The organism is Moorena sp. (assembly GCF_982860115.1).
In genome coordinates, this window is record NZ_CEYLVT010000021.1 from 1 (window position 1) to 54,517 (window position 54,517).

Consider the following 54,517-nt stretch of genomic DNA (forward strand, 5'->3'; position numbering starts at 1 on the left):
CCCCCACTTCCCACCCTCCCCACACTTCCCACCCTCCCCACACTTCCCACCCTCTCCCTATCTCCCCTGCTGATAAAGCAAATCGATAATTGCCATGAGTTTTTCTTAAGTTAATGTATTTATTAATAAATTATTAATATTAAGTTAAAGGCTTATGTTTCTGGGGCTTGTGCCTTTACCATAGACTTAAGTAAATGATTTTAGTAAGATCATTAAATAAATCTAATGGATGTAGTTGCAGTACAGTAAAAAGTAGTTACCTACATGTAATGTAACAATTACCTAAATGTCATTTAACAATGCAACTCACTAACCAAATTCACTTTCGCAACATAAGGGGCGATATTTTTGGTGGACTAACCGCCGCCGTTATCGCCCTCCCCATGGCTCTTACCTTCGGTGTCGCCTCCGGTGCTGGGGCAGAAGCTGGTTTGTGGGGTGCTGTATTAATTGGCTTTTTTGCTGCGGTATTTGGAGGTACTCCCACCCTAATTTCTGAACCCACTGGCCCCATGACCGTGGTGATGACAGCGGTAATTGCTAACCTTACCGCTGCTAATCCAGAAAACGGCATGGCTATGGCGTTTACCGTGGTCATGTTAGCCGGAATTTTTCAAATTCTGTTTGGTTTTCTGCGTCTAGGCAAATACATTACCTTGATGCCCTACACCGTCATTTCCGGTTTTATGTCGGGTATTGGCATCATACTAATTATTTTGCAAACTGCTCCTTTCTTGGGTCAAGGTAGCCCTAAGGGTGGCGTCATTGGCACAGTTACTAGTTTGCCCACACTGATAGCAAACATCAACCCGATTGAAACTATTTTAGCTGTTTTGACGGTAGCAATTCTTGTTTTGATGCCCCGCAAATGGAAACGCATCGTACCCCCCCAGTTGGTAGCATTAATTCTGGGAACAGTTTTGTCTTTGGTGTTTTTCTCTGGGATAGATATTCGCCGTATTGGGGAAATTGCTGTTGGTTTGCCTAGTTTGCGTCTACCGGTGTTTACCACTGAACAGTTACAATTAATGGTGGTTGATGCTTTGGTGCTAGCTACACTGGGCTGCATTGATGCATTACTAACGTCCCTGGTTGCTGATAGTTTAACCCGTACCGAACATGATTCTAACAAAGAGTTAATGGGCCAGGGTTTAGGTAATTTAGTATCGGGTTTATTTGGCGGTATTCCTGGGGCTGGCGCAACCATGGGAACTGTGGTTAATATCCAAAGCGGGGGTAGGACTGCCCTTTCTGGAATCGCCCGTGCTTTAGCATTACTAGTAGTTGTGCTTTGGGCTGCCCCCCTCACCCAAAGTATTCCCCTTGCTGTTTTGGCTGGTATCGCCCTCAAGGTAGGTATTGATATTATTGACTGGGGTTTCCTCAAGCGTGCCCATAAAATTTCTTGGAAAGCATCCCTGATTATGTACGGGGTGATTTTACTCACTGTTTTTGTTGACTTGATTGTGGCCGTGGGAGTAGGAGTATTTATTGCCAATATCCTCACCATTGAGCGTCTTAGTGCTCATAGAGCAGACAGTGTTAAGGCGATTACCTATGACGATGAAGAAATTCAGCTTTCCCAGGAAGAAAAAGTACTATTGGATCAAGGTGATGGTCGTATTGTACTCTTTCATCTCAGTGGACCGATGATTTTTGGGGTTGCCAAGGCAATTTCCCGTCAACACAATGCCATTGAAGGTTTTGATGTGCTGATTCTGGATTTCAGTGATGTACCTATTTTAGGTGTTACCGCTACCCTAGCTTTGGAAAATGCTATTCAAGAAGCCTTAGATAAAGGTCGTGAAGTATTTATTGTAGGGGCAACAGGCAAAACCAGAAAGCGCTTACAAAGCTTGGATATCTGGCAGCAGATTCCACCCCAAAACCTAGAAGTTAGTCGTTTAGAAGCACTTCGTTTGTCTCGTACCATGGTCAGTAACTCTCAAAATTATGCACCAAGTCAGGGAAAAGCTAATTTTGATTTGTCAGCTGATATATAAGTTTTATTTAAGCCTTTACAGCTTTGGCTTAAAAAAACTTGAATTCGATAACTGATTAATCACCTTTCCTTAATGGTTTCCAGCATTGTCTTAAAAAAACTTGAATTCCATAACTGATTAATCAGTTTTGCTTAAGGATTTTCAGCTTTTCCTTAAACAAACCTGATTAATCAGTTAGCAAACGTTACAAATGAGAAAGAATTTGCGTTAGTTACTTAATCCCTAGTAAGTATAGCATAGAAGCGTTGAATGTTTTAAACGTTCAACGCTTCTGACTTTTTGATATCTTTTGATAGTTGTTTAGTTAAAAAAAATAAAAATTATTTAAAATAAATTAAAATCTCGACGTCTTGCATAAATAGCCAACAACAGGGTGATAAGTACTATAACTACATGGCAAAAACTGACTTTTGCAAAAGGTCTAATATTCCCAAAACATTTTTAGCCGTAACCGTAGGGTGGGCAGTGGATCAGACCAATTGAAAAGCTGAGAATCCTTGTGCTAGCCACTGCCCACCCTACCTCAACGTTTGCCTCTTGCCTTGCCCGTAGCGCTATATCAGTTTCTCCAAAAATCTGGAATGCTGGGGCTGTAGTTGGTAGCTAAGTATACATCTAAAAAATTGTTAGTTACATGATTGCTCAAGCATTTGATGAGTTTTACCCCTCCCGTCCAGTTCTGAGTGTAGTCTCTGGAGTAGACTCAGAATCAGAGTTAGCTTGGATACAAGCAAAAGAGTCTGCTGATCAAGTTGTCTTCAAAAATACAGGCAAACATCTCAGTGACATTGAAACCACAGTACTTCAGGGTTCCTGGGAAGGGAAAACCTATGATCAGATCGCCAATAGGTATGGCTACAGTGCTGAATATCTTAACAAAGATATCGGCAACAAATTATGGAATAAGCTCTCAAAAGCATTAGGAGAAAGGGTTACCAAAAAGAGTTTCAAACAAGCACTCAGAAGAGCATGGAAAAAGTGTCAAGGTACATCAATGGGCACCAATGGAGAGCAGCCACCATCTGAGCCCCTAACAACGCTACCATTTCCGTCGGGTTGGGTGGCGCTGGATTCACCTCTTTATGTGGAGCGAGGCAGCATCGAATCTCTGGGTTACGATACGGTAATTCTGCCTGGTTCCCTGATTCGGATTAAAGCACCAAAGCTAATGGGAAAAACCTCCTTAATGATGAGGATTCTAGCTCATGCTCAATCCCAGGATTGTCAAACAGTGTATTTAGATTTGAGCAGTGTAGACCGAGCAATTTTAACGGATTTAGATAAATTCCTACGCTGGCTCTGTTTGAAAGTTGGTCGGCAATTAAAGTTAGACAATCAATTAAATGATTATTGGGATACAGAAATTTTGGGGAGTAATGATAACTGCACAGTCTATTTTGAAGAGTATTTACTGGCAGAAATAGATTGTCCCCTGGTCTTAGCATTGGATGAAGTAGATCGAGTTTTTCCCTACCCCGAAGTAATAGAAGACTTTTTAGGGATGCTGCGCAGCTGGCATGAGAAAGCTAAGATTTCAGATATCTGGAAGCAACTGCGGCTAGTGATAGCACATTCTACAGAAGTTTATATACCCTTAGACTTAAATCAATCTCCCTTTAACGCCGGAATTCCAGTGGAGTTGCGAGAGTTTGACCAACAGCAGGTAAAAAATTTGGCTCAGCTCCATGGACTAAATTGGGAGAATGCCCAGATAGAGAAATTAATGACAATGGTATCTGGTCATCCCTATCTGGTACGGTTGGCCATGTATGAAATGGGCTCTGGCAAGGTAACATTCCAGCAGTTGTGGCAAGATGCACCGACAGAAGCAGGTATTTATAGCAACCATTTGCGGCGACATTTAGAAACACTGCAACAATCACCAGAGTTGCTTCAGGCCCTCAAGGAAGTTGTCACGTCATCTGAGCCAGTAGAACTGAATCCGATCGAGATTTACAAACTGCACAGTATGGGGTTGGTAGAGCGACAGGGTAATTATGTTGTGCCTTGCTGCAATTTGTACCGGGAATATTTCTACCAAGTTCTAGCTTTTAGGTAAGCATCTGCGCTACGCGCACGCTGTCTTGATGCAGTCGCTCATGGGGGAAACCCCCTTTGGCGGCGCTGCATCGCTGCGCGAACAGCTGTCAGCTATCAGCTAATGAAACAGCAATCATGACAGAACCACAATCAAACTATAACTATCAAGTTGGTGGCAGTCTCCCAGTTAATGCCACCAGCTACGTGACGCGACAAGCCGACGAAGACTTTTACCAAAGCTTGAAAGCCGGTCAGTTTTGTTATGTACTCAACTCCCGACAGATGGGTAAATCCAGCTTGCGGGTGCGGACAATAAAAAAGCTGCAAGCAGAAGGAATCCTCTGTGGTTTTATTGACCTGACCGGGATTGGCAAAGAGGATGTCACCCCAGAAAAGTGGTATGCTGGGATTGTCAATTCTATCGTGAGTAGTTGCCAGCTCAGCAAACAATTTAAATGGCGCAGCTGGTGGCGAGAGCAGCGGGATTTGCTTTCCCCTGTGCAACGGTTGAGTCTATTTATTGAGGAAGTGCTGTTAGTTCTGGTTGAGCACAGAATTGTCATTTTCGTCGATGAAATTGACCGAGTTTTGAGCCAGAATTTTTCCGTAGATGATTTTTTTGCTCTGATTCGATTCTTCTACAATCAACGAGTAGATAATCGCGCCTACCAACGGCTCACCTTTGCCCTGTTAGGGGTGGCAACTCCTAGTGATTTAATTACTGATAAAACTCAAACTCCCTTTAATATTGGTAAAGCGATTGAACTGCGTGGATTTCAACTCCCTGAAACACAGCCATTAGCTCAAGGATTAGAGGGTAAGGTAGATAATCCCCAAGCAGTGGTTCAGGAACTATTGAACTGGACAGGAGGGCAACCGTTTCTGACCCAAAAGTTATGTCAGCTGGTGGCTCAGAGTGCCCACAGTAGGAGTATTCTCAGTGCCCAATCCATTGAGCAGATCGTTCAAAGGCGCATCATTGAAAATTGGGAAGCCCAGGATGAACCAGAGCATTTGCGAACCATACGCGATCGCATTCTTCGTAATCAGCAGCGTGTTGGTCAGCTTTTGGGAGTATATCAGCAAATTTTACAGCAGGGAGAAATTGTTGCTGATGGCAGTTCCGAGCAAACCGAGTTGCGACTGTCGGGGTTAGTAGTTCAGCAGCAGGGAAAATTAAAAGTTTACAACCGTATTTATGAGCAGATTTTTAATAGAGAGTGGGTTGAGAAACAATTAGAGAAACTGCGCCCCTACTCTGAGGACTTCAAGGCTTGGGTTAGTTCCAATTATCAAGATGAATCCCGCTTACTGCAAGGTCAAGCCCTGCAAGATGCATTGGCTTGGTCGGAAAATCAAAATTTAAGTCCCCTTGATTATCGCTTCCTCGCTGCTTCTCAGGAATTTGAGAAACGAGAAGTAGAAGCTAGTTTAGCGGTTCAAGCAGAAGAAAGTCGCATCTTAGCTAAAGCCAACGATACTTTAACGTTAGCCCAACAGAAAGCCAAGAAAACAATAGGTATTGGGGGAGCAATTTTAGCAATTTCTTTAGTAGCAGCAGGAATTGCCGGATTACAATTGGGGAAAGCAAGACGCGATCGCTTAGAAGCACAAGTGTTACTAACCAGTGCTAAAGCCCAAATTTCCCTAGTATCAAACCCTCTAGATGGCCTAATTGAAGCGATCAAAGCAGGACAACAATTAAAAGAGTTACAACAATTCCATAAATTAGCCCCAGTTACTAAACCAGCACAAGCACAGGTTATAGATACCTTGCGACAAGCAATCACAAAGGTAAAAGCATATAATCACTGGCAAGCCCATAATGGTCCAATTTCCATTGTCAGTTGGAGTCCTGATGGTCAACTACTGGTTTCTGGAGGGGGAGATAAACTCGTCAAGCTTTGGAATCCTCAAGGTCAATTAATGCATACTCTTAGGGGTCATAGCGACTATATCTCGAATGTCCAGTTTAGCCCCGATGGAAAATTAGTTGCTTCTGGCAGTAAAGACGGTACGGTCAAATTATGGAACCTAGCAACGGGAACCTTAGCTAAAACCATCCTTGCCCACAATAACACCTGGGTTAGGGGTCTTAGTTTTAGTCCCGATAGTAAACTGCTTGCTTCCTCTGATTCTAGGGGTTGGGTTAAGTTTTGGGATGTAGAAACAAAAGCCCTAGTAACCAGTATTCGGGCTCATAATTTATGGGTTACCTCTGTCAAATTTAGTCCTGATGGAACCATACTAGCTTCCACTAGTTCAGATAAAACCATTAAGCTTTGGAATGTAGAAGATAGTAGCTTAATTAGAACCCTCAAAGGTCATAAATCCGCTGTCAGAAACGTTGATTTTACTGCGGATGGTAAAACCCTTGCCTCTAGCAGTGCAGACACTACAATCAAACTCTGGAATCTAGAATATGGCACAGAAATCACTACTCTTAAGGGACACAAAGGAACAACTTGGGGAGTCAATTTTAGTCAAGATGGTAAGCTGTTAGTCTCTGGTGCTGACGATGGTAAAGTCAAATTTTGGAATCTGGAAAACTTGGAGGCGGAACCCCAAACCTTTGTTGGTCCACAAGGTCGTGTTACCACCGTAAGTTTCCACCCGAATAATCAAAAAATACTTGTTTCTGGTAGCTACCCTAGTACAATCACTCTCTGGAATATAGATGGCCTTGAACCCAAACGTTTTGGTTTTGGTAGCACCAGAGTATGGGGAGTAACTATTAGTCCTGATAATCAATTACTAGCTTCGGGTCACGATGACCATACAATAAAACTGTGGAACACCTCAGATGGCAGTTTAAACAAAACCCTGACAGGTCATACCGACGATGTCTGGCGAGTTAAATTCAGTCCCGATGGTAAGCTGCTTGCTTCTGCCAGTTTAGACAATACGGTAAAGCTTTGGGATGTTGACAATGGTAAAGAAATATACACCTTAGTTGGTCATACTAGTAATGTGAGAAGTATTACCTTTCGCTCCGATGGTAGGATTTTAGCTTCCGGTAGTGACGACAGAACCATCAAACTCTGGCGCGTGCAAGATGGGGAATTATTGCGAACGTTTAAAGGTCATCTTCATTCCATTCGGGATTTGAGTTTCACCCCCGATGGTCAAAATATTGCCACTGCTAGTTTTGATGGTCGCATCCTATTTTGGCAAGTGGAAGACGGTAGGATGGTCAACGTTTTTGATAATATTGACAGTTGGTTAGCCACTATCAGTATTAGTCCCAATGGCAAATTGTTAGCTTCTGGGGGTGGCTATAGGGGAATTAAGCTGTGGAATAACTCAGATGGTACTATTGTTAAGGAACTTCCCGGTCATGGCATTTGGATCAGAAGTTTGCGTTTCAGCCCCAATGGCAAATTGCTGGCTTCTGGTAGTTTTGACCGCACAGTAAAACTTTGGCGTGTGGAAGATGGTTCTTTATTGAGAATTCTAGAAGGTCATCTTGGTCGGGTAGAGGATGTTAGTTTTAGCGCAGATGGAAAACTCCTGGCTTCTGCTAGTAGGGATGGCACAGTCAAGCTTTGGAACCTAGATTTAGAATTAGATGATTTGATGCAACTAGGTTGTGAGTGGCTGGGGGATTATCTGGCGATTCATCCCGAAGAAGAGGAACTGACAAACGGATTTTGTGGCTTGGGGGAAAGTGCGCAAGAACGGGATGACCACAAAATCCGCTAGCATAAGAAATGCTTAACCCGCTGGATTAGAGGGTATTTTTAGCACCTGCTCTGGATAAATGATGTAAGGTTCTTTTATTCCATTCTCTTTTGCTATAGCAAACCAAAATTATTGAGTGCCATAGCACGTTGCACTTATCTGACTCAATGAATCTCCTAAAAGATAGCAAACATGAGAGCACCACACTCAAACTATCAATTGCAATAGCAGGAGTCGCTGAGAAGCCCACACTTCTCTTGCGAGTAAGTGTGGGAGTATGTCACAACCGACACTATCAGGTTTTCTAGTTATTCTTCACAATGCTACCGAGGGTATTGGTTAGCTCTTTAGGATTTCCCCTGTTTTGATTGGAGAGGACAGCAATCACGGTCTTGTCATTGAAATAGAGTCGCCAGTAAGACTTCGCGCCATTCTGGGCACCATTATGGGAGAACGTACTTCCCGGCCAGAGAGTATTAAGTGACTGGGCTGAGATGACCGATCCATCAAAGACCTTCATCCCAAGACGAGCCAGATCCATGGCAGAGGACTCAAGTCCACCACCGGGATATTTCCAACTCAGGTTGTCACGAGAGGACAGCACACTCTTACCATTGGAGAGTTTGTATATATTGGCGCGCTCAGGGTTAGATTGATTGCGGTATTCCGGTCGTAGCGTCGGCAAATTCAACCGTTGGGTCAGTTCGCGGTTGACCAATGCTGGAAATGACATCTTTGCAGCACCTTCAAGAGCAGCCCCTAGCACGGTGTACGCATGGGTGCTGTAGCAATACTTAGAACCCGGTGAAAGCATCAGCGGATCATTCTGGAATAAAGTAGCCGCTTGTGTAGCACTTGAATATTGGGTGTTGCTAGAGTCTTTCCAAGCCGGATTATTTGGAACTTCACAATTAGTCCCTTTGTACTTACCCTTGTAGTGCCGAATGCCTGAACGGTGCCGCATAAGTTGACCGACTTCATGGGTATGATGATTGGGCAGGCTGGGGACATAGCTGCGAGTAGCTTCATCAAGGGAAATTTTGTTGAGATCCACCAAACGCATCGTCAACAATGAAGTAATTGGCTTGCTGACCGATGCCAGTCGGTAGACCGTACCAGCATGAGCTACCTTCTGCTTGTCAAGATCGGCAAAGCCAAACCCACGAGAATAAAGGATCTTGCCTTTGCGGGCAATCACTACACTAATTCCAGGCAACTTATTGGCATTTTTGTATGCCTTGATCGCATTATCCACCGCTTTTTTGCCAGACCAACTCAAGCGATCGCCGTTCTGCCGCCAGACACCTGCGTAGCGAGTGCCCTGAGCTGTTGGGTAAGCTTCAAAGTCAACCAGTCGATATCCTTGGTCTTTATAGGTTTTCCACCAGTTGCCAAACCAATTAGCTGTCATATCGCGACGGGCTACCCAACCTCTACCATTAGTATTTTTCACCCAAATAGCAGCATACCGTTGCTGACCATTTTGTCGATAAGACTCAAAATCCAGTACTCGGTAGCCCTGATTTTTAAACGAGTCAAATTTCGACTTGTATTGTGCCTGGGTCATATCCCGATGTTCTGCCCATGGTAGGGTCTGTCGATCTTTAACCCAGATGGCAGAATACAAAGTCTTACCCCCACTGGGATAGGCCTCGATATCCACCATGCGGTAACCCTGCTTTGTGTAAGTCTTGAACCGATTGGAAAATTCAGCGCTATCGACATTGCGATAGGAAACCCAAGCAAGGTTCTCTTTATTTTGAATCCAAACACCAGCATAACGTCGTTGACCGTTGAGCATGTAAGCTTCTTGGTCGATTAGACGATAGCCTTTAGCTTTGTAGTTTTGCCATTCTTGGGAAAATTGCTGGTGAGTCAGATTCCGCAAGCTTGCCCAGCCACGTTTGTCGGAGTTGAATTCAAAAATGGCCGAATAACGAGGTTGACTATTAATCTCGTCTACTTCAATGTCAATCACACGGTAGCCTTGGGCTTTTTTCTGATTGAAATAGGTGTTAAACTGCTGACTGGTATAGCCTCGAATTGATGCCCAGGCAACGTTATTGAGATCATCAACTGGGGCAGCAAACGCAGGCTGGCCTGATGTAAATAATATCAGTCCCAGTGCCACTAGTGTCGTGATACTGGCGATCGCCAGCAGTCTAGTTGCTGATTGCAAAGTTGTTTTTGCAGTGTGTTTCATTGTGATTAGTCTCTAGTAATGAACAATTCAAATGCTTGAAAAAAGCTGGGGGAGCGACATAGAACCTGAAATCCTTTTGCCGTACCCGTTCAATTCCACTGTTCAATTGCTGGCTTAGATGCAGCATCAAACTGATGTGTTGTTCACTATTGTCATTAGAAAAAACCCAACTGTAAATGGGGATAAAATCAGGTATTCAAACCAGTATTTAAATAGGTTTAGTAAAGTTTTATAGGGAAAAGTCAGGTTGAACGTCAAAAGTTGCTTCTATTCACCCCACACCCCACACCCCACACCCACACCCTGTCTGCTTTTTAGCCTTGTTGTCACCCCCTCAGTTCACCTCTGGGATATCTAGCGGTTACCAGCATCAGTTTCAGTCCTAATGGCAAAACCATAGCTTCTGCTAGTTCCGAGGCCAATGTCAGGCTTTGGAATGTCGAAAATGGCACTCTAGTGCAAACCCTTGAAGCTCATAGTAGTTGGAGTAAAAGTGTAAGTTTTAGTCCCAATGGTAAAATTTTGGCTTCCGGTGGTGATGATACTATAGTGAAGCTGTGGAATTTGGAGACCACTGAAGCACAAACCCTCAACAGTCATCTGGATAATGTCACCAGTGTAAGTTTCAGCCCCAATGGCAAGATTCTTGCTTCTGCCAGTAATGACCGCACCGTGAAACTTTGGAAGGTAGCGGATGGAACCTTGCTGCAAACCCTTGAAGGTCATAGCGGTTGGGTCACCAGCGTTAGTTTCAGTCCAGATGGCAAGACCTTAGCTTCTGCCAGTGAGGATAACACTCTCAAACTATGGAATTTGGATCTAGACCTAGATGATTTAATTAGGCTGGGTTGCGACTGGCTCACAAATTACCTTGCTACTCATCCGGAAGAAGAAGAAATACGTAAGATTTGCCAGCATGGTTGATTAAGTCAGTAATTTGTTTTTTGAAAGATGCTATAAGTGTTGCATAATTTATATGATAAACTTGATTTAAGCTAAATTTTTACTAGAACTTATTATCCACAATATTTTTATCAGGTGTTGAAATACCTGATTTTTTTTATGCTCAATCGGTTTAGGGAAACGCCATACTAAATGAGTAAGTAATTGTAGTGAAAGCAAACAGGAGTATTTCAATCATGAAACCCAACAAAACAAACACTAATCCATCTAGCCAACAATTTTTTTCAAAAGATTGTGTCTATCTCCATTAGCTTTAATCGCATTTTCTGAACCACCATTAACATTTGCTAGTAAATTATCAGGCATTTTATGTAAAAGCCAGAGTAAACGCATCTTCCCTCTTCTATACAACCCGATTTATTGTACTCAAGTACAAACCGTTATAATAGATTCAGCCGGTTCCGGTAAATCCCTGTCCGACATTCATCTCGCCATTGATCAGGCAGCATTCCATCGGAGCATCCTGTCGGCGGAATGCTAAAACAAGCACTACTCCCATCACTCCTCTAAACAAAATCTAATGTCTGGTAACTCACCCCCACTCATTCAAACCCTCACCCCAGAGCGTTGGGCAGGGTGGAGCATGGACTTTATCGGGGCAGGCTATATTGCTTTATTTGTCAAAAATGGTCGGTGTGTGCGGGTATGGAAGCCAGGGCGTCATGTCAGCTTCGCCCTACCCTGGCTAGAAAAATGTGAACTGCTCCTAGTAGACAGCAAACTCCGGCACTTGCCCATTACCTCTCAAGGAGACTTTCTATCCCGCGATCAGTATCTTGTCAATGTCTCTTTGAATGTAATGTATCAAGTGGTAGATGCCAAACGAGTTGCCCTAGAAATATCTGACCCCATTGCTGCCTTAACTAGTGCCGTTAAAGATAGTTTAGGAGTAGCAATTAGTCACCTAAGGATGGAACAGTTAACCAATCAGGGACGAGTAGACGTCCGACAATACATTCTCGACCATGTTGACGTTTACTATACCGTAGGCTTTTCCATCGAAGATGTGCGAGTCAGTGACATCAGCTTTCCTAACACACGAGGGATAATTCGTCAAGTCGAAGGGATGAGTGCTCGACAGGAAGCAGAACATGAAGCCGTCCTAAAAATGCAGATTGCCAATGCTGGTCGCCCAGAACTCTCCCCACCACCAATCCAGCAAGTCAATATCCTCCCTGGTGGAGACGCTAACTCTAAACACTCCATTGTCAATCAGGAAGTACCTAGGGCTACAATTCCAGACGAATCAGCAGCTACACCCAGTCTGCCCATTCGCGATCAACCAGTACTTGCCCCAACCGTACTTTTTTCCAATCCTACGCCAGCAAGCAAGGGGCGTTTAGTCAACCGTTCATCCGGTGCCATCATTGTTTTGTCTGCTAATCCTTTCACTATTGGTAGAGAACCCACGAACACCCTAGTGTTAGAAGATGCGATGTGTTCTCGCAACCATGCCCAAATTCTGCAAATTCCAGAGCCTCAGGACAAAGTGCGCTATCAAATCATTGATGTAGGTAGTTCCAATGGTACTTTTGTGGACCAACAGCGGCTTACCTCCCATCAACCCTTTTGGCTCAGTGCAGGAAATGTGATCCAGATTGGTAATCAGGAATGGACTTTCCAGTTACCTTGAGCAGTTGATCCGCATCTAATACTCTACGAGGCAGCATTACCGTAAAGGTAGTGCCAACACTGACATCACTGTTTAGACTAATTGTCCCGCCATGAATATCGACACATTTTTTGACAATGGCTAACCCCAGTCCAGTACCAGAAATATTTTCTACATTCGAGCCTCGATGAAAAGCATTAAACAGATTATGTTGGTCTTTCCTCGGAATGCCAATCCCGTCATCACTCACCTCAAAAATGACTTGGTTATTTTCACAGGCAAACTTGATCAAAACCTTGCCTCCATTAGGGGAATACTTGATGGCATTGTCAATCAGATGGGTAAGGATTTGCAGTAGCAGCTTAGAATCAAACAACGGTCGCCCACAGTCTTGATCAATGTTTAAAATCAGGCGATGTTGCTCACCATAGTTATCTTGCATGTCATCCACTAGATCACGCACAAATACCCCTAAATCCAAAGGAGTAGGCTGAAACTCCAGTTGTTCAAATTCTGCCTTATTAAGGAACATCACATTACCCATTAAGTCCGTTATCCGTTGAACAGCTTCTCGGATCCGTTGAAAATGTTGGCTTTGCTTAGATTTATCCCATCTATGGCAGTAAGCTTCCAGCAGTTCAGAACTGGAGAGAATGCTGGTCAAGGGCGTGCGGTACTCATGGGAAATGGCTATGATCATCCGAGATTTCAGATGATTGAATTCTTGTTCTTCGGCTAGAGCTTTGCGTAGCTGAGCTTCTAATTCTCGCAGTTGCTGGTTTGCCTGTTGTAGATCAGCAGTGCGTTCCGCTACCCGTTCCTCTAAGTATAGATTTTGGTCTTCTAGTTGTTTGGTCAGGAAATGCAGTTGTAAATGCACCTTGAGACGGGCTAACACTTCTTCAGTCTGAAACGGCTTGGTGATGTAATCTACAGCCCCCAGGGACAAACCTTTGATCTTATCAACCGTGTCATTCAGAGCAGTCATAAAAATCACTGGGATTTCATTAGTTGCGGGATTAGATTTCAGTCGGCGGCAGGTTTCAAAACCATCCATTCCTGGCATCATGACATCTAACAAAATTAGATCTGGTGTTGCATATTCGCTCTGATCGATAGCCGTTTCACCATCAGTTGCTACCAAGATTTCCCATCCCGAATTGGCGATCGCTTCTGACAACACTTTCAGATTCGTGGGATTGTCATCAACGATCAAGATAGTGGCTTGCTCAACTTTATTGATAGTCATGGATTTACCCCCTGAACGATTTGATAAATTCCCGAATTTGCTTAACCTGAAAGCTAGTTGCTAATTGCCTTAATTCATTGGCAAAAGGACTAAATTTTTTATCGATCTGTTCCAGTTCAACCACTGTTTTCTCTATGCCATGGATATTACCTCTTTTTGCAAATTCAAATAGCTTTTCAATCACCTCAGCTGGTGGAGCTAAAATTTCATCTGTCTCCAGTGGTAAATTTTCTTTTTTTATAGTTTCTAGGTGATTATTTGCTTCATAAAGCCAATCAATATTTAAATATTTTTGTAACTGATTAAAAAGAGAATCCATATTAATTGGCTTAGATAAAAATGCATCAGCTCCAGCATTTATACTGTTTTTTATGTCAGTTTCAAAGGCACTAGCAGATACAACCATAATCACTACATTTGGCAGTTGCTGTGATTTTCTAATAGCACCGATCATTTCCAATCCATCCATAATTGGCATCACAATATCTGTCAAAATTAAATCGGGCTTAATTTTTGTTGCTTGCTGATAACCTTCTTTACCATTACTTGCTTCAAAGCAACGAAATCCAATCGACTCTAGTAGGTTAATGAGTAACGAGCGATTGTTGAGATGATCATCCACTATTAAGGTGGTTGGAGGTTTACCTTTAATGCCAACAATATTGCTGCTGTCTACGACTGTTTCTTGCTCCAGGGATTCCGTAGCAGTTGCTAGTTCCAAATCTAGCCAAAACTTACTTCCCTCACCTAAGGTACTCTCCACTTTTATTTCACTCCCCATTAGGGAGATAAGTTTCATACTAATTGCCAATCCCAAGCCAGTGCCTTCTGACTGTTTTTTAGTATCTCCTACCTGCTCAAACGGCAAAAAAATCTTTTTCAACTGTTCTGGAGTCATCCCTACACCAGTATCTTCAATTTTAAATCTGATTGTTTGGGAACGGTCACCATTCAAGGATGAAGCGATTAAACTTACTTGAAAGGTCACACTTCCAGTATCGGTAAATTTAATCGCATTACCCAGTAAATTAATTAAAACTTGCCGCAGGCGTTTTTCATCCCCATAAATTGCCACTGGAAGCTGAGGATCGCCATGGTAAATAAACGATATACTTTTTTCCTGGGCACGAATCCGACAAATTTCTACCACGCCCATCAAGAAGGAATTAAAATGAATGTCACTTTTGTGCAGCTCTAGTTTCCGAGCTTCAATTTTCGATAGGTCTAAAATATCATTGATTAAAGTAAGCAAATGAGAGCCACACTGGTGAATAATACCGATGCCATCCAGGTCTGATTTATTTATATTCGAGGAGCGTTTGAGGATTTGAGCGTATCCCAAAATGCCATTAAGGGGAGTGCGCAGTTCATGGCTCATGTTAGCCAAAAATTCGCTTTTTGCCTGGTTAGCAACATCAGCAGCTACTTTGGCTTTTTCTAATTCTTGGGTGCGCTCTTTAACTTTGACCTCCAAAGTGCGAGAATAATCTTGCAATTGCTGGTTAGCTTGTTTCAATTGCCATTGATTGTGGGTATTAGTGCCTAAAATTGCCGATAAACCTAGAGCCATTAATGGAGAAATTATAGGAATCCACCAACCTGTTATAAAGACTAAATAGCTACCACCGACAATCATGCCCCCTGTGATCAAAATACTCAGAATTAATTTGCTCAGGAGATGTTTTCTTAACCACTTAGTCTCTGGTAATAGCCAACTTCCTACGGCTCCGATCAACGAACAGCAAAAAATCCATAGCCCCTGTGCGTTAACAGACCATACTCGCAGCAGAACTCGTCCATCAAGTGCTGAACTCAACATCTGGCTGGTGATATTGGCATGAATAACGACACCAGGCATTTCCTGAACGATAGAGTTAAGACTGCTATCATAGGGCGTCGGAAAAATGTCGTTAAGGCTCGGTGCGGTCATACCAATCAAAACAATGCGATTGTAAAACTGCTCCGGCGAAATTCTATTGTTCAGAACATCAGTGATTGAAACTGTATGGAAGCGCTCTTCGGTTCCACGGTAATTCAACAATATTTGGTAGCCTCCAAGATCTGCACCTTGATAACCAGCATTTTTATCGGTTAGATTCACAAATCTTGCTTGACCTAATTGGTAATACTCACCTCTCCCATCGATTTTTTTGAGATTGATCCCTTTGGCTTGAAGATACATCAAGCTCAATCTAACCCCTAAGGTAGGTATATCCTTACCGGATTCATCTGCTGCTGATATCAAGCTTCGCCTTACTTTACCATCCCCATCTAGCACTAAATCTGCTAGAGCAACTTGATCTCGTTGTGCTAAGGTCGGAGGTGGGGCAACTGTTTTATCCCTCACGAGGGACTTCACTCCAATCAAGTTCGGTGTGGACTCCATCACCTCAACCAACTCCTGATAACCAGGTTCCACTGGCAAATCTCGATAAATATCCAGACCAATACCTTGAGGCCGGTGTGCTTTAATTTTTCTGATTAACTCAGCTAAAACAGCATCAGAAATCGGCCATCCTCTAAGTTGAGTCAGATCCGATTCATCAATGGTGATAATCACAATGCGATTATCAATGTCTTCAACCGGACGCAGGCGAAAAAATTGATCCAGGGTAGCCCACTCCAGTAGCTGGAACCATCCTGCCGTATCCAAAACAGTGACCAGTGCAGCCACAACGGGAGCTATTATCAGTACAAAGCGCCATTGCTTCAAACGCTCTTTAAAGTGAAGCCACATTCCCCTTAGTCAATCTCTAATCTAGGTCAGGTGTGTTCTCTACCAACCTTGCAGCAGAAGCCTATAAGCGCTTCTATTGGTTGGCAGGATTCCAGGAATAGCATCGACCGGTAGAACTGCTTTTGTGGTGAGTCACTAACCCGTCGATAACTTACCTACAGAATTCCCAGTAAATCCTGACTAAGTAACAGTCTTGAGAAAAAAAGCAAAAAAGGGAGAAAAATTGAGGTTGGCCAATTGTGGAATGATTGAGGCTAATTGGTCATGGATAATTGCTAACTGACTCAACTATGCTTGATTGAGTTTCTTAGTTCAGCTATTGACAGGATAGGACGGAATCAATTCCGTAAGTTGTTTTAAGCCCCATCTTAAACCCCTGGTTTTCAACCAGGGGTTTAAGATGGGATATTTTTTGGAGTTATCACAAATCAGCTGCTAACTAACCCCTTGATCCAGATAGGATTAAATCCTTGCTTTCCAAGGATTGCAGGATAATAGTTGATGGTCTGATGTTCAGTTATTTATAGTTTATTTATTAAGCAACGGCTGGTTAGCGATCGCAGTTAGTCCTTGTGATTGTAACAGTTCTTCCCAATGGGAGCGATAGACTGAATTTTTTGGTTCAGCTCGCCTTAAATCAGCGAGGGTAGCGATAGTATCGACCCAAATCCCTGATTCAGCCAACAATGAGGCTTTTTTCAGTGAGGCTTTTAATGTTTTCTGATTCATCAAGGTAGAATTGGCTTCAACTCGACGAACCCATCCAGTTACCTCAGGACTATCTGGTTCTAAATACTCCCCACAAATCATCACCAAAGACCATTGGTAATTCTTACCGACCTCGAGTGCTCGAGCCTCAGGTGGTAATTGAACCGCCATTACACCTGGTTGATTAGGCAGACTTATAAAGGTCTGGTAATGATGGTTTCGCTGTTCATCCTCGAAACTTAAAAAAGCTTCTTTAGCTGAAGTCTGAGGAACATATACCAGCAAAGTTGGACGTTCTGCCACCGTTAAGCCCACATTAGTAGCTGGCATCAGCGGTGTGACTGATGAAGTGGTGGTTTTAGAATCAGAGAAACAAATATCTTCACCCCGGGAAGCTCCACCCCTTCCCGTCTTTGGTGCTGGATCCTTCCCATTTTGGAACATCACCGCCTGAGTTGGCAAACTGTGGATTAGAGTCATTCCTAGGAATAGTAAAGTAAAACAAAGTGGTAATCTCACGGTTAATTTGTTTGATTTCATAAAATATTTCCTATTGCTGCAGGACTTTCTTTATGATCATGGTGGGCACAGAAAGCAAAGCAGATGATTTGCCGCTTTCTAATTTTTTTTTTTGAGGGTTGCTAGAAATTTCAATATAAACGCCTAAGGTTTGCGTTCATGTTTGTTTTATGTTTTATTTCTAGTATGTTTTATGCCCAATTGTCCTCTAAGAATGTGTTTTAAAAGTTCTTCGATTAGAGATAGAGCAATTACAACCAATTTCCCACTAACACAAAGGGAGCCCAGTAGACAGGATGGTTGTATTCCCCTTTTAATAGCTCTAACTGAGCACGGCGCAACGCTTCAGCTTTACTTAAACCTGCTTCAGCCAAATACTTGTAAAATTTAGCCATTAACTGAGCCGTCGATTCATCCCTTACTGCCCATAGGGTGGCTAAGGTACTGCGTGCTCCCGAACGTACTGCTACTCCAGCTAAACCCAAGACGGCACGATTATCTCCTCTAGCAGTTTGGCAAGCACTGAGTACCAATAATTCAATGGGATTAGTGTCTTGTCTTTCTCTTGAGCGCAGTAGTGAATTGAATTGCCGGACATTAATTCGATCGTTCCAGGCTAAAACAAACGTCTCATCGGCAGTACTACTAAACTGACCGTGGGTTGCCAGATGCAATACTGGGAAAGGTTGTGCATCAACAGCGTTTTGGAGGTTGCTATCAGTAAACTCCTGATTCAAAAGCACTGTTGTGGAAATTTTTGACGAAATCTGGTCTAATTCTCGCTTTACTGCTGGCAAAGGCTTAAAACCTTGGCGACCTTCACTGAGCCCAGCAGTTATAGCTTGGATCTGTTTCGATTCAAGGGAACGTGGATCTAAAAGCTGCAATCCTGGACTTAGAGCTATGCTATATTTCTCGATAAGATACTGTTGACCATCATACAGAGCGGACATGGGTAAATTCCGCAAATAACCATCTAGTACAAATACTAGAGTGGTGATGCCGTGGTCTTCTAACTCAGATTCTACAGGTCTAATCAGCCAATCATAAGCTTGCTGATAGAGTTTGAGACGTGCTGGCTCAGAAAAAGCTCTATTCAGGGATTGTCGCATCCGTCGGAAAAACTGCTCTAGCTCAGCTTGAGGTATATAAGTTTGGTAGTGACGGAGCGGTTGTCCTGGCACAGAAACGATCACCTCTAACCGTTCTGGCAAAATAATAGGATAAATAACTGCCGCTTTCTGGTCAATCTGGTCGATCTGCCTCGGTTGACCTTTTAAACAGGCTTCCTGGAAAAAGTTCTCTAATTCGGCTAATTGCAGCGATTCAATAACTTCCATCGCCTTTTTCAGGTGGTCTTGACTAATTTCCCCTGAGCCTTTTGTCTGGGATACCCCTCCTGGCTCAGGGGGGTTGACAGAGGGTTGTAGTAGTAATTCAACTAGCTCTCGATAGATCGGTTCAACAGTTTCAGTGAAAGAAAATTGGACATCTGGATTGATAGCGACTAAGTCTGAGCGCAGTGACTGGAGAGTTTTGACTGCTGAATCGTAAGCTGCGATCGCTTCGTTGATATGCCCCTGCTGTTTGTGCAGCCTCCCCAGTTGCCAAGCTGCACGAGCGGCAATATCTGAGGCATGATTACCTTGGGCAATCTGTAGAGCATTCTCTGTTAACCTCAAAGCCTCAGACCACTGCTGAGTTTTTTCATACAATGAACCTAACTGAGTCATGGCATAAGCTTGAGCTGTTGGATCCCCCAATTCCATAGCTTCTTGCACTGCTCGTGCCAGAATTTTTGCGGCTTTTTGGATGGGTATAGGCACCCAAGTGAGCTGTCTAGGGGAAGCAGCTGCCAACTTTGACAAACTCTCAGCAAAGTTGACCGCAGCGTAGACTTTGGTTCGACTAGGGGGCTGCTGAGCTAGATTAGATTCAATGGCAGGCAATAGTGCGATCGCTTTCTGGAGCTGGTCTAGTTCTAGATAAAGGCTGAGTTGGTTGAGTTGGGCTTCAGTTTTAATTTGTGGGCTAGTTGCTTTTCTCACCACTTGTTGGTAGTACTTCAAGGCAGTTTCCGGCTCTTGTAAGTTCCTGGAAGTATTTCCCAAGCTGAAAAGAATGTGACTGGTATCAGTGGGAGAATCTAACTTCTGGGCAATTGCCAAACTTTGCTCTAAAACTTTGCTGGATTCGTGTACATCTCCCACTACTTGCAAAGCCACTCCCAAACTCCGCAATCCCTTGACTTTAAGCAGGGAATCATCTTGAGCTTGGAGCTTTTCATTGACAGCTTCTAATAGTTTTCGCGATCGCCTGTAGAAGCCCATAGTTTGCAGGGCTTGAGCCTGGTTAATCTGGCTACCCAAGATGCCCACCTCATCCCCTACAGATTGATAGGTAGCTTCTGAGTTTTGCCAACTTTCCAGAGCAGATTCCGTTTGTCCCATAGCATTTCTGAGACTTCCCTGAATAGTCAGCGCTTGAGCCAAAATCGACCCTTCTTCCCTAAGTTGTGGAGCCTGCAAAATCTTCAAACTTCTGTCAATAGCACTCTGGGCTTGCTCCCATTTTCCCAATCGTTGGTCAGCTAAGGACAGATAGCTCAAACTCAAAGCTTGTCCCACTTCATCACCTTGTTGCTCAAAACCAACAGCTGCCTGTTGCCAGACCGCAGCCGCCTCAGCAAATCGTCCGGCTTCATAGAGAGTTTTGCCTTGCTCTAGCAACTCTGAATCATGGTCAGCGGGTTCTAGCACAAGGGTTTGGGGATTAGAAATAGCACTAACGATTTCCTGATTTCCACCGACGTTTGCTCTACTCCCCAGTACCGAATGATCAGGATGGGCTACAGCAGGCACTACCATAGTTACTATCAAAAAGGTTAGTAATCCTAACCAGATAGTAGAGTGAATAGATTTGGGAAGCTTACCTAGCTTGCTCATCATCTATGTCCAATCACTACCAGCAAATGTTCTTGGGCTCGCATAAATTTCTGTCATCTTAGTTATTAATTGGTTATTTATAATTAATTAATTATAAATAGCTGACTATTAGCCATGACCGGAACATAGTCTTCGGCAACATGGGATCTAATCGCGATTAGTTCTATAGTTCCCACTTTTCTAGGCAAGAGCGTCAACCAACAAACTGCTTAAAAATTAGGTTCGATTACCCATTACCTATTACCAGTTGGGTTAACGGGGGTATTCAACCCTGATCAGGTATGGCTATCGATGCTTGATTAACAGCTTTTGTGATAATATACGGGTATATTGCGATTGGGGCTGTGGCTCAGCTGGATAGAGCAAGCGCCTCCTGAAAAATCGGGCACCATGGAAGAAATTCCGTGAGTGAATGTGGTCAAATTCGGTGAAACCTAAGGGGTATTTAGCTTATTCAGTACTCTAAGGCAATACCGAGCCAAGCCTGAATCTGTGTGCGAGTCATCGCCCTTGGTTAAATCCAGGAAGGTGGAGAGACTAGACGGCCACCACCTAAGGGGTATTATCCTTAAGGGGTATTATCCTAGGGTGAAGGTATAGTCCAGAGAGTGGGGAAACTCACACCAATCTGAAGCGCTAGGTCGCCGGTTCGAATCCGGCCAGTCCCGTTTTTAAGCTGTTAGCTATTAGGTAGGTTAACTACTTAAATAACTACTGCAACACTTCTTCTAATTGGTGCTGCTCCCAAAGAAAGCGATAAATACCAGGTTGTTGTAGAAGTTCACCATGAGAACCAGTTTGGACAATTTCCCCTGCGTCCATTACTAAAATCCGGTCAGCCTTGGCAGCAGCTGAAAGTTGATGGGAGATAAAAATTACAGTTTTGCGCTGAACTCCTTCCGACAGATTGTCCAGAATTTGGGTTGCTGTCTGATTATCAACACTAGAAAGTGCATCATCAAGAATCAGCACTGGTGCATCCATCAGCAGAGCTCTAGCTAAAGCAGTACGTTGTCGCTGCCCCCCAGACAGGGTTATTCCCCTTTCCCCAACAATTGTTTCGTACTGCTGGGGGAAATTCATAATTTCAGGGTGAATTTGGGATTGCGAAGCTGCGTATTCTACCTCTGATTGTTTGCTGATTGGTATACCGTAGCAGATATTGTTTTTAATGCTAGTGCTGAACAAGAAGCTATCTTGAGGAACATATGCGATCGCATTCCGCAAGTCCTGCAAGGGCAGCTTAGTAGTATCATATCCATCCAAAAACAGTTGACTAGCTTGAATATCCAGCAAACGAGGCAAGGCATTAGCCAGGGTAGATTTTCCACAACCAATGGCTCCCACAATCGCTACTGTCTCACCTGCATTAATCGTGAAGCTAACATTTTTCAGGGCAGGAGTTTTGCTGCCGGGGTAAGTGTAACTCAAGTTTACAGCCTTGAGCTTACCCCTTACTGGCGTTGGCAGGCTAACCGAATCTGGGGCATTTGTAATCCGAGGCTGAGCCAAGAGAATCGACTCAATACGATCAATACTCACTTCACCGCGTTGATAAGCAGTGATGGTAAACCCTAGCAGTGCTGTGGGGAAGACTAAACGTTCAGTGTAAATAATCAGCGCCACAAAGTCACCAATACTGATAGCACCGGACTCAATGGAACCAGGACCAATGCTTAACAGCACCAGTAAGCTGAGGTAGGTAAGAGCCTCAACTATCGGAAACAGAAAGTTTCGTGTTCTTGCCAAATTGAGATTTGCTCCCAAAAGCTGCTGATTGAGTTGATGGAACGCACGACGCTCGTTTTCTTCCTGAGCGTATATTTTAATCATGGCGATACCACTCATATCTTCCTGAATCAGCTCACTGAGGTTAGAAAGTTTCTCCTGGACTACTTGTTGTTGGCTGCGCAGTTTCTCACTAAATAGCTTGACAATAATCAACATCAACGGATAAACCGCCAATGCTAAGAACGTCAACCACGGATCAATGGCAATCATAACCGGCAGGGTCAAACAGTATGCAAACACCGTATTCGCCAGACTCAAAACTGCAAACCCCAATAGACGCCGAATATTATCCACATCACTGGTGGCTCGGTTAATCAAATCACCTATTGTGTTCTGAGAAAAATAGGCTGGTTCCAATGTCAGCAAATGCTGAAAAATCCGCTGCTTCAGGTCAAATTCCACTTTGCGCCCCACCCCAAACAATAGGATGCGCGAAGCCATCCGAATCCCCCACATCAATGAGGTGAGTATCAAAATAAGCAGCACAAAGCTCCCGACTTGGTCGAAGCTCAAGGTTTGACTCAACTTGTCAATAGTATCCCTGATCAGTAAGGGGATATAAACACCAAGTCCATTGACAATAAGTAGGGCAAAAATACCTAGGGCTGACTGTCGCCAGTATGGGCGCAGGTAAAGCAGCAGTTTTTTTAGACGGGAATTCAGCATGTTACAATACTATACAATTCCCATCCTGGTTACAATATTCAACAATTCTCCTCCTCTAGGCTTAACCTTTCACCAAAAACCGGTCAGTACTTACCCTCAAGGAAATCCCAGATCAGGATAAATCATCGACCCTTACTGAAGGTGAGAGCCGAGGGTGGTATCGGTTTACTTCCGGTTAAACCAGAAACCCACACTATACCTGATCGGGTTCATGTGGGTCGTTAACATAAGGTCTATATTTCAAGAAACATCTCTTGCGGTCGGCGATTCAAGTTCTGTGCTGGTAACTGGTCTTCCTCGTAGTTGGAAGTAAATATTGCTAAAGAAGCTGTTAATGACCTGGGTAGTCTGCTGAAGGGCTCCGATAGAAGGGATAAAAGCTCGGATGCCAATGGCTTGATTGGGTGGAACAAGTTGAGCCAACACAGGGTTCCTAGGGAAAGGACTAGCATTAGTAGTAAGCTGAATTGATTCCCCATTGGGGACAAAAGCAGTGAGGGTTTCCTCCTGCCACCCAATTGTTTTCGCCATTTGAACCGTAGGTTGGTTTTGAACGACTCCAGGCCCGAGAAGTTGAGCCAGCCGATTAGATAGAAAAGGGGTACTGGCCACAAGCAAGACAAAAAATCCCGTCCAAATCAAGGTAGGTCCTGGTTTAGAGATCTTGTCACCTTTAATTCGCATTGCTCCTAGGAACCAAAGCAGAATTGCTAAGCCCAATGGTTGAAAGGGAAGTGAGAGAATTGTCCATATCGGTGAAACCAGGGCATTGGTTGGGGTGAAAAACAGCAGGACAATGATGGCAAAAACCAAAAAACCCCCAAGCCAGGTGAAATACTGTTTAGGGATAATTTCGAGCAGCAGCTTGGCGAGCAAAAATCCAAGCACTACCCATAGCAGGACTAGAAATAGTAGTTGCATAAGTGAATACCATTGTAAGTTTTTGACCGTTAGCGGTTTGTTGTGGAAGTTTGATCCGACAACGATTACGTCCTATCCGGCTAGTCGTATTGGGCTAATTGATAAACTGTGGTAATTTGATAGGCATAAATCCCTCAAATTGGGGCGACATGCTCAGTTTGAGGAACCTCTCAACAGGTAAATCACCCCAGTCTGAATTGCCTTAACACCGGCATTATACTTGCCATTGGCTGAAAAGCGTCACTTTGAAATTGCTGTGAGTGCGATCAAACTAGGAAACGTTTTCTGTCAAAGGGGTGGAAATTTTGCTAGTTCAACCAATAATCATAGAATACTCTTGGCGAATTAAGAGGGGATATTCGGATCTGACCCGATTTAATAGCAGACTAGGCAAGACTTCATACTCCATGCCTGTTTGCCTCGCGCCGATGATATTGATGGCCGATATTGATGGCCGATATTGATGTTTGTTTGATTGAAAACGTTGCCGGTGGATAAACCAGCTCAAATGGGAAACACTTCATACAACACGACTCCTACCATACAAGAGTCACTGACGGTGGAAAACCGCATCAGTCGTTTGGAATTAATTGTTGGACAAATCGGAGAGGCAGTGCTTGCCACTACCGAAACCATAGACCGTCTGGCTGACCGGGTGGATAACTTTGTCATTCAAGTACAAAACCAAGGGCAGCAAGTTCAACAACAAGGCTACCAGCTTTTTGCTCTAAGTGATGCGGTGCAAACCTTGGCAGAAACTCAAAATGAGTCTCTAAAACAGCTAGAGCAAGTCACACAAACCTTGCAACAGCTTGCTACAGCTATTGAAGCAGGGGAAGACTGACCTTCCTGGCTCTTGACTTACGCACCAAGCTTGTCTATAGAGACTGGGTATGGGGTGTGGAAAAGATCGGGTATGGGGTGTGGGGGAACGGGTGTGGGGTAACAAGAAGGCTAAACTCCCTTTTTCCCATACTTTCACCTGTCAAAACCACTCAAAACTCTTGGGGCTTATTGACAGGTTTATTGACAATAAATTGCTCCGAAGCATTGCCACGAAACTAAGAAATCTCGTTCAGTTATCAAATGGGAAGAGTTTGAGAGGGGCGTAATACCCCATCCGTCGTTTGCGGTGGGGATGAATAGCCTACACCTAGACGCTCAGCCTATCCTGACTCTGAACGCCCTGTATTGAAGAGTGGAGTGTTGTGTAATTAAAGCTAAAGCTTTTCAGCATGGTAAAAATATGCTACCAAAACGAGAGTACCCAAAACTGATTAGGAGAGCATTAATGCATTTTCCAACGCGGTACTTCCTCCTTGTTCCGGTGACTGTACTCATGAGCTTATTGACCGTTAGCTGTAGTGGCAAAAAAGTTGAATGTCAGAAGATTATTGAAGTGGCGAACCAGGCCGTTGAAGAAGCTAAAACCCTAACTAATGGTGGAGAATCAAGTGATCCCGAGGCAATGCTCCAGGCAGCTGATGCTATGGAGGGGGCATCTCAAGACATGGAATCTATAATAGTTAAGGACGAACAGCTCCAAGACTATCAAGCTGGTTTTATTAAGATGTATCGCAATACCAGCAAGGCGACTCGTGACTTTGTAGAGGCTTTTAAGAAGCAAGACCGCTCAGCTGCGGAGGAAGCTTTGAGCAATTTGCAGAAAGCCACCACCCCAGAACCAAAATTAGTGGCGGATATTAATACCTACTGCTCAGCTAACTAGCGGGTTGAAACAGTTAATAAAACCCTATTATTACCTCGACGTCTTTATTGCCAGATAGGTTGTTTAGATGTCTTGTGGTGGGCTGACTGCGCTATAGAATCGCCGTCTAGAGCGCAGCTGAAAAACCCTATATTTTTATATCCTGGTTAGGCAATACCCAAAATACCTTATCTGTTAGGTCTATAGTAAATTTACCATTCAAATATATGGTATTTTTCGTTTGTCAAGTACTGTCAGTAGTATATTTAAACAATCTGCCTTTGAAATCTCATGAAATATGCCTTGGTTCATGAGTGGTTGACTCCCAAAGCAACTGGTGGCTCAGAACTGGTAGTGCAAGAAATACTCAAACACATTGATGCCGACCTGTACGCCCTGATTGATTTTGAATCAACAAATCCCCAGAGTTATCTATATCAGCGCTCTATTGGCACAACCTTCCTACAGAACTTACCCTTCGCTCGTAACGGGGTTCAGAAATATCTGCCGCTGCTACCCTTAGCGATTGAACAGCTGGAACTAGGGGAGTATGATGTTATTCTCTCCTCTTCCCATGCTGTTGCCAAGGGTGTCCTTACTAGTCCCCAACAACTGCACATCTGTTACTGCCATACGCCCATGCGTTATGCCTGGGACTTGACGTTTGATTATTTGCGCAGTAGTTCTATGGGACAGGGTTTTCCAGGGTTGATCACTCGCTATCTGCTTCATCGGTTACGTCAGTGGGACGTGATTACAGCAAATCGGGTGGATTACTTTATTGCCAACTCTCATCACACAGCACGGCGGATCTGGCGCTGCTATCGGCGTAGGGCTGAAGTGATTTACCCACCGGTTAATATTGAACGTTTTCCTTTCCAGGAAGAAAAAGAAGATTTTTATCTGACCGTTTCCCGGATAGTAAGTTACAAACAAGTATCTTTAATTGTTCAAGCTTTTAATCAACTGGGATACCCTCTAGTGGTGATTGGTGATGGCTCAGATTTAGCAGGGATTCGCAACTTGGCTCACAAGAATGTAAAATTCATGGGATTTCAACCCAATGAGGTCGTTGAGCAGTATATGGCTAAAGCTAAAGGGTTTGTCTATGCTGCCTGTGAGGATTTCGGCATTGCCCTGGTGGAAGCCCAAGCTTGTGGTACGCCGGTGATTGCCTATGGTGCTGGTGGGGCACTAGAAACCGTTCTAGATATTCGGCAACATTTAGACAGTGGTACAGGTCTATTGTTTCCAGAGCAAAGCTCAGGGGCTTTGATTGAAGCCATGGAAACCTTTGAGACCTTGGCAGGAAAGTTTAATCGGGAAGCGAGCCGGTTAAACGCTGCGAAATTTGCCCCCAACATTTTTGCTGATCGCTACCTGACATTTCTGGAAAAGTGTTATCAAGACTACCAGTTTTAATTTCTCTGGTAAAAAATTAAATATCCTAGCTGGCTATGCGCTATAGCGAGTGTCTCGTAGCTTTATGATTATGACGTGTGGTGTGAATTGAAGGAGTGAGATGACTGCCGAAAGCCAACTTAACTCCGTCAAGATATTGCGAGCATTCGTGAAGCGAGGTTTTCAGCCCCTCGTTTCACGTCGTAGACACAAGAATCTGACTCGCTATCGCTTAGACGGAAATTTTGCCAAGCGACTGTTTGATGTTACTTTTTCCCTATCAGTTCTGATTTCGTTTTTTCCCGTTTACCTGCTACTGGCATTGCTAATTGTGATCAGCTCACCTGGACCAATTTTTTATGTTCAGGAGCGGGTGGGTAAAGACTACAAACCTTTTACTTGCCTGAAATTCAGAACTATGGTGGAAAATGCAGACGAAATGTTGCTAGAGATGATTGAAAAATCCCCTCAGATACGGGAGGAATTTCAGGATAATTACAAGCTCAAGGATGATCCTCGAATTACTGTAATTGGAAAATTTCTACGGCTGACTAGCTTAGATGAATTTCCTCAGTTCTGGAATGTACTCAACGGACAGATGAGTGTGGTTGGTCCAAGACCGTTAGTGCCAGAGGAATTGCCCAAATACGGGCGTCACATGGATAAAGTCTTGACAATTCGACCCGGAATTACTGGCTTATGGCAGGTTTCTGGACGCAATGACATACCTTACCACCGCCGTGTGCAAATTGATGTTTACTATGTCAGTTTCCGGAATTTTTGGCTGGATTTATGGATCATCGTGAAAACCATTGGTGTTGTTATTTTTCCCAAAAATAACGGTGCTTACTAGAGGTAACTGGTGCCTGCTAGAGGAGAGATTAGGTAATGGGAGAGATTAGGTAATGGGTAATGGGTAATGGGTAATAAGCCCAGTTGCCAATTACCCATTACTGATACCAAGTTGCTCTCAAACCTATTATTTAACCTATTATTTATTGCTTAAGGGCTCAATTGAACGGAATTGGTAGATGGGAGTAAACAAGCTCCTATCTACTACCCATGTCTTGATGCAGTCGCTCATGGGGGAAACCCCCAAGACCGCGCTGCATCGCTAAATGCAACTCGGTATGATTAGCCACTATCAGCATAGTTTGTTGATATGATCGCCCTATCAAAGCGGAGGGAAGATCAGATGAACAAAGCAGAACTACGCCGATCCCTGCTTCAAAAGCGCCAGTCTATGTCTGTAGAAGAATGGCGGCAAAAAAGCGATCGCATCTGTACCCATCTGCAATCTTCAGCCCTAGTTACCCAGTCACAAACAGTCTTAGCCTATTTCAGTTTTCGACAAGAACCAGATCTAAGTCCCCTATTTACAGACACTAAGCACTGCTGGGGACTACCGAGATGTGTGGGAAAATCTCTCTTCTGGCATACCTGGAAGGCGGGCGAACCCTTGCAAAAAGGAAATTATGGTATTTTAGAACCATTACCTAATGCTACCACCCTAGAGCCAAAGGATGTGAATTTAATCCTTGTACCTGCTGTGGCTTGTGACCAGCGGGGGTATCGTTTGGGCTATGGTGGTGGTTTCTATGACCGACTGCTGAATTTACCGGAGTGGGATTCTATTCCTACCATCGGCATGGTATTTGAATTTGCCTATATACCTCAACTACCCATTGATGAGTGGGACAAAGGCTTGCACAGTGTTTGTACAGAAACAGGATTCAAGAGGGTGGAACAGATTTGAAATTCCGTGTTTCATACTGTTTCATACTATTGCTGTACCAAGACTTGAGACTTCGTACTTCATTTAGGAGACGACTGGCAATTAAGTGCTCCCTTCGGATAAGCAATACGTTGGTGATTATATTGTTGCCAAACTCTGATGAACACTTGGGCAATTTTTGATAAATCCTGCCGGGTTAGCCCAGAATCGACTAATTGGTTGTCCTGCCAGCGAGCTTTGAGAATTTTATTGACCACCGTAAGAGCGGTTTCCGGAGTGACCTCTTTGAGTGAGCGTAGGGCCGCTTCACAGGCATCAGCTAACATAACTACACCCGTTTCCTGGGATTGCGGAATTGGACCGTCATAACGAAAATATGACTCGTCCACAGACCCAGTACCTTCGAGTTGGGCTTTTTGCTGAGCCTGGAAATAAAAATAGGAAATCAGCAATTTCCCTTGATGCTCTGGGATAAAATCCCGCACTGCCTTGGGTAACTGGTGCTTACGAGCCATCACCAGTCCTTCGGTAACGTGCTTTTTGATAATTTCAGCACTCTTGAAAGGATCATTAATCTCATCATGCTTGTTCGGACCACCCATTTGATTTTCTATAAACCCTAACGGATCGTGCATTTTACCAATGTCATGGTAGAGCGTACCTGCCCGAACCAGTTCCACATTACAGTGGAGTTCTTGAGCTGCTGCTTCTGCCAAAGAAGCAACAAACAGAGTATGTTGAAACGTTCCAGGGGCCTCAGTAGCTAGACGTTTGAGCAGGGGACGGTTGGGATTAGACAATTCTGCCAGACGAATCGGTGTCACCAGGTCAAACAAACGTTCCAGGTAAGGTGATAGCCCCAGGGCGACAATACTCCAAGCTAAGCCAGACAGAGCGAATAACAAGGCTCCTGGCAGAACTGCATACCAAATTGTACTAGCCGTGGCACTAATAATCAGATTGATAATCAGGGAAACGACACCTTGAGTTAAGCCCACCCCAACTCCCAGAACAGCCAATTCCTCTCGCGATCGCATTCGTCCTGCCATCAAGGCACCCAATAAACCACCAGCAACATTTGCCAGTACTTGTTCTCCAGTGACTTCCATACTAAAGGTCACTAAGCCTGTCAGTAAAACCACCACTGTCACGCCCATGGTAGACCCATAAAAGTTCCCTACTAACAAAGCAATAGCAGGCATAGTGTAGGGAATCTTGAAGAAGGGACTCTTGAAAAGTATTGATATTGGCATACTCAGCGTCAGTAGCAATACCAAAATGTAGTCCCGCCGTCTCCATTTCGGGTGAACTCGCCGTTGCACTAAGGCAAAGATGCCCACCGTAGTAGTAACCAAGCCACCAAATCCCATCAAACCCGGCCAGTTAATTCCTCGACGGCTTAAGTCGAAATAATCCAGTAGTACAAAGTCTGTTTGAGTGATGGTTTCACCTGCGGTTACAATCACATCTCCTTGCCGCACTGAAACCATCATTGGTTCCACTTTTTCTGCTGCCTGTTCTGCTATGAGCTTGGTTAATTCTTTATTTTCGATCAAGTTTGGTTCTAAAACTCTAACTAGTAAATACTTAGCTAGTGGTTGAGCTTCCTGAGGCATAAGGCTACTCAAGTTTACCTTCACGGCCTCTTGGATCAGATTTGGTGGTAATCCTGGAACAATGCCTTGGGTCAGGATGCGACTAGCAGCCTGCTTAATGACGATGCGGGTTTTCTGCCAATCTTGATCTGATAGATCCAGTACAGAAACATCATCTAGGCTACTGAATTCAGGGCTAAGGTATTCTGAGAGCTGAGGCAACACCTGAGCGTACTGTTGGCGAGCAGCAGATATTGACTCAATCAGAGCTGAGAACTCTTGTTCAGAAGACTGTTGACGGTAGCTTTGCAGTTCACTTACTGCCTCAACAAAAGCTACATTTAATGAATTTTCTGCCGGAGTCGGTGGTTTGGCTTGAGAATCAAACCCGTTGACATGGTTATCGATATCTGAAAATGCCAAGATAGCCCGCCATTCCCATTCCTTACTTTGGCGCAAATACCGCTGGGTGGCGATGGATAGTACATCAGTCTTTACAAAAGGAAAAACACCGCTGTTAGTGCGAAGTTCTTCCACAGCGTCCAGAGACTTCTCAAGATTTTGAGAAATTCTTTCTGTAACAGATTGGTCAATCATCAAGACTGGTTGAGCACCTCTTTGAGCTTCTTTGCGTCTTTCAGCCGTTGTCTTAGAGTCCTCAACCAGAGCATCGAATGGTGCCCGGACTGTCTGTGGTGCTACTGTGTCTACATCTAGCTGTGGCTGATTGTAAAAGCGCCCTCCCATAACACTGGTCAGGGAAACCACTGCTAAAGTCCACATTACAGGTAGAGTAATTTTCTGTTGAAGTTGGTGCTGGCTTTTGCCCCAATTTTTTCCTGAAGTTAGGCTAGTGGAAGTGCCTTCACAATGGCTTGGAGATTCTGTGAGCTGTAGAGGTTGTCCTTTTAAATTCTCCTGCTGTGATTGGCTAACTGAGGATTTTGCAGCACTAGAGGAGTTAAATCCCAAAAAACTGCGAAGGTGCTGAGATGTTCGCCGTAATTGCGTGATCGGCTGTGTCAGCGAATTGAACGTTTTCATAGCACAGGAATGGCAATGTCTGGTAACAGTAGCGGTCTGCTCACAATTTGCTGTGTGGTGGTGGCATTTTGCTTAAAGACATCTACATTTATTGATTATTCATAAAAAACACTGGAAAGTTTTCCTCCACTCATTTTAAATCCACTCATTTGACATGGGTAGAGCGCAGGTTGCGTGGGAAACTTCCAATTACAATCACGCCTTGTATACTGTAACAGTAACTGGAGTTTGCGAACAGAAAACTTGATTAAAGTGGTATAGACTGACTTTACGCCGATTATGGTTTCGTGGTTACCTTGGTCAATCCCCATGGCTATTGCTTGGGTTTGACTTCCAGATGATTCACAGACCAACTTCAGCGTAAATACGCCTACATCATTATTTACAACTTTAGCTTTTCTTTCTTTAATCGATTCCCTAGGGGAACTTGGGGTAATTCTCATTAGTCGCTGTCGAGTTGGTGATAAAATAGCTACTCCCATTGAGATAATCCTCAATCATGGAGTTGTAAGTCCATGCAGACCACCTAATCCAAGCGGTGCGACCCTAGGCCGCGAGGGATTGCTCGCGGCCTAGGAGGTGCGCACCGTGATGATTCCGATCGTTAACCGCGACTGAAGTAAGCAGTCTTGCAGATACTCCAGCTTAGGGGTTGTGGCTGGAAGTTCTTACCAGGATTAGGCTCAATGGTCTAGTCACACTTAGGCTTAAGTCTTACCCCATAAGCACCCTTTATTGCGGGGTCAGTAACAGAATATAATTCCAGACTTGACTGATTTTTAGTTTACAAGGCTCAGAAGCCAGTGTTTTTTTTAGATCATCTTAGTTTAACTGGTTTATATTGGTTTTACCTATAGCTGTGGTAGCAAATTCAACACTACGGGTGCAACACAGGCCATGAAAATTGTATGTACCATCACGTTTCAGGTTAAAGCCCCTTGTAGGTGGAGCTTAATTTTTGGTTTGAAAGTCCTTTGATTGAACAGCTTATCGAGATCCGATCACCCTTGGTGCTACCACAGCTAGCTTCTGAAACTGAGCTATCGCTGAAACGTCATATACACCTGACCACACTGCCAACAACTGGTCTGCTAATTGCCATGGGTGAACCCCAGTACTGTTGAGGTTAAGAGCCACCAGCCAGGGCACTGGAATACCGATGATACCGTTATAGGCACCAGCTAAAGCACCTGTTAAGGCAGCAGTAGTTTGTGATTGATAGCCTGTAATAGCTGCACGAGTTACACAGAGGCGAAAATCTTCTGGGGTGTTTAGGAAACAGTACAATGCTAAGGCAATCGATAAAGAGCAGTCATCCTCAGACTCATTTCTACGCCTTTGCTCTCGACGCAGCTGGATAACAGTTTGTTCTAAACTTGCCCCAAGCTCCAGTAGACTTTGTACTTGTTCCAATTGTTCCACCCAGGTATTTTGATTTTCATAGTTTCCTAGGTAGGCAATGATTCGGGAAATCAGGTTAGGGCAGTCAAGTTTTTCGGTAAGGGCGATCGCTATTGCCCAACCTATAGTCAAGACACTCTCAAACCTTTCAGAATCATTTTGCCAAATTGCTGCTGCCTGTAGCAGCTTTTGGCGCAACTTGACTTCATCTTCATGAAAAAATAATGCTATTGGTAAGGTTGCTACTGCTGCTTCGCTACTGTTGGCAGTCCCTTTTAATGAAAGGATAGAGGGTTGAGCCTTTTCACAGTGGACTAACCAATCTCCTAAATCGAGGTTGCCACAGCGAATCAAACTTTCAATACCACAAGTAGCAATCTTGCTCCAATCGGAAATCGCCTTACTCAGACCAGCATCCCCAAGGGAAAGCGGTCGAAATCTTACTTGAGCTGGTGGTAACTTTTGGCAGCCACTCCCAGCCAGGATTTCTCCCACAAGGCTACCTAACAAGGCACCTCTAAATCGGTTCAAAAGTGAGTACCGCATCCATATTTTGTCAAGAAATCTAGTGTGCTCTTAAATTGCCTTTTTCAACCCGCAAGGCAGCACCCATAACCTTTTTGATTTTAATTACCAATCGATTTTCTCAATGTCAGCACTAGAGCCTGTAACCCCAGTCTATAGCTGTTAGCTCCAAAACCACTAATCTGACCAACTACCACTGGTGCAATGAACGAATGATGTCTAAAAGCTTCTCGTTGATAGATGTTGCTCAGATGAACTTCTACAGTTGGCAAGGCTACGGCAGCTATTGCATCTCGAATAGCCACACTGGTATGGGTATAAGCAGCAGCATTAATTAAAATCCCGTCGTGGTGTCCTAAAGCTTCATGTATCTTATCGACTAAGATACCTTCATGATTAGACTGCAACGCTGTCACGCTTGCCTCAAGCCTTTGCCCTTCTTCCTCTAGGATATAGTTAATCTCATCCAAGGTTACAGATCCATAAATACCTGGTTCTCGCTGTCCCAGTAAATTAAGATTGGGACCATGGAGAACCAGGATACTTAGACGTTTTCGAGGATCACCGGACACAATAACTATCTAATTCCGACGACACCTTGGGTCATTAACAGGAATGGGGATTGGTTCTGGTTCAGGCTGAGCCTCAGGACCTAATAGCGCTTCAATAAGCTTGCGCGCCCATTCTTGAATTTTTTCCAAAACCTTTTCTATATAGTCCATCAAGCAAAAAGCTCCTATAAGACCACTTCTATCTTTTCTTTTACACTTTCAGTTCCCTAACAGGTTAAAAACCATTACTGCTTTTTGAGCAGATAAGCAAGGGAATCAGTCTTGCCTAAGGTTTTTTGCCAAAACCCATGACTCTGAGAAAGGAAAAAGAACAAAGTGTTGTATCTATTATGTTATTGAACCTCTCCATCCTAATACGAATGGAGATTCCCAGGCACAACCAGCGTTGGTTGTTATTTCCATGGGCGTAACTTTCCCTAGCCTATGGCCACGCTACGCGAACGCACCGAGGGTAGCTGAGTAGGGTCAATACCCAGTTTTTTTTGAGACCCTTACTTTTTATATTAACACTATTTGGAAAAATTCATCCCTGGAGACGAAACCGATAGAGAGAGTCCATTTTATGGTTAAAGACGCGCGCCTTAGACAGGTTAGCCTTTATGGTCGGCAGGCTATGCAGATGCATGGTTAAAACTTTTTGATTAAGGCGACCCTCTCCTTACGTTAACTTCAATATCTAAAAGGGTAGCACATTTTATACAATTCATTCAACCAAGATACACTAACACCAGCATAAAACCTATCAGTTGCCTGAATCAGTCAGCAATATTTGGCGAAAGGCTTGCCTGGTTTCGGGCTTCAAATAATTCTGTTGTAAGGTTTGCCACTGTTGCCATGATTTGTAGCGGTTGGCCTGTAGCAACTCAGCCAACTGGGGAGCCTTATGTTTTAGGTCCAAGTGAAAGACAGAGTTTAAGAATTCGTCTAAAACCATACTGTCGTGGAATATCACCTAAGAGGCCTTGAATTTGCTTCATATCTTCCACATAGTCCTTATAGGTAGGACTATAGAGTTCAGTAAATAGATTCATTTGGTAACGCACCCGCTTGGCTTGCTTTCGTAGATCGTGAATCACTGACCCACGAATGGCTAGCAGAGATTCAACTGCTGCTGGTTTCAGCGGCTTGGGAGTTTGGCTACCAGTATCCTGAAGATCAACGCCCACTAGCCAAGCCGGATGGAGTAACAGGCTGCTGACAATGGGTAAGAGTAAATCAGGTAATACCGCAGCCGCTGGCATCTGAGCCATTTCTTTATAGGTGGGTTTTTTGAGCCACAGTTTTAAGGTTTGCTTAAGCTTTTGGTGTGGCTTACCTTGCAGAACGTCCCGAACTTGTTTTAAAGCTTTGCACCGCTTTTTTTCCAAGTAAACGTAGGCTTGCTTCAATGCTTTCCGTTCTTTGGTGGGTAACTTGGGTTGGTAACCTTTGTGGAGGGTTTCTTGGAGGACATCTAGATCTCGAAGACTCCCTAGAATACGGGCAATCTTACCAATCTGTTTTTCAGAGGCTGCTTTGGGCAAGTCTAAGGCAGGGGTAAAACTAGTGATGGCGGTACGCAAGCGCCGCATTCCGATACGCATTTGGTGCAGCTGTTCTGGATCTCGATCTTGGAGAACGGCGGCTTCGTGACTAAGCATTTTCTGGAAGTGTTTCAGCAATTCCCAGATAACTCCATTCTCCAATGGTTTTGGTTTGGGGTAATACTAGTTTGTTCATCGTCCCAGTCTGACGTCTAGCAAGCCAGACTCTTGAGATTGACGTTGAGTGGACTCAGGATAGTCACAGTCCAAACCTTAACCTAAAGTTAATCAAAGTGGAATTTTGGTTAACTTTAGGTTAAGGATAAAAATAATGTTCCAAATTATTACTTATTCAGAGAATATTGTCAAGTTATGATCAGACTTTCCATAGAGGTTTGCAGCTCATGAGTGAGGTCAACTACAGCTTGTCTAGCACCATGACGACTGGTTCGATAGGCTGGGTAAAACTCAGAGACTGATATTGGTTGACCAACTCTCATCTGTAGCCTTTGCTTACCTAATCGAGGACGATCAAAGGGGTTGCGACCCTTGAGGCGAGTGACCAGATCCCATACCAGTAAGCTGGTCTCAGCAAACCGCTCGACGGTGGGTTTTTCAAGCACATATTGACCTGTAAGTGCCACGAATGTTTCCACCAGTCGCATATGCCACATCCGCAGGCTTGCTTCGGAAGCAATGTGGTCAGCTAGTCCCCTTTGTATGGGAGAGAGAGCTTTCATATCCTTGAAATCTTCTCTATATATGTAATTCCAGCCTGCCTGTTCTAAGCGACGACAACGGTCAATTAGATTCCCCTTCCCTGGCAAGTCAAAATACTTTTCTGCTACCTTGAGGGACGTATCTAGTAGGACTTGGATGCGAGCTGGTAGTGAGGCATTATCCCTGTCAAACTGTTCTTCTGATACCACAGGATTTGGTAGAGTTTGATGATAGTATTGGCGGTAAAACTCCTCCATTAAGGATAGTAAGTGTTCACCTAAGCGATAGAGTCGTTGGTAAAGAGTAACTTGAAAGGGTTTTAGGTTAGTTGGGGTTAATGGTTCGGACGTCAACCTGTCTTGTTCAATGCTAATATCGGCTTCCAATTCACTTAAAAGCTTCTCCAGAGATTGCCAGGGAGCTTTAATATAACTGTATTGAATTCCCACTGGCACAATCAAAACCTCTTCAGAGCGTCCAGCTTTGAGTAAATCGTCAATGCACCAAAATCCTAATTGAGCGACACCGGGTTCTAGGGGGCTAATAATTTCATTGTGACCATTGGTAGCACCTTCTGGGGCTGCTGCCATCGGCAAAGAACCATTGGCAAATAAGTCACGAGCTGAACGTAATCCCGTCCAGTCAGCTTTGCCCCGATGGACGGGGGTACAACCTAAGCGAGAATAAAGCCAGCCGACATGAGAGCCTGCCCATAGGGGTATGCCCCGGTCATAGATAAAGTGAGCATAAATCGGTTGTTGCAGGGATATGCCTTTTTGTCTGGCTACTTGTGGCACTAATCGCCTCAGCAAGTACATCATACAGGGTGGATCATCAACGCTGGGATGGCGAAATGCCATCATGAAGCGAATCTTACCCTCCTGAAACTGACGATACAAGTCCACCAAAATGTCAACATTGTCTGCTTGAATTTGGGTAATCCCTGAATTCCAACGCAGCCAACTAGGTAGCACTAGTTGGGTCATTTGGAGCACTAGGGGATTGAATGCTGGTGGGATAAATTCTAGGGGCGGTTGGGCATGACTCATCGGTGTCTGCTCGATTTTGTCTGTTGGATGATATTTGCAGCACTAACTGATTAATCAAAGGTTTGATTGATTGTGATCAGATGTGGTGATCTAAGGATGGATAGTTCCATCAGGCATAATTGTTTCCCTTAGATTAGCTTGGCTTAGTTCAGCTTCAATGATAGTAGCCCCAGTTAAGTTAGCTTTACTGAGGTTAGCGCCCCTCAGCTTAGCTGTAGTGAGGTTAGACCCGCTTAAATTAGCTTTAGTAAGGTTCGCCCATCTAATGTCAACCCCGTAAAGGTCTGCCTCTGCTAGGTTAGCTCCAAACAGATAGCTTCCACTCAGGTGAGCTTCTGCTAGGTTAGCCCCTGGACACTCAGCTTTGTATAGGTAAGCCCCAATCAGTTCAGCTTGATGAAGATTAGCATTGCTCAGATTAGCATGGCAGAGATTGGCAGCCATAAGGTTAGCCTCAACCAGGTTAGTCCGTCTTAGCTTTGCCCCACTTAAATCTGCTTCTGAGAGATTAGCTTTGAGCAAGCTAGTGCCAATTAGGTTAGCATTACTCAAATCAGCTTCCATGAGGTTAGCTAGGGTCAAGTCAGCCCCAATTAAATTGGCACCATTTAGGTCAGCCGAGATCAGGTTAGCTGCTATAAGTTTAGTCCCAATTAGCTCTGCCGAGATCAGTTTAGCTTTGATCAGTTCAGCATCTTGGAGATTGGCATTACTGAGGTTAGCTTGGCTGAGGTTAGCGCTAATCAGTTTAATATTGCCTAGATTTGCCTTTTTTAGGTTAGCTTTTGCTAAGTTTACTCTTTCAAAGTTAGCCCCATTGAGGTTAACTTCCCTAAGGTCTGGTTCTATATCTAGATTTGTCTTTCTCCATTCTGTCCATCTCAATGGATCTTGTTTGAGTAGAGCAAGATGTTCTAGATTGGCCATTGAGGTTCTCCTTCACATTATGTAGCGGTGCCAACAAAGACTTTAACTCAATGGCACTACATTAAGGGATCAGGTCAGCAAGAATTCCTTTCTATTCCTTGCGCTTGGCAGCAGGATGTTCACGACCACTCACGCTTTCAATAGCTGTCAGCGCTGCTTGAGACGCTGCTAATATATCCCGTTCTTCTCCGCCTAGGTAGAGGCGTCCAAAGCTGCCCACTGCACTAATTTGTAAGATGTTAATTAAGGCGGATTTCTCTGCTTCATTGGCAGCTAGGGCGGCATAGGCAGCTGGCTCAACTTCTAATACATATAGGGTTTGCCCTGCTAGCAACATTTGACCCCGCCGTGTGCGATTAATTAACTGGGTCTGGTGGGCATCAATATTACGGATAATTTGGCTAGAAATGACCCGAGGTTTGAGCCGATCCTGTTCCCGGACGCCTAGTGCATCTAAAATTGCTTTGCCAGCTGTACGGGTTTCCCCTTGTTTATTAGCATGCACCTCTAGAAGTCCGTAAAGCCGTTCGACCACCAGCACTCCTGGACGCACGGCAGTGGATTTGAGGGCAATATCGGTAATCCGGTTAATTTCAATACCTGGTGAGATTTCAATCCAAAGGGAGGTATCTCCTGGTAAGGGCAAAAATCCTAACGCTACTGTTCCCATGTAAGCGGCGTGCTGAGGCTGCAAGCTGTCTATGTATACGTAACTGCGTAGTTCAATACCCAAAGTTTAATCTGTTCCTTTTTTGGTGACTAGAAGTTGTCCAAAAGGTAATTCGCACTCACAGAAGCCTACCACACCTCTCGACCTTCTGGTTTACCCCAGTGAACCTCTTCACTGATTTCGACTTCATTGGCTAGTAATTCATCTAGGGTATATTCCTGAGGTTTCTCTACTGGTTACAACACTAATTTTACGTCTACAATGCTGTACATGACAGCATATTTAGTTTTAGTTCATACTCCTCAGCAATGGGTTAGGTAATTCTAAGCGCTAAGGAGTTTATCCATCTACTGATATCCGTTAATTAAGTATCTCGTTTTGAGAGTATTAAGAGTATTATTTTTATGATTTTATTTTATTATTTTTAATTGCCAATATACATACAATATCAAGATAATTATTATTTTTTTTTGTTTACTGCTGCATTTTTTGCTATAAATCTGATAAGTCTTCCAGCTCATAAAATTTTTATACTTTGTCTGGAAGCATGATTATCTGTAAAACTAGTCAGCTTAGTCCTAGCTTAAGGTGTTTTGTAAAACTAGACCTTATCGATAATTTGTTTTTGAGACAATTAGTATTAGTATAATTAATAGTCTTAGCTAATGGTTAAAATGATCATTTTAACCATTAAAAATAAATTGCAAAATCCCTTAAAAAATATTAAAAAACTAAACTAGGTCCAGAAAATTTTATAGTTTTAACTAACTATATGTAATTTATCATAGATTTTATTATAAATAGGTTTGATGACGCTCACTAAAATATAGTTTGGTTTTCTTGATATATGTTTGAATAAATTTATAAATAGTTACGTATTTAATATTTTTTTTGTTATCCATAATAATCTGGTTAATATAGGATTGGTTGCTTTGGTTGATATTATTTCTATCTAGTTTATTTAAAGCTCCGATGGTAACCAAGGAAACGTAAAGCTTCGCGAGCTAAAATGTCTATAATCACGATTATGCTAATTTAAATTAAACTAGAAACTAGCATATAATCACATACCTTCTCAGAGGGTGAAGAGTTTGTCAATCGTGGCTGACATACTGTTGATGAAAGTTTTAAACTGATGAGATAATGGTGGTTTGGTCTAAAAAGGAAGTAAGTAATGCGACTGTCTCAGATGCTGTTGGTGACACTGCGGGAAGACCCAGTGGAAGCAGAAATCCCCAGCCATAAACTTTTGCTCCGTGCGGGTTATATTCGACGTATTGGCAGTGGCATCTACGCCTATTTACCCATGATGTGGCGTGTCCTGAAAAAAGTTTCTCAGATTGTGCGGGAGGAAATGGATGCCACAGGTGCTCAAGAGTGTCTACTGCCTCAGCTACAACCGTCTGAGCTGTGGAAAGAATCGGGTCGTTGGGACACCTATACGAAAGCTGAGGGCATTATGTTTGCTCTGATTGACCGACAAAAGCGGGAATTGGGACTTGGACCAACCCATGAAGAGGTAATCACTACTATTGCTAAGGACATGATTCGCTCCTATCGGCAATTACCTCTAAACTTGTATCAAATTCAAACTAAGTTCCGAGATGAAATTCGCCCCCGATTTGGCCTGATGCGCGGACGGGAATTCATTATGAAGGATGCATACTCCTTCCATACCAATGAAGAAAGCCTGAAAAAGACTTATCAGGCGATGGATCAAGCCTATCGAAATATGTTTAGCCGCAGTGGTTTGGAGTTTAGAGCGGTTGAGGCTGACTCTGGGGCGATTGGGGGTTCGGGTTCTCAAGAATTTATGGTTCTGGCTGATGCTGGGGAAGACGAGATTCTCTACACGGAGGATGGCAAGTATTCTGCCAATGTGGAAAAAGCAGTTTCCTTACCACCAGACCTAGAGCCCTCACCCTATAACACTTATGAAAAACTAGAAACTCCAAACACCTCAACTATTGATACCCTCTGTCAATTTCTGAAGTGCTCTGCCACTAGTGTGGTTAAAAATGTTCTTTACCAAATTGTCTATGACAACGGGATGACGGTGTTGGTTTTGGTGAGCATTCGGGGGGATCAAGATGTAAATGAGGTGAAGTTACAGAATGAACTGGTGAAATTGGCAGACCAATACGATGCCACAACGGTTTTAGCCATGACCGTACCAGAGGTGGCTACCCAGGAAAAATGGGCATCGAAACCTCTACCTTTGGGCTACATGGCACCTGATTTGGCAGATGATTACATCAAACCAACTAAAGATATTGCGCCTCAGTTTTTGCGGTTGGTAGATCAAACAGCAGTGGAACTGAAAAACTTTACTACTGGTTCCAATGAGTCAGGCTATCACGTAGTTGGTGCCAATTGGGGTGAGCAATTCCAGTTACCGAAGCTAGTGGTGGATGTCCGTAAGGCGAGTCCAGGCGATCGCGCCATCCATGACCCGAATCAAACCCTACAAAGCGCTCGCGGAATTGAAGTTGGCCATATTTTCCAGTTGGGGAGGAAATACTCATCTGTGATGGGGGCTACCTACACCAGTGAGCAAGGGGAAGAAATTCCGTTATGTATGGGCTGTTATGGGGTGGGAGTGTCTCGGTTAGCTCAAGCAGCTGTAGAGCAATCCTATGACAAGGATGGGATTATCTGGCCAGTTGCGATCGCACCCTACCATGTGATTATCACGATCCCGAATGTGGGAGATACCCAGCAGATGGCAGCAGCAGAAAAACTTTACACTCAACTCAATGAAGCAGGTATCGAAACCCTGCTTGATGACCGCAACGAACGAGCTGGGGTCAAGTTTAAAGATGCTGATTTAATTGGGATTCCCTACCGGATTGTGACTGGGCGATCCCTTAAAGATGGCAAAGTAGAAGTGGTGGAACGGGCTACCCACACATCGACAGAACTCTCCGTTGAGGAAGTGCTACCCACCCTGAAGCAGTGGATTGATACAGCTCTAAGGACGGTTTAGGATTGAGGGTTGCAGGTTGAACGGGCACGGGTGACCTTTTGGCCTACGGTTGTTCGCCCCGTATTCGGTGTAGGGTAGCTTGAAGGATACAAGGATAACCATTGGGTAAAAATCATTAATGAATAATGATTGTTAAACCAATTCTATGGGTAGGGAAACGGTAAAGGTCGTTCCCTTACCCAATTCACTGTCCACAGTTATCTGACCCCCCATCAGATGACAGAGTTTTTTCGCGATCGCTAAACCCAAGCCAGCCCCACCATACTTGCGGGTGTCCGACTCATCTACCTGAGTGAACGGTTCAAAAATCTTTGAATGTTGCTCTGGACTGATGCCAATACCGGTGTCACTGACTTGAAATGTGATTGATGGTTTAGTTCTTTGGTGTTGACCAAGATCAGGAATCATTGTAGATTCTAAATTAAATTGATCGTCAATCTCTGCTGTCCCATCACTCTTTTTGACTATCAAATTAACAGTGCCATGCTCTGTAAATTTACAAGCGTTGTTGAGAAAGTTAAGCAGGATTTGGCGCATTTTGGTGGGGTCAGTACGGATTCTGCCAGGGTTGTTCAAATAGATGACTTCTAAGGTATTGTTGTTCTTTTCCGATAAAGGACGCACATTGCTTATCACTTCTTCAATCAATGAGGATATCTCTGTATTTTCTTCATTGATTTCTAGCTCACCTACTTCCATTTTCGATAGGTCAAGTATGTCGTTAAATAAATTCAGCAGATGCCAACTAGAGTTTTGAATCTTCTCTAGCCGGGGAATAAAGTATTCTGGATCCGACTTTTGAGCCCGAGCTTGTAATAACTCACTATTACCAATAATAATATTTAGAGGCGTGCGAAACTCATGGCTCATGTTGGCTATAAATTGGGTCTTAGCATAGTTAGCTTTTTCAGCTATTTCTTTAGCTTTGATTAGTTCCTGCAAGTAAAGTTGACGCTGTTTATGAGCCTGTCGGATTTGCTGCTGTTGTTCTCTAACTTGAGCGACAAACTTTAGGGTTTTATTGATGGTAATTTCCAAATCCTGAAAATCTATTGGTTTGGTCAGAAAATCAAAAGCACCACGGTTCATCGCTGTCCTAATATTTTTCATATCCCCATAAGCTGATACCACCACTGCTTTAAGTGTTGGGTCAACTTCAGGGATAAACCCTAGCAAAGTCAGACCATCCATCTCAGGCATATTGATATCAGTTAAGAGCAGATCTATTCGTTTTGAAGATTTTAGGATTTCGAGCGCTTCAGAGCCATTATGCGCAAATAAAAAGTCCAACTCTTGAGTTCTGATCCGTTTTCTAAGTCGCTGTTTTATGAGACGTTCTAATTCCAGCTCATCATCCACAACAAGGATGATTTTTTTTGCAGATGTCATGTAATTTTATCTCCCATTGAGGATTACCATTTAGTTTTAATAGTTCGTAATGGGTAATAAGTAAAATAAGGAATTTGGAATTTGGCTTACCCATGACTTATTAGCCATGACTTATTAGCCATGACCGATTAGCCATGACTTATTAGCCATTACAAAAAAAACGTTTATTATGAACACTACTAAAATACCGGACGTGATATATCTATATAATTCCCATTAACCCTTGACTAAGTAACAGTCTATAGTAGTAAAGTTATTTGATTATGTTTGCTGGTTTGTAAATGTCTGATAACCAAAGGACTTTCAGTTGCTGCTGTCTAAATTCCTTAAGGGTAGACAAATTATAAATTCGCTATAAGCTCCCAATTCAGTGTCTACATTCAGTGTTCCTCTATGCTGTCCAATGATAATATCATAGGTTAAGGATAATCCTAAGCCTGTTCCTTCTCCCGTAGGTTTAGTAGTAAAGAAAGGATGGAAGATCTTCTCCTTAATTTCAGGCGGGATACCAGTACCATTATCACCAATCCGAATTTCTACTGAGTCACTTAAGCGCAATGTCTTCACCCAAAGCATGGCGGTAAATGCTTCACCGATGTTATTCTGCTTGCTCTGGAGGGCATAGCAAGCATTTTCGATAATGTTAATGAAGGCACGACTAATATCACTAGACACCAACTCCAGTTGACCAATGGAATCATCATAGTCAGTTTTAATCGTGACATTGAACTGATGATTCTTGGCACGAACACTGTGATAAGCCAACTGGATAGCTTGGGCTAATACAGTATTGAGGTCAGTCAGTTGGAGTTGAGTACTGTCAGTTCGAGCATGCTGCATCATACTTTGAATGATGCCCTCGGCTCTTTGACCATGACGTTTGATAGCGAGAGAATTGTCTCGCAGTTCTGTCAAGGTTTCTTTGATATAGCTAGCTGTTGTTGTTTCTATATGCTCTAATTGCATTTTAAATTCTTCGATGAGTTCCTCAGCTAACTCCATCGAACCTTCGGCATAATTGTTAACAAAGTTGAGAGGATTCCTCAGTTCATGGGCAACCCCTGCAGTTAACGTGCCGAGGTATGCTAGTTTCTCTGTGGCAATAATTTGCTCTTGGGCTTCCTTAAGCTGTTGGAAAGTCTTACTTAACCTCGTTTCCGCCGCCGCACGTTCCGCAACTTCTTCTTTCAAACGGGCATTTTGCTCATCAAGGGTTCTAGTCAAATGTCTTAGTTGTAGATGTATCCTTACTCTAGCCAATACCTCGTCTTGTTGAAAGGGTTTGGTGATGTAATCGACGGCTCCGATGGAAAGACCTTTGACCTTATCAACTGTGTCAGTCAGTGCGGTCATGAAAATTACCGGGATGTCTCGATTTAATGGGTTTGCTTTTAGTCTTTTGCAAGTCTCAAATCCATCAATTCCTGGCATCATTACGTCCAATAGAATTAGATCCGGTTGATTATAGTTAACTTGTTCAATCGCGCTTTCACCATCTGTTTCCACAGCAACCGTAAAACCAGAATTGTGCAAAGCCTGGGATATGACTGATAAATTGGTGGGTGTATCATCTACAACTAAGATGAGATTTTTGTCTTGATCGTATGTCACTGGCTTAGGGTCCTATCAACACAAATCGATTTACTCATAAATTGAAAAATATCTATAATTTATTATCCCTTAACCATGTCTAAGTATAATTTTATTTTAATAAATAAAATATTTTTTTTGAGTTATAATTCTATAAAATTTAGTGATTATAAATTGATTTTAATAAATGAGTTAACTTATTAAAGTTAGCAAACCCTAAGCCGGACAAAAAAATGGGTAACCTGATTCATCTGTGCTGGTGCATATTTGAAGCTATTACTGAAAAAGGTGCTTGTTTAGGATTATATAAACTTACCTTGAACTTACCCTCAGGGAAAATACTGACAGGAGGCGGTATTTATGGCAGTTATTGTCAAAGATTGAGAAACGAGCCAGGAGTATATTTGGCTCGGAACAAGATTCGGAGTTTACAAGTCATCACCCCCAAGTCATTTCTGGGAGTAACTTCAGACATAAGCGAGTTTGTTACCTACTTTTGCTTAAGTCCTGTTCGCGCAGCGGAGGCCTCCGGCCACGCTTTAGCCTACGGCCAAACGCGAACGGCTTTGCCGAATCATTTATAGATTAATACCCATGATAAAAACTTGTCCTTGTCTGCTTTCTAATCAGCCTTAACTATGGGTGTTCAAGCAGATTTGTTCTGATGAGCTATTGATCTGATGGGCTATTTACCGAAGCCAGAATTTCTTGCCACTCCTGATTTGATAAAGGCTTCTCTACCAACTCCACACCAAAACAATCAGCAGCAGCATGAGTTAGGGCATCCACCACAATGTTTATTAAGGTATCTCCCTGTTGAGCCATGGGTAGATGAAAGGGAGGGGGGGCTTTCCCAAACACGTGAGTATACAGTCGAGCATCTGGTTCTAAGCGAATTGAGCCATGCTGCAAAATCACATTACCACGGCGCAATTGAGCACTACCAATCAGTTTAGAACCATCTGCCAACACTAAATCGGCACCAGTAGCAGTCCCGAAACAGTTGGGATTGTTAATATACCCCCGTCCAGCTGAACCATAGTGCAACTCTACACCAAGGGAGCGCCACCCCTGAATCAAAAACTCACAAATTTGGTGATAGGCATCAAGACGTTTACCAGTCAATCCGGAATTAACCACCATATAGGTCAAATCTCCCTGATGTAGCACAGCTCTACCACCACTGGGACGCCTTACCAGCTCTACTGGTTGTGATGCCCAAGTGAGTTGTTCCCAGAACTCAGGCCAACGGCGTTGATGGTAGCCAAGAGAGATGGTTGGTGATGCCCAGGTATAAAATCGCAATACTGGGGAATGTTTTCCCCGTTGGTGCTGGGCTAGTAGCCACTGGTCAATGGCCATCTGAAGCCGCCCTGATGCCTGTAGTAAGGGAATTAAACGCCAGGATGAACTCTGAAGTGCTAAGTCTGAACTATCAGAAGTCTCAAGTGGTAAGTCTGAAGTATGAAACAATGCCATTGTTGGCTGATTTGTTCGCGCTATTGATTAACTGGTATGTTTTAAGCTTTATCTGTCACAAGCCTTCACCTGTGTGCTAACATCAACTTGAATCAGAAGATTCTAGGCCGCACCAAACTCAGCTTGTAATAAGTCATCATTGTCATCGGCAATAGTGGCTACCACGGTAATGGCGCGAGAAATTTCTCCTGGGGACAATTCAGCAACAGTTCGCGTGGATAACACGACAACTTGATCCTCAACAATAGCAAAGCGAGATTCAAAGGTGTCATACCAGTTCATTTCCAGGAGCTTGCGCATCAATGTTGCCTCGTCCTTGGCAGGTAGATTCATCACAGAAGACCAAGCTGTAAAGGTATCATCATCTGTGGAACCAGTGAGCTGAACGAATACTTCCACGCTACCGTACTGAAACTTCCACAAGTAGCCTTCTTCACTGTGGCTTACCATAGCGCTATTGTTTTGTTCCAGGCTGGAGATGACCGTTTCAATGTTTTCGACATAGTTAACGGCAGTCATAGTCTGGTTGAACTCACTGGCAACGATTTCTGCCATTGACAAGTCTTGACTAGATAGAGTGTCAGGATTCGGCTGTGGGTTTGTCATAATCAATTTCTCTGTGCTGGTCTTGGGGTTTGCCTAAGACCCAGTATCACCTGTAGCTATGCTTCTTGACACGTTGGTTAATTTTCTTAAATCAAGGGTCGAGACATGGAATTAGGTTAGACAGGTAATAAGGAAAGGGTCAAGGGTAAAAAATGATTTTGCCTTAACCTTTTGCCTTGAACCCTTTTCTTAGATTTTACCTTTGAGAGACCACAACACTAACAAAGGCGCTTGATCAGCTTCTGACTGCTTGAGCAATTTTCTAGGAGACAGCTTTTTGCTGATTTTTAGATACCTGATTCAGACCGTTCAAAAACATTGGCACAAATTTTTCTATAAACCCTTGTGGATCTTGCTGCCAAGCCTTTTGTGCTACCTGAATCCTGGTCATTTGTAGTTCAGGGGCTAGCAAGGTTTGGGGTAAGCGCTCGATCAGGTACTGAGGACGTTCCCACACTGGCAAGGTATTGGCAACCTCCAGCAAGTTATTGATTCGGCGCAGTTCAGCACCTGCCATCAGATCTATACCAGATTCATAAGCCGCCTGTTCTATCGCTACATACTGGCGCTTTGCCTGTTCGACCTTCTGTCGATGTTCTGGGCTTTTCTTGGCAATTTGTGCCAACCACCGATTCCCCCAACGGACATGACCAACTTCCTCTGGGAAAATCCGTTCAATGGTTTTGATAATCTTAATATTTTCTTCAGTTTTCGGTGCCTCTTTCAATGCTTTGATGTGGGCTGAGAAGTACTCACATCCCCGTTTTTCGGTGACATTAATCGCTGCCAAACCAGCGATCAGTCCATCGTTGAGCTTTCCTTGTTGTTTATAGCTTTCCTGGTCGATTAGTCGATCAAATTCCTTGATGTAGGACACTCCAGGGGGCTTACCAATATCTGCTCCTAGTTCCATGAGTAGGTCAGTCAGCCACATGGCATGACGAGCTTCGTCAGCAATGTGATGAGATAGATCCCGCACGAGCTCTTTTGGCTGACCATCCAGCTTTTCTACCAAATCCGTGAGATCCAGGCAACTGTGTTGTTCGTTGTAGCGATAGCGGTTGAGCATGACCAGGTGAAGTTTGCGATCGCGTACCACATGTGGCAGGATTTCACGAGCACCCATGCCGTTGTTTGATTTGTGAGGATATGCAACTGTCATAGATTTTATTAGCTATACCCGGACCAAACCCACGTCTGATCCGATAGGGGAACGGTCGTTGAATTGGGGACAGGAATTATTTCTAAGTTTCACCGAAGATACCCCCAGTCTACTGTAGTCTCTAACATAAGAAGTTACTGGAGATCGTAGTAGCAAAAAGCGTGATTCAGTAATAACATCAATCTAAGATGAGTGGGGTGCAACATTTAACCTGTACAAACCTCCAACGTGTTCGTCACTTCTGAGTGATCTGAAATATTAATTAATAAAGAGTTACAAATAAATAAAGAAGCCACCCTTAAGGATGGCTAATGGTCTTAGTTAACCATTGACAAAGTACTAGACATCGTAGTAGAGTGCGAACTCGTAAGGATGAGGCCGCAACCGCATGGGATTGACTTCGTTGTCTAGTTTGAATTCAATCCAGTTGGTAATGAAATCTTCGGTGAATACTCCTGATTCAGTCAAGAAGGCATGATCCTTTTCTAAGGCTGCCAGAGCATCCTCTAGAGAACCGGGGGTGGATGGAATTTTGCTCAATTCCTCTGGAGAGAGGTCGTAAATATCCACATCTAGAGAATCACCGGGATCAATCTCGTTCTTGATCCCATCAATACCAGCACAGAGCATGGCAGCGAAGGCGAGATAGGGGTTACAGGTGGCATCAGGGCAACGGAACTCTAACCGCTTGGCCTTGGGATTGGTGCCAGATAGAGGAATGCGGATGGAAGCTGAACGGTTACCTTGGGAATAAGCTAAGTTCACGGGCGCTTCAAACCCAGGTACTAGTCGCTTGTAGGAGTTAGTGCTGGGGTTGGTAAGTGCTAACAGAGCCGGGGCGTGCTTGAGTAAACCACCGATGTAATTGAGCGCCATTTTACTTAGGTTGGCGTAACCATCACCCCAGAATAAGGGTTGCCCATCCTTCCAGATCGATTGGTGGGTATGCATCCCGGAACCATTGTCGTTAAAGATTGGTTTGGGCATGAAGGTGACAGTTCTGCCATACTTCTTGGCAACATTTTTGATGACATACTTATAAATCATCAGATCGTCAGCAGACTTAATTAGGGTGTTAAAGCGGATACCCAACTCGTTCTGTCCACCTGTAGCGACTTCGTGGTGGTGCTTTTCAATGGGTACACCGCACTCTCCCATGGTGAGCAGCATTTCGGTACGCATGTCTTGCAGGGTGTCTGTGGGAGCAACAGGGAAATAACCTTCTTTATAGCGAGGCTTATATCCGAGGTTACCACCTGCTTCTTCTCGACCAGAATTCCAACGACCTTCAACGCTGTCTACATAGTAGTAGCACTGGCTCTCGGTTTGGTCAAAGCGAACATCATCAAACACAAAGAATTCAGCCTCTGGACCAAAGAAGGCGGTATCCCCAATGCCAGTGCTGCTCAGATAGTCAAGGGCTTTCTGAGCAATGCTGCGAGGATCGCGGCTGTACCACTCCCCAGTGCGCGGTTCCTTAATGCTGCAAATCATGCTCAGGGTTGGTTCTTTCATGAATGGGTCGATCCAAGCCGTTGTGGGATCAGGAACCATTGCCATGTCAGATTCGTTGATTGCTTTCCAACCCCGAATGCTTGAACCATCGAAGGGAACTCCTTCGTCAAAGGAACTCTCTTCTATTTGGTCTTGGTAAAACGAGCAGTGCTGCCAGATCCCTGGCATATCAATGAATTTAAGGTCGATGATTTTTATGTTTTCGTCTTGAATCATTTTCAAGACGTCTTGTGGGGTTTCAGGCATGAATGACTCCTTTGATCAGCTTTACGTTTGTTTACAAAGAAACAATCTTAGAAAATTACTTGAGGCACGTGAATCTACCAAAATTGGCGACACTGAACCTTTCCCAAACCGAGGACTGGCTAGGTAAGCATCCGAGTCAGTTATTCGCGGGGAGATACTTTTTTTGTGAGTGGTGCAAGGAGCACGATTTCCTTAAAAGCATCTTGATTTGCTTTTCCCTTGAACAGTGAAAAGTTGTAGTTCCCTGATTCCTGACTCATCCTAGGGATAGAAAGTAGGACATTATGTATCTAACAATACAGAATGTCCTAAGATGATCGGATCTCATATGAATAAAAAATTAAATTTTCGAGTTCTAGACTCAGTCAGGTTGGCAAAAAGGCTACAACAAAGGCTCAAGAGAAGGTCTTTGTCTGCTCAGCAAGGGAGCCCATGGCAAGACTAGGCTCTGGTTAACGGAAGGTTTTGTCTAAATCTCTCTATATGGCCTCTATATAGGCAATGTGATTAGTGGCGCATTTGGTCGGTCGGTTCTAGTTTCCCTGTTTCCCCCCTCTGGGAGTCTCTTGCGCAATTAATCGGTCCTATCGATGGTGGGCAACGCCGAATTCTAAAGAAGCATTAAGGATGAAAGCAACAAGCAACAGGGTACAATCTAGTGATGAAAGATATGTATACGCTTAGCTCCAGCCAATTATAGCGTCTGGAGTTAAGTAAACATTGAACTTGCTGTTTAACTCCTGTGGGGCGCATAATGTAGCGCTCTGTATCTGTTGAGTTCTCGCCCTAAATCTAGGCAAGACACCAATAGTAAATCAAAATTATCAAGATTGTTGTTGGGAGAATAATTTAATGAGGGATTTAGTCACAAACTTGATTAGGAATTATGATAGCTCAGGTCGCTACCTAGATCGGGATGCCATCGATTCACTTAAGTCTTACTTTGAAACTGGCACCGCTCGGGTGGCTGTAGCTACTTTAATCAATGGCAATGCTGCTTCTATTGTCAAGCAAGCATCAGCACAACTGTATGAGGAAGTTCCTGAACTGTTGCGTCCAGGTGGCAATTCTTATACAACTCGTCGTTATGCTGCTTGTTTACGAGATCTGGATTATTACCTGCGCTATGCTAGTTATGCCCTAGTTGCTGGTGATACCAATGTCCTGGATGAGCGGGTTTTACAAGGGTTGCGGGAAACTTATAATTCCCTAGGTGTGCCAATCGGTCCAACGGTGCGTGGGATTGAGATTATGAAAGATATGGTCAAAGCAATGGCAACAGAAGCTGGTATCGGGAATATCGGATTTGTTGATCAGCCTTTTGACCACATGAATCGTGAGTTTAGCGAAACAGATGTTTAAGACATTGATGGTTCGTTGACAGTTGACGGTTCTACGGGTGACCGGACTGGTTGCCCGTACTATAGGGCTGCGCGCAGGGAATCGGGAATCGGGAATCGGGAATCGGGAATCGGGAATCGGGTAATTGCTGATTATATTGCTAATTTTGTCAAGGTCTATTAATTGAACGCTGCTCCAGTAAGGGACGAAACTAACAAACTGGCCAGAGCGTCCAGCCACAAATAATTGAATTACTGATTTAATTGCGATTGGCCGTAGGTCACGCTACGCGAACGGTTAATACAGGCTTGCTGGTTTGTAGCACTCAGGACGGATAACTGGGTTCTAAAATAGTACATAAATACTAAATCACGTCCAGTATGTGTGGTAGATTCACCCTGACAACTCTAGGGGTAAGCCTAGGGCGAGCTTTTAATTTAGATGATGTTCCAACCCAGGAGGCTAGCTACAATATTGCCCCTACTCAGCTGGTAGCAACAGTATTAAACCCCTCAAACGATAGTGAGCGACAATGGCAATTGTTACGTTGGGGTTTAATTCCTAGTTGGGCAAAGGATATTAAAATTGGGGCAAAGCTGATTAATGCTAGAGCAGAAACGGTAGCAGAAAAGCCAGCATTTCGCAGTGCATTCCGTCGTCGGCGTTGCTTGGTTGTAGCGGATGGTTTTTATGAGTGGCGACGAAAGGATGGCAAGAAGCAACCGTTGTATTTCCAGATGAAAGATAAGCGTCCGTTTGCTTTTGCAGGACTTTGGGATCGTTGGAAAAATCCAGCAGGTGAGATAATTGCTTCTTGTACAATTATAACCACAGTAGCTAATGAAATTATTAGTCCGATTCATGATCGGATGCCAGTCATATTAGAACCTAGGGATTATGATTTATGGCTGCATAATCAGGTAAGTCAACGGGAGCTATTACAGCCACTACTGATTCCCTATGATGCTGAAAAGATGAATGTTTATCCGGTTAGCACTACTGTGAATAATGTCAGAAATAATAGTGCTGATTGTATCATCCCTGTGGAAATTGATAATAAGTCAAATAGTTTCTACCATTATACATTTTAAATCACCATGACTGCTTTTACAGTAAATTTTAATTCCATTATCAAACTGACTGATGACCAATTCTATCAGTTATGTCGAAATAACCCGGAGATTAAATTTGAGCGCAATGCCAAGGGAGAAGTGATTATTATGTCACCTACTGGCGGAGAAACTGGTAACCGTAATTCAGAAATAAATGCTGATTTTGTGATCTGGAATCGACGAACTAAGCTAGGTAAAGTTTTTGATTCATCGACGTGCTTTAAACTCCCTAATGGTGCTGACCGTTCTCCCGATGTAGCGTGGATTAAACAACAACGCTGGGATGCACTTAAACCAGAGCAACGCCAGAAGTTTCCACCGATTTGCCCGGATTTTGTGCTAGAACTCATGTCTCCAACTGATAGGTTAACGGTGACTCAAGCCAAGATGGAGGAATATCTAGCAAATGGGGTAAGTCTGGGCTGGTTAATCAATCCTCAAGCACGGCAAGTGGAAATTTATCGACCAGGACAAGTGGTGGAGATGTTAAACTCTCCTAAGACTTTATCAGGGGAGGAAGTTTTGCCTGGGTTTGTCCTGGATTTACACTATCTTTGGTAAGCCTAGGATTATTGTGGGTTGCCGTAGCGGCTCGTAGCAAGCATCGCTTTTTATAAGTAAGCAAGATGTGAGCAATATTTACTGTTAAATCTGTTAGATAATTTCCAAAAATCACTATGACTGCTTTTACAGTAAGTTTCAACTCTATTATTGAACTGACTGATGACCAATTTTATCAGTTATGTCGAAATAACCCGGAGATTAAATTTGAGCGCAATGCCAAGGGAGAAGTGATTATTATGTCACCTACTGGCGGAGAAACTGGTAACCGTAATTCAGAAATAAATGCTGATTTTGTGATCTGGAATCGACGAACTAAGCTAGGTAAAGTTTTTGATTCATCGACGTGCTTTAAACTCCCTAATGGTGCTGACCGTTCTCCCGATGTAGCGTGGATTAAACAACAACGCTGGGATGCACTTAAACCAGAGCAACGCCAGAAGTTTCCACCGATTTGCCCGGATTTTGTGCTAGAATTAATGTCTCCAACTGATAGGTTAACGGTGACTCAAGCCAAGATGGAGGAATATCTAAAAAATGGGGTACGTCTGGGCTGGTTAATCAATCCTCAATCATGGCAAGTGGAAATTTATCGACCAGGTCAAGTGGTGGAGGTGTTAAACTCTCCTAAGACTTTATCAGGGGAGGAGGTTTTGCCTGGGTTTGTCCTGGATTTACACTATCTTTGGTCAAACTAAAATTTGACTTTCGTCACTAATGACTTGCCCCTGGAATAATAATTTTTAAACAGTCAACACTAGTTTTCTAGAGGTCTGCTATGGGTCGTGCATCAAAACTAAAACAACAACGTCGCCAAGAATCTCACGACGGTACTAACAGCACTTCATCCCGACCTAGGTACGTATTATTTGAATCCAATAGCTCTAATTACCTAGCCTCATTAGAGTTATTAGGTGGCATGGAACGGTTAAATTGGTGTCCTCATCCAGGGGGAGCACTCAAATTTGATTCCTTTAGTCAAGCCCAAGCCAAAGCTAAGCGGATTGCTAAGCAAAGAGGATACACCCTAGAAGTGGTTGAGCTTAATTCTAAACATGTTAATACTGACCAAAAACCTTAGTTACAACCTCCACATTAGGCTCAACCTCTATCCAAAGGGTGGCACCACCATTCTTGGGAGACTCGGGTCGATAGACTAACCGGGATGGCCCGCTTATTTCTACATAATGACAGTTGATATCGCGATTACCCCGTTTAACTGTAATCACTGGGTCTGTTGTATGGTTTGTTTCATTCTTGTGAAGTACTTCGGAGTTGAGGTAGATGTGAGTCAGGGATTTGCTGGGCTGTTTTCTCCAGGAGCCTTGTGGTCCTCGGCTACCGGGAACTATCTTGGGCATACCGTTATATAGGGGAATCCGCCAAAAGCGACCAACTTTTTCGGCTCCTTGAATTCTGCCCTCTTTCAGGAGTTGGCGAACTCGTTGAGGACAAATACCTAGAAGATAGGCGGCTTGGGTGGTATCTATCATGATCGGACAACTTACTCTAGCGCTATTAATTTATTCGGAAATATACCATACAATTACAGCAATTGCCAAGTTTTATAGGGAACAGGGAACAGGGAACAGGGAACAGGGAACAGGGAACAGGGAACAGGG

General features: G+C 43.6%; 41 protein-coding genes. 18 read left to right on the top strand and 23 right to left on the bottom strand.

Annotated elements, in window-relative coordinates:
- The first annotated feature begins 299 nt into the window (after nt 1-299).
- The 3 genes from bicA to AC4II3_RS06085 all read left to right on the top strand — a co-directional run bounded on the left by bicA (nt 300) and on the right by AC4II3_RS06085 (nt 7,745).
- A complete protein-coding gene (bicA, locus tag AC4II3_RS06075; RefSeq protein WP_488011109.1) occupies nt 300-2,003 on the top strand; it encodes a bicarbonate transporter BicA in 1,704 nt (567 codons plus the stop codon).
- A gap of 634 nt (nt 2,004-2,637) precedes the next feature.
- Entirely contained in the window at nt 2,638-4,062 is a 1,425-nt protein-coding gene (locus tag AC4II3_RS06080; RefSeq protein ID WP_488011110.1) for an AAA-like domain-containing protein, read from the top strand.
- Nucleotides 4,063-4,178: 116 nt separating this feature from the next.
- Complete coding sequence (locus AC4II3_RS06085; protein ID WP_488008308.1) at nt 4,179-7,745, top strand: WD40 domain-containing protein; 3,567 nt, start codon at nt 4,179-4,181, stop codon at nt 7,743-7,745.
- Nucleotides 7,746-8,028: 283 nt separating this feature from the next.
- On the opposite strand, the gene AC4II3_RS06090 is transcribed toward AC4II3_RS06085, so the two are convergent.
- A complete protein-coding gene (locus AC4II3_RS06090; protein ID WP_488008310.1) occupies nt 8,029-9,927 on the bottom strand; it encodes a serine hydrolase in 1,899 nt (632 codons plus the stop codon).
- A 345-nt stretch (nt 9,928-10,272) separates the two neighbouring features.
- On the opposite strand from AC4II3_RS06090, the gene AC4II3_RS06095 reads away from it, so the two are divergent.
- Nucleotides 10,273-10,851 (top strand): WD40 repeat domain-containing protein, encoded by a 579-nt coding sequence (locus AC4II3_RS06095; protein WP_488008343.1) that lies wholly within the window; start codon nt 10,273-10,275, stop codon nt 10,849-10,851.
- Between the two features lie 559 nt (nt 10,852-11,410).
- Nucleotides 11,411-12,523: an FHA domain-containing protein gene (locus AC4II3_RS06100; RefSeq protein WP_488008313.1), complete on the top strand. Its 1,113-nt coding sequence runs from the start codon at nt 11,411-11,413 to the stop codon at nt 12,521-12,523.
- Here the strand turns inward: AC4II3_RS06100 and AC4II3_RS06105 are convergent.
- The 6 genes from AC4II3_RS06105 to AC4II3_RS06130 form a co-directional block, all read right to left on the bottom strand.
- The gene (locus tag AC4II3_RS06105) at nt 12,465-13,751 is read right to left on the bottom strand and encodes a hybrid sensor histidine kinase/response regulator (protein ID WP_488008315.1); all 1,287 of its coding nucleotides are present in this window, start codon (nt 13,749-13,751) and stop codon (nt 12,465-12,467) included. The genes AC4II3_RS06100 and AC4II3_RS06105 overlap by 59 nt on opposite strands.
- A 4-nt stretch (nt 13,752-13,755) precedes the next feature.
- A complete protein-coding gene (locus AC4II3_RS06110) occupies nt 13,756-16,488 on the bottom strand; it encodes a CHASE2 domain-containing protein (protein WP_488008317.1) in 2,733 nt (910 codons plus the stop codon).
- Between the two features lie 528 nt (nt 16,489-17,016).
- Entirely contained in the window at nt 17,017-17,736 is a 720-nt protein-coding gene (locus AC4II3_RS06115) for a DUF928 domain-containing protein (protein WP_488008319.1), read from the bottom strand.
- A 230-nt stretch (nt 17,737-17,966) separates the two neighbouring features.
- A complete protein-coding gene (locus tag AC4II3_RS06120) occupies nt 17,967-20,660 on the bottom strand; it encodes a CHAT domain-containing protein (RefSeq protein ID WP_488008345.1) in 2,694 nt (897 codons plus the stop codon).
- A gap of 711 nt (nt 20,661-21,371) precedes the next feature.
- Nucleotides 21,372-23,117, bottom strand: coding sequence for an ABC transporter ATP-binding protein (locus AC4II3_RS06125; RefSeq protein ID WP_488008321.1), 1,746 nt, complete (start codon nt 23,115-23,117; stop codon nt 21,372-21,374).
- A gap of 240 nt (nt 23,118-23,357) precedes the next feature.
- Entirely contained in the window at nt 23,358-24,038 is a 681-nt protein-coding gene (locus AC4II3_RS06130; RefSeq protein WP_488008323.1) for a hypothetical protein, read from the bottom strand.
- 508 nt (nt 24,039-24,546) lie between these two features.
- Between AC4II3_RS06130 and AC4II3_RS06135 the strand changes: the two genes are divergently transcribed.
- From AC4II3_RS06135 to AC4II3_RS06155, 5 genes are all read left to right on the top strand, one after another.
- Nucleotides 24,547-24,882, top strand: coding sequence for a hypothetical protein (locus AC4II3_RS06135; protein ID WP_075906684.1), 336 nt, complete (start codon nt 24,547-24,549; stop codon nt 24,880-24,882).
- A 447-nt stretch (nt 24,883-25,329) separates the two neighbouring features.
- The gene (locus AC4II3_RS06140) at nt 25,330-25,767 is read left to right on the top strand and encodes a hypothetical protein (RefSeq protein ID WP_070396116.1); all 438 of its coding nucleotides are present in this window, start codon (nt 25,330-25,332) and stop codon (nt 25,765-25,767) included.
- Between the two features lie 270 nt (nt 25,768-26,037).
- A complete protein-coding gene (locus AC4II3_RS06145; RefSeq protein ID WP_488008325.1) occupies nt 26,038-27,168 on the top strand; it encodes a glycosyltransferase in 1,131 nt (376 codons plus the stop codon).
- Nucleotides 27,169-27,268: 100 nt separating this feature from the next.
- Nucleotides 27,269-28,000: an undecaprenyl-phosphate galactose phosphotransferase family protein gene (locus tag AC4II3_RS06150; RefSeq protein ID WP_488008327.1), complete on the top strand. Its 732-nt coding sequence runs from the start codon at nt 27,269-27,271 to the stop codon at nt 27,998-28,000.
- 342 nt (nt 28,001-28,342) lie between these two features.
- Complete coding sequence (locus AC4II3_RS06155) at nt 28,343-28,903, top strand: 5-formyltetrahydrofolate cyclo-ligase (protein ID WP_488008329.1); 561 nt, start codon at nt 28,343-28,345, stop codon at nt 28,901-28,903.
- Nucleotides 28,904-28,962: 59 nt separating this feature from the next.
- Here the strand turns inward: AC4II3_RS06155 and AC4II3_RS06160 are convergent, their stop codons facing one another.
- The 9 genes from AC4II3_RS06160 to ccmP form a co-directional block, all read right to left on the bottom strand.
- Entirely contained in the window at nt 28,963-31,521 is a 2,559-nt protein-coding gene (locus tag AC4II3_RS06160) for an HD family phosphohydrolase (protein WP_488008331.1), read from the bottom strand.
- 95 nt (nt 31,522-31,616) lie between these two features.
- Nucleotides 31,617-32,003 carry an RRXRR domain-containing protein gene (locus AC4II3_RS06165; protein ID WP_488008333.1) on the bottom strand — a complete coding sequence of 129 codons (387 nt, stop codon included), beginning with the start codon at nt 32,001-32,003 and terminating at the stop codon, nt 31,617-31,619.
- 505 nt (nt 32,004-32,508) lie between these two features.
- Nucleotides 32,509-33,468, bottom strand: coding sequence for an ADP-ribosylglycohydrolase family protein (locus AC4II3_RS06170; RefSeq protein WP_488008335.1), 960 nt, complete (start codon nt 33,466-33,468; stop codon nt 32,509-32,511).
- 80 nt (nt 33,469-33,548) lie between these two features.
- Nucleotides 33,549-34,019 carry a type II 3-dehydroquinate dehydratase gene (aroQ, locus tag AC4II3_RS06175; RefSeq protein ID WP_488008337.1) on the bottom strand — a complete coding sequence of 157 codons (471 nt, stop codon included), beginning with the start codon at nt 34,017-34,019 and terminating at the stop codon, nt 33,549-33,551.
- 9 nt (nt 34,020-34,028) lie between these two features.
- Nucleotides 34,029-34,169: a hypothetical protein gene (locus tag AC4II3_RS06180; protein WP_008177935.1), complete on the bottom strand. Its 141-nt coding sequence runs from the start codon at nt 34,167-34,169 to the stop codon at nt 34,029-34,031.
- Nucleotides 34,170-34,900: 731 nt separating this feature from the next.
- Nucleotides 34,901-35,704, bottom strand: a complete 804-nt coding sequence (locus AC4II3_RS06185) for a CHAD domain-containing protein (RefSeq protein WP_488008339.1) — start codon at nt 35,702-35,704, stop codon at nt 34,901-34,903.
- Nucleotides 35,705-35,907: 203 nt separating this feature from the next.
- On the bottom strand, nt 35,908-37,311 hold the full coding sequence (locus AC4II3_RS06190; protein WP_488029130.1) for a 1-acyl-sn-glycerol-3-phosphate acyltransferase: 1,404 nt from the start codon (nt 37,309-37,311) through the stop codon (nt 35,908-35,910).
- A gap of 90 nt (nt 37,312-37,401) precedes the next feature.
- The gene (locus tag AC4II3_RS06195; protein WP_488011305.1) at nt 37,402-38,238 is read right to left on the bottom strand and encodes a pentapeptide repeat-containing protein; all 837 of its coding nucleotides are present in this window, start codon (nt 38,236-38,238) and stop codon (nt 37,402-37,404) included.
- Nucleotides 38,239-38,329: 91 nt separating this feature from the next.
- A complete protein-coding gene (gene ccmP / locus AC4II3_RS06200) occupies nt 38,330-38,971 on the bottom strand; it encodes a beta-carboxysome protein CcmP (RefSeq protein WP_044491860.1) in 642 nt (213 codons plus the stop codon).
- A gap of 1,111 nt (nt 38,972-40,082) precedes the next feature.
- Here ccmP and proS point away from each other — a divergent pair.
- Complete coding sequence (proS, locus tag AC4II3_RS06205; protein WP_488011307.1) at nt 40,083-41,894, top strand: proline--tRNA ligase; 1,812 nt, start codon at nt 40,083-40,085, stop codon at nt 41,892-41,894.
- Between the two features lie 132 nt (nt 41,895-42,026).
- Here proS and AC4II3_RS06210 read toward each other — a convergent pair whose 3' ends face one another.
- Nucleotides 42,027-43,283 carry a sensor histidine kinase gene (locus AC4II3_RS06210; RefSeq protein WP_488011309.1) on the bottom strand — a complete coding sequence of 419 codons (1,257 nt, stop codon included), beginning with the start codon at nt 43,281-43,283 and terminating at the stop codon, nt 42,027-42,029.
- A 303-nt stretch (nt 43,284-43,586) separates the two neighbouring features.
- Nucleotides 43,587-44,894, bottom strand: coding sequence for a hybrid sensor histidine kinase/response regulator (locus AC4II3_RS06215; RefSeq protein ID WP_488011311.1), 1,308 nt, complete (start codon nt 44,892-44,894; stop codon nt 43,587-43,589).
- Between the two features lie 212 nt (nt 44,895-45,106).
- Between AC4II3_RS06215 and AC4II3_RS06220 the strand changes: the two genes are divergently transcribed.
- A complete protein-coding gene (locus AC4II3_RS06220) occupies nt 45,107-45,457 on the top strand; it encodes a hypothetical protein (RefSeq protein WP_488011313.1) in 351 nt (116 codons plus the stop codon).
- Nucleotides 45,458-45,542: 85 nt separating this feature from the next.
- Here the strand turns inward: AC4II3_RS06220 and AC4II3_RS06225 are convergent, their stop codons facing one another.
- The 4 genes from AC4II3_RS06225 to glnA form a co-directional block, all read right to left on the bottom strand.
- Nucleotides 45,543-46,352 carry a lipoate--protein ligase family protein gene (locus AC4II3_RS06225; RefSeq protein ID WP_488011315.1) on the bottom strand — a complete coding sequence of 270 codons (810 nt, stop codon included), beginning with the start codon at nt 46,350-46,352 and terminating at the stop codon, nt 45,543-45,545.
- Between the two features lie 102 nt (nt 46,353-46,454).
- On the bottom strand, nt 46,455-46,958 hold the full coding sequence (locus AC4II3_RS06230) for a YbjN domain-containing protein (RefSeq protein WP_075905208.1): 504 nt from the start codon (nt 46,956-46,958) through the stop codon (nt 46,455-46,457).
- A 262-nt stretch (nt 46,959-47,220) separates the two neighbouring features.
- Nucleotides 47,221-48,120 carry a ferritin-like domain-containing protein gene (locus tag AC4II3_RS06235; protein WP_488011318.1) on the bottom strand — a complete coding sequence of 300 codons (900 nt, stop codon included), beginning with the start codon at nt 48,118-48,120 and terminating at the stop codon, nt 47,221-47,223.
- Nucleotides 48,121-48,459: 339 nt separating this feature from the next.
- Nucleotides 48,460-49,881: a type I glutamate--ammonia ligase gene (gene glnA, locus AC4II3_RS06240; protein WP_488011320.1), complete on the bottom strand. Its 1,422-nt coding sequence runs from the start codon at nt 49,879-49,881 to the stop codon at nt 48,460-48,462.
- Nucleotides 49,882-50,733: 852 nt separating this feature from the next.
- Between glnA and apcB the strand changes: the two genes are divergently transcribed.
- From apcB to AC4II3_RS06270, 6 genes are all read left to right on the top strand, one after another.
- The gene (gene apcB / locus AC4II3_RS06245; protein WP_293025858.1) at nt 50,734-51,243 is read left to right on the top strand and encodes an allophycocyanin subunit beta; all 510 of its coding nucleotides are present in this window, start codon (nt 50,734-50,736) and stop codon (nt 51,241-51,243) included.
- A gap of 15 nt (nt 51,244-51,258) precedes the next feature.
- Nucleotides 51,259-51,405 (top strand): hypothetical protein, encoded by a 147-nt coding sequence (locus tag AC4II3_RS06250; RefSeq protein ID WP_488011323.1) that lies wholly within the window; start codon nt 51,259-51,261, stop codon nt 51,403-51,405.
- Between the two features lie 197 nt (nt 51,406-51,602).
- A complete protein-coding gene (locus AC4II3_RS06255; protein ID WP_488011325.1) occupies nt 51,603-52,313 on the top strand; it encodes an SOS response-associated peptidase in 711 nt (236 codons plus the stop codon).
- Between the two features lie 6 nt (nt 52,314-52,319).
- Nucleotides 52,320-52,895, top strand: coding sequence for a Uma2 family endonuclease (locus AC4II3_RS06260; RefSeq protein WP_488029131.1), 576 nt, complete (start codon nt 52,320-52,322; stop codon nt 52,893-52,895).
- A 116-nt stretch (nt 52,896-53,011) separates the two neighbouring features.
- Nucleotides 53,012-53,593: a Uma2 family endonuclease gene (locus AC4II3_RS06265; protein WP_488029132.1), complete on the top strand. Its 582-nt coding sequence runs from the start codon at nt 53,012-53,014 to the stop codon at nt 53,591-53,593.
- Nucleotides 53,594-53,673: 80 nt separating this feature from the next.
- Nucleotides 53,674-53,976 (top strand): hypothetical protein, encoded by a 303-nt coding sequence (locus AC4II3_RS06270; protein WP_488011331.1) that lies wholly within the window; start codon nt 53,674-53,676, stop codon nt 53,974-53,976.
- Here the strand turns inward: AC4II3_RS06270 and AC4II3_RS06275 are convergent.
- Complete coding sequence (locus tag AC4II3_RS06275) at nt 53,954-54,388, bottom strand: helix-turn-helix domain-containing protein (protein ID WP_070396139.1); 435 nt, start codon at nt 54,386-54,388, stop codon at nt 53,954-53,956. The two genes, AC4II3_RS06270 and AC4II3_RS06275, sit on opposite strands and share 23 nt — an antisense overlap.
- Between the last annotated feature and the right edge of the window lie 129 nt (nt 54,389-54,517).

What these genes read in the sequence shown, in the direction of transcription:
- bicA (WP_488011109.1), top strand. Translation starts at nt 300, where the DNA reads ATGCAACTCACTAACCAAATTCACTTTCGCAACATAAGGGGCGATATT.
- AC4II3_RS06080 (WP_488011110.1), top strand. Translation starts at nt 2,638, where the DNA reads ATGATTGCTCAAGCATTTGATGAGTTTTACCCCTCCCGTCCAGTTCTG.
- AC4II3_RS06085 (WP_488008308.1), top strand. Translation starts at nt 4,179, where the DNA reads ATGACAGAACCACAATCAAACTATAACTATCAAGTTGGTGGCAGTCTC.
- AC4II3_RS06090 (WP_488008310.1), bottom strand. Translation starts at nt 9,927, where the DNA reads ATGAAACACACTGCAAAAACAACTTTGCAATCAGCAACTAGACTGCTG.
- AC4II3_RS06100 (WP_488008313.1), top strand. Translation starts at nt 11,411, where the DNA reads ATGTCTGGTAACTCACCCCCACTCATTCAAACCCTCACCCCAGAGCGT.
- AC4II3_RS06105 (WP_488008315.1), bottom strand. Translation starts at nt 13,751, where the DNA reads ATGACTATCAATAAAGTTGAGCAAGCCACTATCTTGATCGTTGATGAC.
- AC4II3_RS06110 (WP_488008317.1), bottom strand. Translation starts at nt 16,488, where the DNA reads ATGTGGCTTCACTTTAAAGAGCGTTTGAAGCAATGGCGCTTTGTACTG.
- AC4II3_RS06115 (WP_488008319.1), bottom strand. Translation starts at nt 17,736, where the DNA reads ATGAAATCAAACAAATTAACCGTGAGATTACCACTTTGTTTTACTTTA.
- AC4II3_RS06120 (WP_488008345.1), bottom strand. Translation starts at nt 20,660, where the DNA reads ATGAGCAAGCTAGGTAAGCTTCCCAAATCTATTCACTCTACTATCTGG.
- AC4II3_RS06125 (WP_488008321.1), bottom strand. Translation starts at nt 23,117, where the DNA reads ATGCTGAATTCCCGTCTAAAAAAACTGCTGCTTTACCTGCGCCCATAC.
- AC4II3_RS06130 (WP_488008323.1), bottom strand. Translation starts at nt 24,038, where the DNA reads ATGCAACTACTATTTCTAGTCCTGCTATGGGTAGTGCTTGGATTTTTG.
- AC4II3_RS06135 (WP_075906684.1), top strand. Translation starts at nt 24,547, where the DNA reads ATGGGAAACACTTCATACAACACGACTCCTACCATACAAGAGTCACTG.
- AC4II3_RS06140 (WP_070396116.1), top strand. Translation starts at nt 25,330, where the DNA reads ATGCATTTTCCAACGCGGTACTTCCTCCTTGTTCCGGTGACTGTACTC.
- AC4II3_RS06145 (WP_488008325.1), top strand. Translation starts at nt 26,038, where the DNA reads ATGAAATATGCCTTGGTTCATGAGTGGTTGACTCCCAAAGCAACTGGT.
- AC4II3_RS06150 (WP_488008327.1), top strand. Translation starts at nt 27,269, where the DNA reads ATGACTGCCGAAAGCCAACTTAACTCCGTCAAGATATTGCGAGCATTC.
- AC4II3_RS06155 (WP_488008329.1), top strand. Translation starts at nt 28,343, where the DNA reads ATGAACAAAGCAGAACTACGCCGATCCCTGCTTCAAAAGCGCCAGTCT.
- AC4II3_RS06160 (WP_488008331.1), bottom strand. Translation starts at nt 31,521, where the DNA reads ATGAAAACGTTCAATTCGCTGACACAGCCGATCACGCAATTACGGCGA.
- AC4II3_RS06165 (WP_488008333.1), bottom strand. Translation starts at nt 32,003, where the DNA reads ATGGGAGTAGCTATTTTATCACCAACTCGACAGCGACTAATGAGAATT.
- AC4II3_RS06170 (WP_488008335.1), bottom strand. Translation starts at nt 33,468, where the DNA reads ATGCGGTACTCACTTTTGAACCGATTTAGAGGTGCCTTGTTAGGTAGC.
- AC4II3_RS06180 (WP_008177935.1), bottom strand. Translation starts at nt 34,169, where the DNA reads ATGGACTATATAGAAAAGGTTTTGGAAAAAATTCAAGAATGGGCGCGC.
- AC4II3_RS06190 (WP_488029130.1), bottom strand. Translation starts at nt 37,311, where the DNA reads ATGAGTCATGCCCAACCGCCCCTAGAATTTATCCCACCAGCATTCAAT.
- AC4II3_RS06195 (WP_488011305.1), bottom strand. Translation starts at nt 38,238, where the DNA reads ATGGCCAATCTAGAACATCTTGCTCTACTCAAACAAGATCCATTGAGA.
- proS (WP_488011307.1), top strand. Translation starts at nt 40,083, where the DNA reads ATGCGACTGTCTCAGATGCTGTTGGTGACACTGCGGGAAGACCCAGTG.
- AC4II3_RS06210 (WP_488011309.1), bottom strand. Translation starts at nt 43,283, where the DNA reads ATGACATCTGCAAAAAAAATCATCCTTGTTGTGGATGATGAGCTGGAA.
- AC4II3_RS06220 (WP_488011313.1), top strand. Translation starts at nt 45,107, where the DNA reads ATGGGTAACCTGATTCATCTGTGCTGGTGCATATTTGAAGCTATTACT.
- AC4II3_RS06225 (WP_488011315.1), bottom strand. Translation starts at nt 46,352, where the DNA reads ATGGCATTGTTTCATACTTCAGACTTACCACTTGAGACTTCTGATAGT.
- AC4II3_RS06230 (WP_075905208.1), bottom strand. Translation starts at nt 46,958, where the DNA reads ATGACAAACCCACAGCCGAATCCTGACACTCTATCTAGTCAAGACTTG.
- AC4II3_RS06235 (WP_488011318.1), bottom strand. Translation starts at nt 48,120, where the DNA reads ATGACAGTTGCATATCCTCACAAATCAAACAACGGCATGGGTGCTCGT.
- glnA (WP_488011320.1), bottom strand. Translation starts at nt 49,881, where the DNA reads ATGCCTGAAACCCCACAAGACGTCTTGAAAATGATTCAAGACGAAAAC.
- apcB (WP_293025858.1), top strand. Translation starts at nt 50,734, where the DNA reads ATGAGGGATTTAGTCACAAACTTGATTAGGAATTATGATAGCTCAGGT.
- AC4II3_RS06255 (WP_488011325.1), top strand. Translation starts at nt 51,603, where the DNA reads ATGTGTGGTAGATTCACCCTGACAACTCTAGGGGTAAGCCTAGGGCGA.
- AC4II3_RS06260 (WP_488029131.1), top strand. Translation starts at nt 52,320, where the DNA reads ATGACTGCTTTTACAGTAAATTTTAATTCCATTATCAAACTGACTGAT.
- AC4II3_RS06265 (WP_488029132.1), top strand. Translation starts at nt 53,012, where the DNA reads ATGACTGCTTTTACAGTAAGTTTCAACTCTATTATTGAACTGACTGAT.
- AC4II3_RS06270 (WP_488011331.1), top strand. Translation starts at nt 53,674, where the DNA reads ATGGGTCGTGCATCAAAACTAAAACAACAACGTCGCCAAGAATCTCAC.
- AC4II3_RS06275 (WP_070396139.1), bottom strand. Translation starts at nt 54,388, where the DNA reads ATGATAGATACCACCCAAGCCGCCTATCTTCTAGGTATTTGTCCTCAA.